Origin of the sequence: Caldicoprobacter guelmensis (assembly GCF_016908415.1) — a bacterium.
In the GTDB taxonomy this organism is placed as follows: Bacteria; Bacillota; Clostridia; order Caldicoprobacterales; family Caldicoprobacteraceae; genus Caldicoprobacter; species Caldicoprobacter guelmensis.
This window is the reverse complement of record NZ_JAFBDW010000003.1, coordinates 230687-288357: the sequence shown is the minus strand read 5'-3', so window position 1 is coordinate 288357 and position 57671 is coordinate 230687. Positions and strand designations below refer to the sequence as shown.

Below are 57671 nucleotides of genomic sequence, written 5' to 3'. Positions count from 1 at the left end.
GCTTTCGGATATAGATGGCTTGTATGATAAGAATCCCAAACACCACCCGGATGCGAAGCTCATTCCAGTGGTGTATGGTATAACCCGTCAGATCGAGCGAAATTGCCAGAATACCGACAACAGCTTCGGTACTGGTGGAATGATAACAAAGCTGGCTGCTGCTAGAATATGCAACAGCCACGGCATACCCATGGTCATCGCAAATGGGGACAACCCCTATAACATATGCAGGATCATAAATGGAGAGCCTGTGGGGACTATCTTTGTTCCTAACGGAGAGGAGGATAATGATGAGCGAGGTTTTGGAGAAGGCCAAAAAGGCCAAATCGGCTGCTACCCAGCTGGCAAAGCTCTCCTCCAGCGTTAAAGACAGGGCACTGGAGATGATGGCTCAAGCCCTTGAAGACAAAGTCGATTATATCATTGAGGCCAATAAACCTGATGTGGAGGCGGCTATACGAAACGGCAAGTCCAAGGCTTTTATTGACCGTTTGACCCTTAACGAAAAGCGCATAAAGGACATGGCTGAAGGGCTGAGGGTGGTGAAGTCACTGCCTGATCCGGTGGGAGAGGTAGTGTCTATGTGGAGGCGGCCAAACGGGTTGATCATTGGCCAACGCAGGGTGCCGCTGGGCGTTATAGGAATCATATACGAGTCCAGGCCCAATGTGACAGCTGATGCAGCAGGGCTATGCCTTAAGACCGGCAATGCGGTTATACTTCGCGGAGGTTCTGAGGCTATACAGTCCAACAAGGCTATAGTGGAGGTTTTGGTCCAGGCGGCTTACCAGGCTGGCATCCCTGAAGGGGCCATTCAGCTCATCGAAGATACCGACAGGGCTAGCGTGCGTGAGCTCATGCGTTTAAACGGCCTTGTAGACGTGCTCATCCCACGGGGTGGAGCTGGGCTTATAAAGGCTGTGATTGAGGAAGCTACCGTGCCTGTCATAGAAACGGGGGTGGGCAATTGCCACGTGTATGTAGACGGCGAGTGCGACCAGGACATGGCGGTGAAGATTATAGTAAACGCCAAAACGCAGAGGCCGGGGGTTTGCAACGCTGCCGAAACGTTGCTTGTGGATAAGAGGATTGCGGCGGAGTTTTTGCCAAAGGCGGTTAAGGCTTTGCGTGAAAAGGGCGTCGAAATTCGCGGCTGTCAAAAGACGCTGGAGATTATACCCGATGCCGTCCCTGCTACGCCAGAGGACTGGGATACAGAATACCTGGACCTAATACTAGCCGTAAAGGTGGTAGACGGAGTTGACGAGGCCATACAGCATATTAGGCAGCACGGAACAGGCCACTCTGAGGCCATCGTCACAACAAACTATTTTACGGCCCAGAAGTTTTTGGATGAAGTGGATGCCGCTGCTGTGTATGTGAATGCCTCGACGCGCTTTACCGATGGATTTGAATTTGGGTTTGGTGCTGAAATAGGCATAAGCACTCAAAAACTGCATGCCCGAGGACCTATGGGGCTTAAGGAGCTTACCACCATAAAGTACATCATATACGGAAACGGCCAGATAAGGGAGTAAAAAATAAAGGGCGTTCAATACGCCCTTTATTTTTGCCCCTCAATCCACCTGCGGGCTTCTTCTATGGCCTGTGACACAGCAGCAGGTGCGGGGCCACCCGGCAGACTTCTGCGGCTTACGCAACTTTTAAGGGATATGACATCATAGATGTCTTGGTCAAATTTATCTGAGAATTGGCGGTATTCTTCTAGTGTCAGTTCCTCCAACACTTTTCCGTTTTGTATACAGTAAAGCACCAGCCTTCCTACTATGTGGTGGGCATCGCGGAATGGGACGCCCTTGGTTACCAGGTAATCAGCCGCATCGGTGGCGTTGATGAACCCCCTTGCGGCCTGTTTTAACATGTTTTCAGGATATACCTTGATGGTACTGAGCATGCCGGTAAATACCGAGATACAGCTCTTTACAGTATCCACTGCATCAAAGAGGGCTTCCTTATCTTCCTGCATATCCTTGTTGTAAGCCAGTGGAAGGCCTTTCATAGTTGTAAGCAGCGCTATTAAATCACCGTACACCCTGCCGGTTTTTCCGCGTATCAGCTCGGCTACATCAGGGTTTTTCTTTTGTGGCATTATGCTGCTTCCGGTGCTGTAGGAATCATCCATCTCGATGAACTTGAATTCATCCGTTGACCACAGTATGAGCTCTTCGCAAAACCGGCTCAAATGCATCATTATTATGGCCGCACAGCTTAAAAACTCAAGTATAAAATCTCTGTCGGCAACAGCGTCCATGCTGTTACGGGATATAGATGAAAAACCCAGCTGCTCCGCCACATACTGCCTGTCAAGAGGATAAGTGGTCCCTGCCAGGGCTCCCGAACCGAGAGGCATTACATCTACCCTTTTAAAGGCGTCTTTAAGCCGCTCTATGTCACGCCGGAACATCTCAAAGTATGCCATCAGGTGATGGCCTAAAGTTACTGGCTGGGCTTTTTGAAGGTGGGTATATCCCGGCATGATGGTCTCCTTGTGCTTTTCTGCAATGGTAACCAGCTGCTCTTCAAGCACCAGCAAGAGCTTTATGACCTCATCGATGGCCTCTTTGGTGTACATCCTGGTGTCCAGTGCTACCTGGTCATTGCGGCTTCTGGCGGTATGCAGCTTTTTCCCCACGTCCCCTATCCTTTCTATGAGCAGCGATTCAATGTTCATGTGTATGTCTTCGCTTGCAACGTTGAAACTTACCTTACCATCTTCGATATCCTTCAGTATCTGTTTTAGCCCCTCGCAGATGGCCTGTGCCTCTTCGGGGGATATGATGCCCTGCTTGCCCAGCATTGTGGCATGGGCTATGCTACCTAATATGTCCTGCTTGTACAGGCGGTAATCAAAATGGATAGAGGAATGGAAGTCGTCTACCTCCTTGCTGGTCTCCTTTTCAAAACGGCCGCCCCACAGTTTCATGAGTCAAGACCCTTTCTTTTTTCTCTCAAAAGTGCCTGGACTTTAAGCGGCAACCCAAAGAGATTGATGAATCCTTCGGCGTCTTTTTGGTTGTATACGCTGTCTTCGCTGAAGGTAGCTAGCTCTTTATCGTATAAGGAATAGGGGGATTCGACCCCGGCAGGTATGCAGTTTCCTTTATATAGCTTGAGCCGTACCCAACCGGTTACGTTTTCCTGCGTGCTATCCACGAAGGCCGACAGCGCTTTCCTCAAAGGCGTGTACCATTTACCGTCGTATACCAACTCTGCAAATTTGAGGGCTACGTGCTGCTTATAGTGCAGTGTATCGCGGTCTAGAGTGATGCTCTCAAGTATGCTGTGAGCTGTATAGAGTATTGTTCCTCCAGGGGTCTCGTATACTCCTCTGGATTTTATGCCCACCAGTCGGTTTTCCACCATGTCTACTATTCCAATTCCGTGTCTGGCGCCTATTTCGTTTACCTTCTGTATGAGCTCCACGCCGTCATATCTGGTGCCATTTACCTTTATCGGGATGCCCTTTTCAAATTCTATTTCCACGTATTCGGGCTCATCGGGGGCTTTATGAGGGGGCGTGCATATGAGATACACGTGATCTCCGGGCTCATTCCGTGGGTCTTCCAAATCGCCACCTTCATGGCTTAGGTGCCATAGGTTTCGATCCATGCTGTAGGGGTGCTCTTTGGTGACCGGTACGGGAATGTTTCGGGCACGAGCGTAATCTATGGCATCTTCTCGGGACCGTATATTCCACATACGCCAGGGGGCTATGATCTTAAGGTGTGGGTTTAATGCTTTAATGGTCAGTTCAAACCTCACTTGGTCATTCCCTTTACCGGTGGCTCCGTGGGCTACTGCCACAGCACCTTCCTTTTCGGCTATCTCTACAAGGCGCTTGGCGATCACCGGACGTGCAAAAGATGTACCCAGCAGGTACTTGCCTTCATATATTGCTCCTGCTTTCAGCGTAGGAAATATGAAGTCCTCCACAAATTCCTTTTTCAGGTCTTCTATGTAGACCTTGCTGGCACCGCTTTTTATGGCCTTCTCCCTTAAGGGTTCCAGCTCTTCACCCTGGCCTACGTCTCCTATCATTGCAATCACTTCGTAATCAAAATTTTCTTTTAGCCAGGGGATTATGATGGATGTATCCAGCCCGCCGGAATATGCCAGTACCACTTTCTGCTTTTCACCCATGATTTTCAACCTCCGTCAATTTGTTTTTAATAATTATACAGTAACATGCATAATTATTCAATTACTTATCGGCCTGTGTCGCTTTGTTGTCTTAAAATTTCTATTGCATCTTTATCTGAAGAGATATTAATCGGGTAGTTGGAGTTGACACAGTACCGAAAAAATCATAATATTACTATAGCGCATTCCATAGAGTGTGGCAATAGCGTGTTAAAAATCATTGTTTTTTGGAGTGGGTTATGCTTGTACTGGGAATAGATCCAGGAATAGCCATCTTGGGCTATGGGTTGGTCAAACAGGATGGCAATTCCTTGAAAGTTGTCGACTATGGGGTTGTGAGTACCCCTTCTGACATGGACACCCCGCACCGGCTTGTTGCCATCTTTAACTCGGTAAGCGAGCTTATAGAGCGCTATGCTCCTCAGGCAGTAGCTGTAGAGGAACTGTTTTTCAATAAAAATGTAAAGACGGCTCTTGCCATAGGGCATGCCAGAGGGGTGGCTGTGTTGGCCGCTGCTCTTAAGGGTGTCGAAGTATACGAGTATACTCCGTTGCAGGTTAAACAGGCAGTAGTGGGATATGGTAGGGCTTCTAAACAGCAGGTTCAGCAGATGGTGCGAATTCTCCTCAATTTGCCGTGTGTACCAAAGCCGGATGACGCTGCCGATGCCCTGGCGGTATCCATATGCCATATTCATTCGGCTGCCATGAGGGCTAAGATGGAGAGGGCGGGCTTTATACTGCGTGAGTAAGGATGCTGTTATTGCTGTTGTTATATACTAAGGATTGAAACCTGTACATAGGTCTGTATGCCTTGTGTTTTTTTCGGAGAAGAAGTTATTTGCTATAATGGTTTTTGATAGGAGAGATGATATGTTTTCGTATTTGAGGGGAACGCTTGTGGAGGCCGGTCCACAGCACGTGGTATTGGACGTGCAAGGGATGGGATTTCATATAATTGTTCCGGCTTCTGTAGCCTCGAAGCTTCCTTCAAGGGGGAGCGAGGTTAAGCTGTATGTGCATCTCAACGTTCGTCAGGACAGTTTGGAACTTTATGGTTTTTTAAATCGCGAGGACAAGCTATTGTTTGAGAAGCTCATCTCAGTATCGGGTATAGGGCCCAAAGCTGCCATTTCCATGCTCTCGACTTTGTCGTCAACTCAGCTGGCTCTGGCAATTGCCACCGGCGATGAGAAGGCTTTGAGCTCTGCTCCTGGGATAGGAAAAAAGACGGCTCAAAGGGTTATACTGGAATTGAGGGAAAAAATTGACAAAGAGGCGTTAGAGGGCGCTGTAGCTAGGGTGAATCAAGCCATTCCAGCGCAGGGGATGGAGAAGGAGGCGGTGCAGGCTCTGATGGCATTAGGATATCAAGCGGTTGAGGCTCAACAGGCTGTGGATCTGGTAAAGGGCCAGGCACAGGATACTGCAACTCTGGTTAGGCTGGCTCTCAAAGCCCTGGATAGAAGATAGGGGTGAGCATCATGGCTGAGCAGGAAAACAGGATTGTCACTTCAATGAAGCTTCATGAGGATAGCGAGACCGAGCAGACTTTAAGGCCTAGGACCCTTGATGAATACATAGGGCAAGAGAAGGTGAAAGAGCAGCTCAAAATATTTATACAGGCTGCATTAAAGAGGGGTGAGCCTTTGGACCACGTTTTGCTTTATGGCCCCCCAGGATTAGGCAAGACCACGCTTGCTTCGATTATAGCCAACGAGATGGGAGTGGGCATCCGAATAACTTCCGGGCCGGCCATCGAAAGGCCAGGAGATCTGGCGGCTATACTTACTAATTTGAGCGATGGAGATGTGTTGTTCATAGACGAGATTCACAGGTTGAGCAGAAGCGTTGAAGAAATCCTTTATCCCGCTATGGAAGACTTCGCACTGGATATCATAATAGGGAAAGGCCCCAGTGCCCGTTCGATACGCCTTGACCTTCCTAAGTTTACGCTAATAGGAGCTACCACCAGGGCCGGGATGCTAACCTCTCCTCTCAGGGATCGATTTGGAGTGATACATCGCCTGGAACTCTATACTACTGATGAGCTAACCAGGATAGTTATTCGATCGGCTGATATTCTGGGGATTCCCATAGAGCCCGGAGGGGCAAGGGAGATTGCAACACGGTCACGTGGTACGCCGCGGGTGGCCAATCGTTTGCTCAAGCGGGTTAGGGATTTTGCGCAGATCAGGGCAAATGGGATGATTACGAGGGAGGTTGCCAGGGAAGCCCTGGACCTTCTGGAGGTGGATTCCCTGGGCCTGGATGAGGTTGATAGGAAGATTTTGAGAACCATTATAGAAAAGTACAATGGTGGTCCGGTGGGACTGGATACCCTGGCTGCTTCGACTGGTGAAGAGAGCACCACTATTGAGGATGTATATGAACCATTTCTGCTGCAGATGGGATTCATTGCCCGTACCCCGCGCGGTAGGGTGGTAACGCCCCTTGCCTATCGCCACTTGAAAATCCCTTATCATGAGCAGCAGAGATTGATATAATAATACTTTACTGGTTTATTTATAGTAAGCATTGACTGGTGCTGGTAAGAAGTTCAATTCCTTTTGAATACAAAATAGAAAGTGAGGGTGAGATAGCAGCTTGAAGGTAGAAGATTTTGATTATTACCTTCCGGAGGAGTTGATAGCCCAATTTCCTGCAGAAAAACGCGATGAGTCGCGCCTGCTGGTATATCATCGCACTACCGGTAAGATAGAGCACCGAATTTTTAAGGATATAGTAGAGTATTTGCATAAAGGGGATTGCCTGGTGGTCAACGATACCAGAGTGATTCCGGCTAGGCTTTTGGGCAAGCGGGCTGGTACCGGTGGTAAAATCGAGTTTGTGCTGCTCAATCAAATAAATGATAGGCGATGGGAAGTTTTGGTAAAACCTGGCAGAAGAGCGCATATAGGTAGTGTATTCATATTTGGAGATGGGTTGCTTGAGGCCAAGGTGCTTGATAGGACCCCCGAAGGGGGGCGCATAGTGGAGTTTCAATATGAGGGCGTTTTTAACGAAGTACTGGATAAAGTGGGGATTTTGCCGCTTCCACCTTATATTCGAAAACAAATAGACGACCCTGAAAGGTATCAAACGGTTTATGCTGAACACCGTGGGTCGGTAGCGGCACCTACTGCAGGGCTCCATTTTACTGTGCCATTGCTTGAGAAGATACGGGCTTTGGGGGTGGACATAGTCAGGGTAACCCTTCATGTGGGGCTTGGGACTTTCAGGCCCGTAAAGGTTGATAATGTAGAAGAACACCGCATGCACGAGGAATACTACAGGATCACTGAGGAGGCCGCAAGGGTTATAAACGAGACCAAAGAAAGGGGAGGTCGAGTAATTGCTGTTGGGACCACCTCCACAAGGGCCCTGGAGTCTTCGGCCGATGACAGCGGCAGGGTGCATCCAACTGAAAAGGGGTGTACTGACCTGTTCATATATCCGGGGTACAAGTTCAAAGTGGTGGATGCGCTCATCACCAATTTCCACCTACCCAAATCTACCCTGCTCATGTTGGTGAGTGCCATGTGTAGCCGTGAAGAGATACTCAGGGTGTATCAAGAAGCGATAAAGGAACGGTATCGGTTTTTCAGCTTTGGTGATGCCATGCTGATACTCTGACTCTATCTATTTGAAATTGGGATGCACACTTGTGAAGGCGCTGGTTGCGTTGTTGAGGAGATTTTGCATAAAATACGAAAATTAATTCGTGTGGTTAGAGGTGAAGTATGATTTTTAAGTTTGAACTTATAAAGGAGTGCTCCAAAACCGGTGCAAGGTTGGGCAGGGTACATACCCCGCATGGCAGCTTTGAGACCCCTGTATTTATGCCTGTGGGCACCCAGGCTACCGTGAAGGCTTTGACGCCCCGGGACCTTAAAGAGATAAACGCCCAGATTATATTGGCCAATACATATCACCTTTACTTGCGGCCGGGGCATGAGCTGATCAGGCAGGCCGGTGGATTGCACAAGTTCATGAACTGGGACAGGCCCATACTCACTGATAGCGGTGGGTTCCAGGTGTTCAGCCTTGCTGATTTAAGGGAGGTAACCGATGAAGGCGTTTGCTTTAGGTCACATCTGGACGGTTCAAAGCACTTCATAAGCCCTGAAAAAGCTATCGAGATAGAGAATGCACTGGGTGCAGATATCATAATGGCCTTTGACGAATGTGTACCCTACCCTTGCGATTATGAAACTGCAAAAGAGGCTGTTGAGAGGACCACCAGGTGGGCCAAACGGTGTAAGGCTGCTCACCAGCGGGAGGATCAGGCGCTTTTTGGAATCATTCAGGGTAGCGTCTTTCGTGACCTCAGGATGAGAAGCCTTGAGCAACTGTTGGAACTGGATTTTCCTGGGTATGGTATAGGAGGCTTAAGCGTAGGTGAACCCAAGCCTATAATGTATGAGATTTTGGAGCACATAACTCCAGCCATGCCGAAGGACAAGCCAAGGTACTTAATGGGGGTAGGTTCGCCGGATTGCCTGATAGAAGGTGTTATAAGGGGAGTGGATATGTTTGACTGCGTGCTTCCCACTAGAACGGCCAGGACAGGTCTAGCCATGACCAGCCGGGGGAAGGTGATGCTGCGCAATGCGCCATACCAGCGGGATTTTGGTCCGCTTGATCCGGAATGTGATTGCTATACCTGTCAGAATTTTTCTCGTGCCTATTTGAGGCACCTGGTAAAAGCGAGGGAAATACTGGCAGCCATATTGATCAGCTTGCATAATGTGAGGTTCTTGATTCGACTTATGGAAGAGATAAGGGAGGCCATAAAAAATGATTGCCTCCTTGAGTACAGAAGAAGCTTCTTTGAAAGGTACGGGTATAGCAATGAAGAATGACTTGTAAACGGCTCTAAATTAGGACGCTGTATGGGAAATTTTTTATGTGGCTAGGCTTGAAAAAATAAAAAGCAAATTGGCAGGATTTAATTTTTGTGTTATACTTGTTTCAAAGGCAGGAGATACCATGACCTGTTTGTAAAATAAACATGGAAATACAGTTTTGTAATATGAATTTTTTGGTAAATAGAATTTAAGGAATACTTTTAGAAGAAAGGAAGGGAAGAAAATGCCTTCACAAGAGCCAAGCACTACGGCGCTTTTGATTCAATCCTTGCTCCCGTTTGTGATGCTTATAGTAATCTTTTACTTCATGATCATCAGGCCCCAGAGGAAACGGGAGAAAGAGACCAGAGAGATGTTGGCATCTTTGAAAGTAGGAGACAATGTCACCACCATAGGTGGAATTTGCGGCAAGATAGTACGTATCCGTGACGATATCCTTACCATAGAAGTAGGGCCGGATAAGGTGAAGCTGGTTGTTGAGAGGTGGGCTATCCGCAGCGTAGATAAGCCGATCTCAGCGGATTGATGGTTGATGGGTGTAATTTTTTTGGTTGAAGTGATGTCAGAGTAGTGGGAAGTTTTGTCTCCAGCCGGGTTCAATAAATTGAAAAAAAGCAAGCGGGATGGTTTAACTTTAAAATATGCGTAACGTGTAGACGCGAAGAGGTTTTGTCTGACTATTTTTGGAGCAGACAAAACCTCTTTATTTTATCCTTTTGCCTGTCATACTCTGTACCTGCACGGCATAAAAGTTAAAATGAGAAAGCAATGTGAAGGGATGGGAGAACAATATGAGGAGCCTGAAAAAGAATTCGGTACAGCTCGACAAAAGCGGCATAGTGTATACTGGCCTGGTCATATTGAAGGCCTCTCTCTTGGCGGTCATAGTGACTCTTTTGGGTTTTATGGTTTTTGCTGTGGTAATGAAGTTGGCTAACCTGCAGGAAACCATAATCCCTCCTGTAAACCAGGCCATTAGGATAATAAGCATCGCTTTGGGTGGCGCACTTGCGGCCCGCAGCAGCAAGACAAAAGGCTGGCTTAAAGGTGCATTGACGGGGCTTTTGTATATTGTATGGGCTCTTGTAATAAGTGCTGTATTCGGAGGCAAGTATGCTTTTGACAAGGTGCTTTTATCGGATGCTCTGCTGGGCATAGTGGTAGGAGCCATTGGAGGAATCATAGGCATAAATCTTGAGTAGGGTTAAATTGTAATTTCGGGGAGATTGACAAACTGAAGATGCTTTTTGTATACTTTAGACAGGAATGCAGTATTGTTATTCTTAAAGGGTAGGGGCTGACTTGAGATAAGTGGTAGGGAGTTGCAAGGGAATAGGATTTTGATGAGTCTGAAGGGATAAAATTGCTGTAAAGGAGGCGTTTGGATATGAAGCACATCAAGACGTTACATAAGGGAACGTTGAAGGACAGCCTGAAAAAAGGTGGTTGTGGGGAATGCCAGGCATCTTGCCAGTCTGCGTGCAAGACTTCGTGTACTGTGGCTAACCAGGCATGTCAAAAGCAATGACTTTGACGATGTTGTGTTAACGGGAATGATATTTGTGGTCAAAATGTCACAGGCAAGAAACAGCAGTGGCGTTTGCTACTGCTGTTTTTTGTCTTCTATTTCGGTTATTGACTAGTCTACCACCCAAGTATTATAATTGAAAAGGTAAGTTTTTTTAAGGGGGCCAGGTAATGAGGAAGAAAAGTGGTTTGAAGCTATTTTTGATAATATTATGCATTGCCATAGCGTCCTATATCGCATTAAATGGCCTTGAAATAGGGATATACCGGATTGTCCCCTTGGGAGAAGGGGTGCAGCAGGGTTTGGACTTAAAGGGAGGCCTTTATGTCGTGTATGAGGCTGACATCGCCCCCGGTGATCCGGACAGGGATAATAAAATTGAGGGCGCAATAAGGGTTATGCGTAACCGACTTGACAGAGCTAATCAACATGAGGCTACAATTGCGCCTCAGGGCACAAATCGCATCGTGGTGGAGATACCCGGTGTGAGCAATCCACAAGAACTGGCTGATATATTGATGAAGCCTGCTGTGCTGGAATTTATTGGCCCAGAGGGAGATGTAATAATTACTGGAAAAGATGTTAAGAGTGCAAAGCCAGGATATATAACAGGCCAAAAACCCGTCGTTCACTTTGAACTGCATCCCGAAGGTGCAAAGAAATTTGCCGAGGCTACCGAGAAATACCTTGGCAAGGTGATAAAGATTGTTCTGGACGGCAATCCCATATCGCAACCTAAAGTTAATGAGGAAATCCCAAATGGTCAAGGCGTAATCGAGGGTATGGAGAATATAGAAGAAGCTAAGACGCTGGCAAACTTGATCGAGAGCGGTGCACTGCCGGTAGAGCTTAAACAGGTGGAAGTGAGGACCATTGGTGCGACGTTAGGAGCCAATGCCCTTGAAAGAGGGATACTGGCAGGCATAGTAGGGCTTTCGCTGGTATTCTTATTCATGTTGGTTTATTACAGGTTGCCTGGTTTGGTCGCCGATTTGGCCCTGGTGGTTTATGCGTTGCTTGTGATGCTGATCACGGTGGTGGCACGCATTACGATTACGCTACCGGGTATTGCAGGCATAGTGCTGTCAATAGGCATGGCGGTGGATGCCAATGTCTTGATATTTGAAAGGATGAAAGAGGAGCTGCGTGCAGGCAAGACCATGAGGGCAGCTCTGGATGCCGGCTTCTCAAAGGCGTTCAGCGCTATATTGGATTCCAATGTTACAACTCTTATTGCCGGCGTGGTGCTGCTGTATTTCGGGACAGGTCCCATTCAAGGGTTTGCCAAGACGCTTATGCTGGGTGTAGTGGTAAGCTTGTTTACGGCGGTGGTCTTTACCAAATATGTGCTGCGGCTCATCATAGACTTGAACGTGCAAAACAAGAAGTTGTATGGTGTATGAGAGGGGTATACGGGAGATGAAAATTGATTTTGTTTCAAGATACAAAATATTTGTCACAATTTCGCTGGTCATTATCTTGGTCGGTTTGGCTATCACCATCTTTCAGGGCTTGAACTTGGGTATTGACTTTAAGGGTGGGACTGTCATATACGTCAACATCGGCAAACCCTACTCACCAGATGATATCCGCAGCATACTTTCATCTCAGGGTATACAGGCTACTGTAGTACAGGTAGGTGAAGACAAACAAGATGCTCTTATACGCATGAGGTACATGGAAAACCAAAGCGAAATACAGAAGAAATTGATAGAGGCTTTGAAAGAAAAATATAACTTGTCGGATGAAAGGTTTAGCGTTGACACGGTAGGCCCTACCATTGGGAGAGACCTGACGCGTAATGCTATATTGGCCACCGTAATATCGTGGGTATTTATCCTCATATATGTAGCAATACGCTTTGAATTTAGGTCAGGGGTGGCGGCCATTGTCGCATTAGTACATGACGTGCTTATAATGGTCGCGGCTGCTGCTATTTTGAGGACGCAGATCAACAGCCCTTTTGTGGCGGCTGTGCTTACTATAATAGGTTATTCCATCAATGACACCATCGTGATCTTTGACAGGGTGCGTGAGAACCAAAAGAAATATGGTAGGAGTTTGTCTTGGGCTGAAATAGTGAACAAGAGCATCAACGAGTCGATGACGCGAACCATAAATACTTCTCTTACCACATTCCTTACGGTAACGGCTTTGTATGTGTTCGGAGTAGAATCCATCAAGGAGTTTTCATTGCCCATACTGGTTGGTATAATCTCGGGAACTTATTCTACAATATTCATTGCTGGTCCTTTGTGGGTCGAATGGAATGAAAGGTCAGAGAGGCGCCGAGTTGCTGCCGCAAAATAATCGGAAATGGCTTGGTGTAAATACTGTAAAACGAGCAGTGTGTGGCACGTTGAAATGCAAAAATAGATGGCTAAATAAAATCGACCATTTCATAAATAAGTTTATCTCTTTTAATTGTGTAAGTTGATCTATGGAAAGAGTGTAAATGAGCTTCCTTCGGGAAGCTCTTGTTGTTATTTTATCTGTTATTTTCTTGAAAAAGGTATTAATTGTCGTTAAACAAAAATACTCTCATTTTTCAACATGAGGAGCTGAAATGCCATGCCTCTCTATCTTCCGCTGGTAGAGGAGACGCCAGAGTGGCACAAATGTATAGAGAGTATAAGTAATGGTCTGGGTATTTCCAATGTCATGGCAAGGCTGTTGGTCAACAGGGGTATCAGAGATTTAGAGCAGGCTACCTCGTTTATCGATCCCTCTTTGAATAAATTACATGACCCTTTTTTGCTTCCTGATATGGCAAAAGCGGTTGACCGGATTCAACAAGCTATAGATCACCGCCAACGGATTGCGATATATGGAGACTATGATGTGGATGGAATTACGGCGGCTTCTGTTTTGTACCTGTTTTTAAAGAATAGAGGTGCAGAGGTTGAGGTGTACATCCCTGACCGTTATTCTGAAGGGTATGGCATGAACTGCCAAGCTGTTAAGCAGCTTTGTGATGGTGGGGTTAAGCTTATCATCACGGTGGATTGTGGTATAACTGCGATTAAAGAGGTGAAGCTGGCCAGGGAGCTTGGCGTGGATGTTATAGTCACCGACCATCATCAGTGTTCAGGAGAGCTACCTGATGCCTGTGCTGTTATCAATCCCTCGCGTGGTGACCATTCTTATCCTTTTTGCAGCCTGGCAGGGGTGGGGGTAGCTGCCAAGCTGATTCAGGCCATGGGCGGAATTGAGGCTGTGGAGGAATATCTTGATTTAATAGCCCTGGGTACAGTAGCTGATGTGGTACCATTGGTGGATGAAAATCGGATACTGGCAGCTAAAGGTATAGAACGCATGAATATATCCCCTAGGCTGGGAGTTGAAAAGTTGATTAGAGTTGCTGGGTTGGCTCAAGGCAGTATTGATGCATACAAGATAGCTTTTATGTTAGCCCCCAGGCTGAACGCTGCTGGGAGGATGGCTACAGCTTATCTGGGCTTTTCGCTACTTACAACCCACGATGAGGAGAAGGCCTCAAGTATTGCTCGGCAGCTCAATGAGGAGAACAGCAGGCGCCAGCGTATCGAAAACGCTTTGGTAGAAGAGTGCATAGACAGGGTTATTAAAAATGGTGACCTCAGTACCGAATGGATAATAGTGTTAGAAGGGGAGGAGGGGGAAGGCTGGCACCCTGGTGTCATAGGCATCGCAGCTTCAAAAATCAGCGAGCTTTTTTACCGTCCATGCATATTGATTTCGCTTCAAGGCGATACTGGTGTGGGCTCTGCGCGGAGCATTGAAGGCTTTGACATATACAACGCTTTAAAACACGTTGATGACCTCTTCCTTCGGTTTGGAGGCCATGAAATGGCAGCGGGTTTTAGCATTTTGAGAGAGGCTATTCCAGAACTGAAACGACGCCTTTTGAATTATGCGCACCGTACCATGGACGAGTTGCTGCTCATCCCTCGCGATTATCATGATGGATTATTGACGCCGCAGGACATTACCCTATCGCTGGTACAAGAGCTAAAGCGGCTCGAACCTTTTGGTATGGGGAATCCACCACCTAAATTCCTGTTTTGCAATGCTCAGGTGGAAAGCTGCTGGGCAGTAGGGGATGATGGAAAGCATCTAAAGATGGCGATATCTACTGGGCAGCGGCTGTGGGACGCTATCGGCTTTGGATTAGGTGACAAAAAGGATTACTTGCTAGGAAAGCGTAATAAGGTGGATATCATCGCCGCTGTGGAGGAAAATGAGTGGGGTGGCGTGAAGAAGGTACAGCTCAATGTTAAGTCCATGCAAAACGTAATAAACTCCCGTAATGATGTGGAAGCATTTCTGGAACCCTTTTATTTTAAATTTTTTGATGCTTTTTTGCAAGAAATTATGTATAATAATGATTGCATAAATACTAGTCAATTGAGCAAGGTATGGGAACTGGCGTTCCAGCAGTTAGGTTATGAGGAGGCGATACGCCGTTTTAAGGCATCCAAGGTAGGTAACTTGATTTTGGCAAGTACTCTAGAAGGAGCACAGTGGGCATTAAATCTAATTGTCCAGGAGGAAATGCCTCATACGGCCTTTGCGTATGGATACTTCCACGAAATGTGGGAGACGGGAATAAATGGCATTCTTCTTGCTCCTCTGATTGACAGGGTGCTTTTCAGGCATTACAGAAGTATCTTTTTGCTTGAAGGGGAGCTTCCTCTATACCCTCGATTGTTTTCTATGGAAGGCTTAAGTGAGAAAGTTTATATTATAAAGGGCTGGAACAGCCAGGGAGTGTTGCTCAAAAGGGTGCTTGAGCGGCTGAAGGTGGAGAGAATGCACTTTGTGGCGCTGTACAAATGGCTGTACTCACAACGCTCAGGTCAAAACCTGTGGCCAGGGTTGTCCAGAATGGTGTGGCAATTCAATCAAGCAACGGGGCAGGATATAAACGAGTTTCAGATGCGCTTGATGTTGGGTGTATTTAAGGAATTGGACTTTGTGAGGATAGACAGCCAGCAGGCGTATGTGAAGGTGGAGTGCGTTCAAAATCCGCGAAGCCGCGAGCTCACCGAGAGCGTGCTTTATCAAAAGTACAGGGTATGGATTGAAGGGTTGCAATCCCATTGTGAAAAGGAGGAATAGTAATGGATTTGAAGTCAAAGATCAGGGTGGTACCGGATTTTCCAAAGCCGGGTATAAGCTTTAAAGACATAACGACTTTGCTTAAAGATCGCGAGGCCTATGTTTACACCATAGATTCGCTGGTGGCTTTTTGCAAGAATAAAGGAGCTGAACTCATAGTTGGACCCGAAGCAAGAGGGTTTGTATTGGGGGCCCCAGTGGCGTATGCGCTTAAGGTGGGTTTTGTACCGGTGCGCAAGCCGGGCAAGCTACCCGCTGAGACCGTGAGTTACGAGTATGGCTTGGAGTATGGTTCAGATGTGTTGGAGATACACAAGGATGCCATTCAGCCCGGGCAAAAGGTGGTAGTGGTGGATGACCTGCTAGCCACGGGAGGGACTGCTCTGGCGGTTGTCAAGCTGGTGGAGAAATTAGGAGGTATAGTCACGGGTGTGGCATTTGTCATAGAGCTGTCGTATTTGAACGGACGAAAGACTCTGGAAGGATATGATGTGTATTCGGTAATTACCTACGATGATTGAGTGTAAAATATTGGAGGATGGAAGGATGGTTGGTGCTACTGTGCCAGCCATTCTTTGTAATTATGGCAAAATCCTGATTTTGAAGACGGCTTCAGGATTATTTAAAATTAGTGGATGGTTTAAATTGGTTGTATAGAACATGGGGTTCTGAATGCAGAAGAGAAAGGGGTGGGATAATGAGTGGCAATGGAATAGAGGTTAAGGTATTGGAACTTGAGACCAAGGCTGAGCAGGCGTATGGCAAAGAGGGGTTGCAGCTGATACGCAAGGCCTATGATTTTGCTGCAAAAGCCCATGAGGGGCAAAAGCGCTCATCTGGCGAGCCATTTATTATCCACCCCGTGGAAGTTGCTCTTATATTGTTGGAGCTTGGGTTGGATGTGGATACGGTTGTGGCAGGCATATTGCACGATGTTATAGAGGATACCGGCGTTACTTTACAGCAACTGGAGAATGAATTTGGGGGCGATATAGCAAAGCTGGTGGATGGGGTTACAAAGCTCAGCCGGATAGAGTATAAGAACAAGGAGGAACAGCAGCTTGAAAGCCTGCGGAAGATGTTTGTGGCTATGGCGAAGGACATAAGGGTTATAATCATAAAGCTTGCTGACCGGCTACACAACCTGCGGACTCTTGAGTATGTTGACGAGGAGAAGCAGCGCGAAAAGGCCTATGAGACTTTGGAGATTTATGCTCCGCTGGCTCACCGGTTGGGCATATTCAAGATAAAGTGGGAACTCGAGGATATATCCTTACGCTATATAGATCCTAAAGGGTATTATGACCTGGTGGAAAAGGTGGCGGCCAAGAGGAGAGAGAGGGAGGCGTACATTCAGGAGGTCATCCAGACTCTCAAAAAGAAGCTGGAGGAAATGAACATCGAGGCCGAGATAGAGGGGCGTCCCAAAAACTTTTACAGTATCTATCGCAAGATGTACATGCAGCACAAGAGCTTTGATGAGATTTATGACCTGCTGGCCATACGCGTCATCGTAAATTCGGTGAAAGACTGTTACGCTGTACTGGGCATAGTTCACACCCTTTGGAAACCCATACCCGGCAGGTTCAAGGATTATATAGCTGTTCCCAAGCCCAACATGTATCAGTCGCTCCATACCACTGTCATTGACTCCAGGGGCGAGCTGTTTGAGATACAGATACGTACTTGGGATATGCATCGCATTGCCGAATACGGGATTGCAGCCCACTGGAAATACAAAGAAGGGCGTAAGGTTTCAACCGACCTTGACGAGAAGCTGGCATGGATACGCCAGCTTTTGGAATGGCAAAACGAGTTTAAGGATTTCAGGGAATTTGTCGAGACATTGAAGATAGATTTGTTCAGCGATGAGGTGTTTGTTTTTACGCCCAAGGGGGATGTCATTGACCTGCCTAAAGGAGCGGTGCCATTGGACTTTGCATACGCCATCCATACCGAGATAGGCAACAAGTGCGTAGGCGCCAAGGTCAACGGCAAGCTGGTTCCTTTGGATTATCAGCTTCAAACAGGCGATATAGTGGAAATAATAACCTCGCCTAACAGCCGTGGTCCCAGCCGTGATTGGCTCAAGATAGTTAAGACCACTCAAGCGAAGAATAAGATCAAGCAGTGGTTCAAAAAGGAACGGCGAGAGGAAAACATAATAAAGGGCAAGGAAATGCTGGAAAAAGAGGCAAAGAGGCAAGGGTATGCCCTGTCTCAGCTCATTAAAAACGAGTGGATTGAACCAATACTCAAGAAATATGGGTTTCATTCAATCGATGATATATACGCCGCAGTGGGTTACGGCGGACTTACTACCAGCCAGGTGCTGGTAAGGCTCATCAACGAGTACAAGAAATATCAAAAGGTTGCTACCTCTGAATCAGAGGAAGAAGTAACTGTAAAGCAGGAAAAGGAGGATAAGCCTAGAAGGCGTGCCGATAACGGCATACATGTAAAGGGCGTGGATAATATATTAGTAAGAATTGCCAGATGTTGTAACCCTGTGCCGGGAGATAAGATTATAGGATACATCACAAGGGGTAGAGGGGTATCAGTGCACAGGGTTGATTGTGTCAACGTGGCCAACATTGCTCCTGAGGAAAGGCATCGGCTGGTGGATGTGGAGTGGACTGGTGAGGATAAAGCTTCATATAATGCCGAAATACAGATAATAGCTCGGGATAGGCATTCGCTTTTGGCCGACATAACCAGTACCCTTGCCAATATGGATATAGCTTTAACGGCTGTCAATGCCAGAACCAACAGGATGCGTCAGGCTTTTATAAACTTAAGCCTGGAAATAAAAAACACGCAGCAGCTTGAAAAGGTGATGAGGCAGCTCAAAAAAGTGCCTGATATACTGGATGTGCACAGGGTAAACGCCTCGTGAATTAGAGGCGACCTGTTTAAGCGCCTTTATGCTGACGATCGAAAACCTTTAAGTTGTTTGGAGTGAAGGTTTGAATGAGGGCGGTTGTTCAACGGGTTAAACACGCCAGCGTTAAAGTAGACGGTGAAGTGGTGGGTTCAATTGGAAATGGACTGTTGGTATTTTTGGGCGTGGAAAGGGATGATGGCGAGGATGACCTGGCATATATAGTGGACAAGGTGGGAGGCTTGAGGGTGTTTGAAGACGAGAATGGCAAGATGAACCTGTCTGTAAAGGATGTGGGAGGGGCCATACTGGCGGTTTCGCAGTTTACTCTTTACGGCGATTGCAGGAAGGGACGTAGACCCAGCTTTACCCAGGCAGCACCTCCTGATGTAGCAAAGAGATACTATGACTTGTTTGTGGAGAGGATAGGTCAGCTTGGCATCCCTGTGGCTACCGGCATATTTCAAGCAAAGATGGATGTGTCGCTTATCAATGATGGCCCGGTGACCATACTTCTGGACAGCAAGAGGACCTTTTAAGGGAGAAAGGAGCAGCAGACATGAAGGTTATAACCATGCCGGTTGGAGAACTGGCTGCCAACTGCTATATAGTTTACTGCAAAAATACCATGAGGGCTGTCGTTATTGACCCGGGTGCTGAGGGACAAAGCATATTAAATCGTATACAGCATGAAGGGGTTAAAGTAGAATATATATTGCTTACCCATGGCCATTTTGACCATATAGGTGCTGTGAAGTTTCTCAAAGAACATTTGGAGTCTTGTGTAGCTATTCATGCCGGTGATGCTCCGGCTCTTACCGATGCCAGCCTGAACCTTTCGACCTTTATGGGAGGGTATTCAGTACAGACGCCGGCAGATGTATTGCTAAAAGAAGGAGATGTACTTGATGTTGGCGGTATAAATATAAAAGTGCTCCATACGCCTGGACATTCGGAGGGAAGCGCCTGTTTTGTGGTAGAGAGGCCGATAAAGGCGGTATTTACCGGAGATACGTTGTTTCAGGGGGCGATAGGCAGGAGCGATTTTCCAGGGGGCAGCTACGACCAGTTGATTAGTTCCATAAGGGATAAGCTTTTGGTACTTGATGATGATTATACCGTCTATCCGGGCCATGGATTGAGGAGCACCATTGGTACTGAAAGGATTGCCAATCCGTTTATAAAATAGCCGAAAGAATTGTTAAAAAGAGCGTTTTAAGGGCTTGATAGTGACCATGACGAGGCTGGTTTTTAGGCATTGAAAAATACCTTTTTGTAGTGGAGGGTTGTTGTAATTTTGAATATATATGTTCATGTTGCAGATGACAAATTTGAGCACGAAATATGGGAACTCACCCGTGTATTTTTTCCGGATCACCCGGTCAAGGTACTTAGTGATGCGTCGGCGGAAAGGGATAATTCAGGAGAAAAAGCAGATGGGCAAAATGATTTGTTCATTGTTGCTCATTATACCTGTTCTGGTTTTGAAATCATAGCTGAAAGTCGGTTGGAAGACAATGGCGGTAAGGTGCTTTCTACAAGCCGGAGAAGCCAAAAATTAGATGAAACTACCAGAATGTCTCATCTCAGACAAAAGAGGGAGATAAAGAAGGTCCTGTGCCAGTGTGTGTATGATGTGCTATCCCAGTTTACCGGCAAGCATCCGCACTGGGGGATACTTACGGGTGTGCGCCCCCTTAAGGTGGTGCATAACCTGATGGATGACGGATTGAAAGACCAAGAGGTTTTGGACGTTTTGAAGTCTGAGTATTATGTAAGGGATGATAAAGCTTCTCTTTTGGTTGAAACAGCTAAGAATCAGCGGGGTGTGATAAAATCAGCCTCTACCCAAACTGCGTCTCTTTATATACACGTCCCCTTTTGTACCACCAGATGCCTTTATTGTTCCTTTCCATCGGTTGTGATAGATGGGTACAGGGGAATGGTGGATGCCTATATAGACTCCCTGGTTAGCGAGCTTAATAGTGTGGTCTCGCTTTTGCTCCAAAAAGGGGTTGTGATTCAAAGCCTTTATATAGGTGGAGGGACTCCTACTGCCCTTGGTTATGACCCACTGGAGCGGCTTTTGAGCGCCATAGCCCTGTTGCTGGATGACCATGAGGTAGGGGAGTACACGGTGGAATGTGGTAGACCCGATACTCTGGACCTCGACAAGCTTTGGATGCTTAAGGCCTTTGGAGTAAACCGTATAAGCATCAACCCTCAGACCATGAACCAGGAGACGCTTGATAGGATTGGCCGGCGACATACGGTTGAGGAAGTGGTATCGCGGTTTCACATGGCCAGGTATGTTGGCTTTGATTGCATAAACATGGATGTAATAGTGGGGCTACCCGGGGAAGGTGTGCCGCACATGGAAAGAACTATGGAGGCCATTGCTGCCCTCCAGCCCGATAACCTCACTGTACACACCCTGGCGGTAAAGAGGGCGTCCAGGCTTAAGGAATCGTTGGATGAATACCCCTTGGTCTCGGATGACGTTGCTGAGAAGATGTTGGAGACATGTCAGAAATGGGTAAAGGAAATGGGATTGGTGCCCTATTACCTTTATCGCCAGAAATACATGGTGGGGAATCTTGAAAATGTTGGGTATACTAAGCCTGGTAAGGCGTGCATATACAATATTCAGATGATGGGCGAAAAGCAGACCATATGGGCATTTGGTGCCGGTGCGGTGAGCAAGGTATACTTTGCCGAAAACGACTGCATACACCGTGTTCCGAACGTAAAGGACGTGAAGGAGTATATGGAGCGGCTTGATGAGATGATACAGCGAAAGATGAGGTTTATAGATGGATCCGAAGGGGGTATTGAGGATGACCTATAAAAGATTTGGGAACACTTACATTGTAAGCATTGAAAAAGGAGAAGAGGTTGTAGAGTCGCTCAAGCGCTTTTGCGAGGCGGAAAACATCAAGCTGGGATATATAACCGGTATAGGGGCTTCAAACAAGCTGGTGATAGGAATCTTTGATACTAAAGAGAAAGTGTATAGTTCAACCGAGGTGGCCGGCGAGCATGAGATAACTTCCATTACGGGCAATATCACCACCATGAAGGGCCAGACCTATCTTCACATACACGCCACTCTGGCAAATTCTCGATTTGAGGCTATAGGGGGGCACTTGAATTCGGCCGTGGTGAGCGGCGTATGCGAGGTTTTCGTACAGAAAGTGGAAGGAGAAGTGGACAGGGAGTTTGATCCCAACGTGGGGCTCAACGTTCTGAGGCTGTAGAAAAACAATGGTTGACAGTGCCTTTCCATTGGCTTTATAATACTTATAACCTCATATTCCAACGGCTGTGAAGAGGAGAGTACCTGGATGGATGCATCAGAGAGGGGATGCCGTGGCTTGAAAGCAGGCGCGGGTGTGAGCATCCCTTGCGGAAGTCCCGGGAAGGACACCTTGGAGCTGGTCTGCTGAATGGGAGTAGGCAGACCCGCCGATGGGCGTTAAGAGGAGAGTGGGAGAAGGTGGCTTCTCCAAGAAGGGTGGTACCGCGGGCAGGTGAACCTCTCGTCCCTTATTTGTATTAAGGGAATGAGAGGTTTTTTAAGTTAATGCAGAGGAGGGACAGGGAGATGTTGACTCAGGCTCCTAAGGGTACAAAGGACGTATTGCCCGATGAATCATATAAATGGCAATATGTAGAGAAAATGATACGAGAAGTTGCTCATCTTTTTGGTTATAGAGAGGTGCGTACCCCTACTTTTGAACACACAGAGCTGTTTGAGAGAGGAGTAGGTGATACAACTGATGTGGTTCAAAAAGAGATGTACACCTTTATTGACAAAGGCGGAAGGAGCATTACCTTAAAGCCTGAAGGAACGGCAGGGGCGGTGCGCGCCTACATAGAAGGCAGGCTTTATGCTCAGCCCCAACCGGTCAAGATGTATTACCTAACGCCGGTATTCCGCTATGAGAAACCTGAGGCGGGGCGACTCAGGGAGCATCACCAGTTTGGCGTGGAGGTGTTTGGTGCTCCTGATGCCTCGGTGGATGCCGAGGTTATAAGCCTGGCGGCGGCTTTGTTTGAGAGGCTCAATATAAAGAACCTGGAGCTTAACATAAACAGCATTGGCTGCCCGGCTTGCCGGCCCAGGTATCATCAGGCACTTAAAGAGTACTTATCGGAGCAGCTGGATGAACTGTGCTCTAATTGTAGGCAGCGCTTTGCTCGAAATCCGCTAAGGGTGCTTGATTGCAAGGAGGAAAAGTGTAGGCAGGCAGTAACATCTGTTCCTGTTATACTTGACTTTTTGTGCGATGAGTGTGGGACGCACTTTGATAGCTTAAAGCGCTATCTGGACGCTGCCGGTATATCGTATACGGTAAACCCCATGATTGTGAGGGGGCTGGATTACTACACCAAGACGGTGTTTGAGTTTATTTCAAAAGATATAGGGGCACAGGGGACTGTATGCGGTGGAGGCCGTTACGATGGTTTAGTGGGTGTATGCGGCGGTCCTGAAACACCAGGTGCTGGCTTTGGAATGGGCCTTGAGAGGCTGCTTTTGGTCATGGAAAGCCAGGGTATTGAAATACCGCCACCACGAAATCTGGATGTCATGTTCATAACCGTAGGGGACGAGGCACGATTTAAGGCGTTTAAGCTGGTGAAGGATTTGCGCTTGAAGGGTATTTCGGCTGATATGGACCACGTGGGCAGGAGCATAAAAGCCCAGTTCAAGTATGCAGACAAGCTGAGAGTACGCAGGGCGTGTATAATGGGTGAGGACGAGCTCAGGCAGGGATGCGTCAAGGTGAGGGATATGGCATCAGGCCAGGAAGAGATGATACCAGTGGATCAGCTTATATTTTACTTTGAGCGTCTGAGAAAACTTGAGTGAACGACGTTCTATGGGCTGTAATGGGCAGCTTATTTTGATGGCACAGTTGAGACAGTCGAATTGATGATAATTTACAGGGTAAATAGTTCAAAAATGTAAGAATAAGAAAAGGAGGAATGCGAGTATGGTCGAGTTAATGGGAAACTGGAAGAGGACACACATGTGCGGTATTTTGAATCTAGAACATGTGGGCCAGGAGGTAATCCTTATGGGATGGGCTCACAGGCGGCGAGATTTGGGTGGGTTGATATTTATTGACTTGAGGGATCGTACCGGAATAGTACAGGTGGTATTTGATGAAGAAAGGTGTGGTCAAGAAGTATTTAGAAAAGCCGAGGCGGTACGCTCGGAGTATGTCCTAGCGATTAAGGGCATGGTGGTAAAGCGTGAACCTGATACAGTCAATCCCAAAATTCCCACGGGTGAAATTGAGGTGGTGGCAAAGCAGCTTAAGATTCTTGCGGTTTCGAACACTCCACCGTTTAGCCTTGAGGATGACATAAACGTCTCCGAGACGGTGAGGCTTAAATACAGATATCTCGATTTGAGAAGAGCTGAAATGCAGAAGAATATAATTTTGCGACATAAGATAACCAAGTGGGTACGTGATTTCCTTGATTCCAAGGGCTTTTACGAGATAGAGACGCCTATGCTCACAAGGAGTACGCCCGAGGGTGCGAGGGACTATTTGGTGCCCAGCAGGTTGCATCCTGGGAAGTTTTATGCACTGCCACAGTCGCCACAGCTATTCAAACAGCTACTCATGCTGTCGGGGTTTGACAGGTATTTCCAGATCGCCAGGTGTTTTAGGGATGAGGACTTAAGGGCTGACAGGCAGCCCGAGTTTACGCAGATAGACATAGAGATGTCGTTTGTGGATGTGGACGATGTCATAGCCTTAAATGAGGAGATGCTGGCTGACATATTCAAAAAATCTCTAGGGATTGAGCTTTCGTTGCCGTTGCCGCGCCTTACTTACAAGGAAGCCATGGAGAGGTATGGGACAGACAAGCCCGACACTCGATTTGGCCTTGAAATCAAAGATGTGACAGACCTGGTGAAGGAATGTGAGTTTAAAGTGTTTTCAAGCGCTGTGGCTTTCGGTGGTAGCGTAAGGGCTATAAACGCCAAGGGTTGTGCTGTTAAGTTTTCCAGGCGCGAGATAGACTCACTTGTGGATTTTGTTAAAAGCTACGGCGCAAAAGGGCTGGCATGGATTGCCATTGAGCATGATGGATTAAAGTCGCCCATTGCCAAGTTCTTTACTGAGCAGCAGATGAGCAGCATATTGAAGCGCCTGGAGGCCGAGACGGGAGACCTGCTGCTTTTTGTGGCAGATAAGGACGATGTGGTTTTCCAGACGCTTGGACAGCTGCGTCTTGAGCTGGGACGTCGCTTGAACCTTATGGACAAATCTAAATTTAACCTGGTATGGGTCACTGAGTTTCCGTTGCTAGAGTATGACGAAGAAGAAAAGCGCTTTGTGGCCAAACACCATCCTTTTACTGCGCCCATGGATGAAGATATAGAGTATCTGGAAACTGATCCTGCCAGGGTGCGCTCCAAGGCCTATGATATAGTTTTGAATGGCGTTGAAATCGGTGGTGGAAGCATAAGGATTCACACCACAGAGATGCAGGAGAAGATGTTAAAGGTCCTGGGCTTTTCCAAGGAAAAAGCTTGGCAGAGGTTTGGTTTTTTGCTCGAGGCCTTCAGATACGGTGCGCCACCACATGGGGGAATTGCTTATGGCCTGGACCGCTTGGTGATGATGCTGGCCGGAAGGGATACCATACGGGACGTCATAGCCTTCCCCAAGATGCAAAACGCATCTGACCCTCTGACCGACGCTCCATCGGAAGTGGAGCCCAAGCAGTTGAAAGAAGTGCACATTCGTGTGGATGCGTGAATTTAAAAATTGTGGTTTAATATCGCGATAAATGGTTAAATATAATGGTAACGCGGGTGATGATATGCTCCACGCTTTTATAAGGACCCAGTGGCTGATCGGTGAGCAGGCACTAAAAAAGCTCAACAGTAGTACCGTGGCTGTGTTTGGCATTGGAGGGGTGGGCAGCTTTGCTGTTGAAGCTCTGGCAAGGTGTGGAGTGGGCACGCTGATCCTGGTCGACTATGACAGGGTGTGCCCCACCAACATCAATCGCCAGATTCATGCTGACGTCACAACCATTGGGCGTCCCAAGGTTGACGCGATGAAGGAAAGGCTCCTCAAGATAAACCCGGATTTAAGGGTAATATGCCGCGCGGCATTCTACGGGCCCGATACGGCGGACGAGCTCCTTGATATAGGCTGTGATTACGTGATTGATGCCATCGATACCATAGGCTCAAAAGTTGACCTGGTGGTGAGATGTAAGCAAAAGGGTATACCCATAATTTCCAGCATGGGGGCCGGGAACAAGATGGATCCCACCGCTTTTAGGGTGGGGGATATATATCAGACTTCGGTGGACCCCATCGCTAAAGTCATGCGGCGCGAGCTCAAAAAGCGAGGCATAGATAGCTTGAAGGTGGTGTATTCCACCGAGCCGCCAATAAAGCCGAAGTATACTTTTGTTGATGGCTTTGGCGATTTAAATAAGGAGGATGAGGTAGAAGTTGTTGCTGCTCCTCCGCGCAGACGTAAGCATCCACCAGGAAGCATATCCTTTGTTCCACCGGTGGTGGGGTTTATTTTAGCAAGCGAAGTGGTAAAGGACCTCATCGGTTGGCCACGGCATACAAGATGACATCGTTTGTTTGGATTTTAGCATCGATAATGTTGCTGCGGTATTTTTAATACAGGGATGATGGTTTATGACAGAAGTGGGAGAAGTGGTTCGAACAAAAGGCGATATGGCGGTAGTGAGATTGAAGAGGAACTCGGCGTGCAGCCGCTGTGGGGCCTGTGGCCTTGGCGCTGGGCCGGATGATATGTTTCTCACTCTTCCAAACACTTTGAAGGCTAAGCCGGGTGACCTAGTGGAGCTGAGCCTGGAATCAGGTCAGCTGCTCAAAGCATCAGCCATAACCTATGTGATTCCCCTGATTGCATTGATTGTGGGAGTCGTAATGGGTTATATGCTGGGGGAGCGCATAGGGATTGACCGGCAGCTGGCAGGAGCGATACTGGGCATTGTTTTTACCGCGGCGGCCTTTGGGGCTATACGCGCATTGGATCCCCTCTTTAGAAGGAGCAATCACTTTGTCCCGCGTATGGTTTCGATTTTAAGTAACAATATAAATGATGCGGACCTGTAAGTTTAAAACAATTAAATGGACGAAGAAAGGAGAGTTGCATATGGCAAGTCAAAACGTCATTACGTTGACAGCTGCTAATTTTGATAAAGAGGTGTTACAATCGGATGTACCTGTTTTAGTAGATTTCTGGGCTGCATGGTGTGGTCCGTGCAGGATGATTGCACCCATCATTGACCAGCTGGCTGATGAATACGCTGGCAGGCTAAAGGTGGGCAAGGTGAATGTGGATGAGGAGGCCCAGCTGGCCCAGAGGTACGGGATCATGAGCATACCTACGCTGTATTTCTTCAAAAACGGGGAGGCTATTGGGCAGTTGGTAGGCGTAAGGCCAAAAGCCGAGCTTGAGAGGGTAATACAGTCTGTTCTGTAAAAAGGTCGGAGAAAAACTCCGACCTTTTTTGTGAAAAAACTTGTCAATTTTAAAGGTAGCCATTATAATGGTATATAAAATTTGAGCGGCTTTTAAATTTTAAAGGAAGGAGTCTTGCCTATGGTGGATTTGAGGGAGATATACAACGCTGACCCGGAGGTAGCAGAGGCTATAGAAGCAGAGCTCAAAAGGCAACAGGACCACATAGAGCTCATCGCTTCTGAGAACTTCGTTAGCCTGCCTGTGATGGCAGCCATGGGTACCCATCTTACCAACAAGTATGCTGAAGGGTATCCGGGTCGTCGTTATTACGGCGGTTGTGAGTTCGTCGATGTAGTAGAAAACATAGCAATTGAAAGGGCAAAGAAGCTGTTTGGCGCTGAACACGCCAACGTACAGCCGCACTCGGGTGCTCAAGCCAACATGGCGGTATATTTTGCGATGCTAGAGCCGGGAGACACCATTATGGGCATGAATCTCGCCCATGGTGGGCACCTAACCCATGGCAGTCCCGTTAATATTTCGGGCAAATATTTTAAGATCATTCCTTACGGCGTTGACCCCAATACCGGTTACATAGATTACGATGAAGTCAGGCGTTTGGCCAGGGAGTTTAAGCCAAAGCTGATTGTTGCGGGTGCCAGCGCATATCCGAGGGTCATAGATTTTGAGAAGTTCCGCGAGATTGCAGATGAAGTTGGGGCTTATTTGATGGTTGATATGGCACATATCGCAGGCCTGGTGGCAGCAGGGCTGCACCCCAGTCCTATACCTTATGCTGACTTTGTTACCACCACTACTCACAAGACGCTGAGAGGCCCCAGGGGTGGTATGATACTTTGCAAAGAAAAATATGCCAAGATGATAGATAAGGCCATTTTCCCGGGGACGCAGGGAGGGCCGCTTATGCATGTGATAGCGGCCAAGGCGGTGTGTTTTGGGGAAGCCTTAAAGCCTGAGTTTAAGGAATATCAGAAGCAGATCCTGAAGAATGCCCAGGCTCTGGCCAGTGGCCTCATGGAGGAAGGATTCAATTTGGTTTCTGGTGGTACCGATAACCACTTGATGCTGGTCGATTTGCGCAACCGCGGCATAACGGGGAAGGATGCGGAGAAAGCGCTGGATAGCGTGAGGATAACGGTCAACAAGAACACCATTCCCAATGACCCGCAAAGCCCGTTTGTGACCAGTGGTATCCGTTTAGGTACGCCGGCTGTGACCACCAGGGGCATGAAAGAAGAGGATATGCGCCAGATTGCGCGGGCTATTTCCCTAACTCTGTCAGATGTTGAGAAAAACAGGGAAGAGGTGCTGGGGATAGTGGATGACCTGTGCAGGCGTTATCCACTGTACAGCCAGGGGATTTTGAAATAAATTTTTGGTTTATCTGGGCAAAAAAGATGGTCTTTTAAAAGATCATCTTTTTTGTTCTGTATATATTTGGATAGTTGAGCATTGTGCGCAATGGCTGGTAAACTGGTCTGCCGGGGATGATGTAAACGGCCGGTTGTCCAGTTTTCCTGGTTTTACATCGCGGGCTCCACTAGCGAGCCTGCGCCGGTTTGACCTTTTTCGGATGGCTGAGTTAACTTACCAAAGCCTTTTGAGAATTTGTCGTCTCCACGTGTAAATCTGGCGAAAAAAATAAAAAAGGGATTGAGTGAAATGGACAAGAATATGCCTTTAGCAGCCAGGATGAGGCCTGAGTCTTTAGAGGAGTTTGTTGGGCAACAGCATATCATAGGCAAGGGCAAGCTGCTTTATAGGGCTATAAAGAGCGATCGGCTTACTTCGGCCATATTCTACGGTCCTCCTGGCACTGGTAAAACTACTCTAGCATACATAATTTCCAAGGAAACCAAGTATCCCTTTAAAAAATTAAATGCCGTAACTGCAGGAGTAAAGGAGATCCGCGAAATAGCGGAGGAAGCTAGAAATTATCTATTAAATCCCAAAGGACGGGTTATACTATTTTTTGATGAGATCCATCGTTTGAATAAGGCGCAGCAGGATGTACTGCTTCCATTTGTGGAGGACGGTACCATTATACTCATAGGTGCCACTACTGAAAATCCTTACTTTGAAGTCAACAAGGCGCTGCTGTCTCGCTCCACCATATTCAAATTTGAGCCACTATCCCCGCAGGAAATACGAACCATCATCGACAGGTGCCTGAAGGATAAGGAAAGAGGTCTGGGCGAGTATCCTATCGTTATCACCGAAGAAGCCATCGACCACATAGTGCGGTTGAGCGATGGTGATGCCCGCGTAGCTATGAACGCCCTTGAGCTTGCTGCTTTAACCACTCCGCCCCGTGAAGATGGAAAGATATACATTGACCTGGAGGTCGCGCAGGAATGCATACAACAGAAGGCTATAAAGTATGATAAAGATGGGGACAATCATTATGATGTTGTGAGCGCTTTTATAAAGAGCATGCGGAACTACATGGAGCCCGATGCCGTGCTGCACTGGCTCGCCAGGCTGGTGGAGTCAGGTGAAAAGCCCGAGTTTATTGCGCGGCGCATCATAATCGCAGCGGCCGAGGATGTAGGACTGGCAAACCCGACTGCTCTACAGGTGGCAGTAGCGGCAGCTCAGGCAGTAGAACGCGTGGGTTGGCCAGAAGGCAGAATTATACTGGCAATGGCGGCTTTGTACGTAGCCTGCTCGCCCAAGTCAAACTCGGCTTATATGGGTATAGAAAAAGCATTGGAGGATGTTCGTACCAAGAACGTTGGGAGAGTCCCGATTCACCTGAGGGATGCTAGCTATCCGGGAGCGAAGGAACTGGGGCATGGTAAGGGATACAAATATTCTCATGATTACCCCAATGCCCGCGCCGTGCAGCAGTACCTGCCGCCCGAACTGGAAGGCGTCAGGTATTATTTCCCTAAGGATTCCGGATGGGAGGCTAATATAAAGAAGATATTGGAAAAACTTAGATAAAATTTTTTGGCATTAATCTTGACAAAATTACTAAGGTATGCTATTCTGTAACCAAAAGAAAACCGAGTAAATTACTCGGTTTTAGAGAGGTGGTAGAGGGTGAAACTTTCAACAAGGGGGCGATACGGGGTAAAGGCTATGTTTGACTTGGCGCTCAACTATTCGGATGAACCTGTTTCACTGAAGAGCATTGCTGAGCGCCAGGGACTTTCGGAGGCTTACCTGGAGCAACTGATGGCAGTCTTACGTAAGGCTGGCCTGGTAAAGAGCGTTCGCGGTGCACAGGGAGGGTACGTGCTGAGTACTTCGCCTGACAATATAACTGTAGGGGAGATCATAAGGAGTCTGGAGGGTTCGATGGCCCCTGTTGATTGTGTCATAGAGAACGAGGAAACTGATTGCGAAAAAGCTGAATACTGTGTTACGCGTTTAGTCTGGGAAAGGATCAGGGACAGCATAAATCAGGTGGTGGATTCCATAACCCTTCAGGATATGATAGACGATTATAAGAGACTCCATCAGCGCAAGGCGGAAAGGGAAGGTTGAAAAATGAATATTGGAATAGACAGCGTTACTATTGCATGAGGCTACTGTAGAGAGACAATGGACTAAAGAATGTGGGTTATTTTGAAAGTTTTGGTTTTAATTAACATATTACTGAAAGGAAGTGCTTATATATGCAGAGAAGAATATACATGGACCATGCTGCCACAACCTATACCAAGCAGGAAGTGCTTGATGAGATGCTGCCTTATTTTAAGGAGGTATACGGCAATCCCTCAAGCGTTCACAGCTTTGGTAGGGAGGCAAGAAAGGCTGTGGACCTTGCGAGGGAAAGAACGGCTGCTGCCCTCAACGCTTTGCCTGAAGAGATATACTTTACCAGCGGGGGTACAGAGGCTGACAACTGGGCCATCAAGGGCGTGGCGTGGGCCAACAAGGATAAGGGGAACCACATAATTACCACCTCAATTGAGCACCATGCAGTGCTTCACACCTGCCAATACCTGGAGAAGATGGGCTTTGAAGTAACCTATCTGCCGGTTGACAGCTATGGGCTGGTCTATCCCGAACAGGTGAAGGAGGCCATTACTGATAAGACCATACTCATAAGCGTTATGTTTGCCAATAATGAGATAGGTACCATTGAGCCCATCAAGGAGATCGGCCAGATAGCCAGAGAATATGGGGTGTATTTCCATACCGATGCGGTGCAGGCAATAGGGCAGATACCGGTTGATGTGAAGGAGATGAACATAGACCTTTTGTCCTTATCGGCTCATAAGTTTTACGGCCCCAAGGGTGTGGGGGCGCTTTATGTCCGGAAAGGTGTGAAGCTCCATTCGTTTATTCACGGTGGGGCTCAGGAGCGCAACAGAAGGGCAGGCACCGAGAATCTGCCCGGCATTGTGGGATTGGGCAAGGCCATAGAGCTGGCTGTTTCCAATTTGGAAGAGAGCAGCAAAAGGCTGACAGCCATGCGTGATCGGCTGATATCCGGCGTGCTCAATACCGTAGAAAACGTACGCTTGAATGGCCATCCCACCAAGCGTTTACCGGGCAATGCAAACTTCAGCTTTGAATTCATAGAAGGGGAATCTCTGCTGCTTAGCCTTGATATGAAGGGTATTGCGGCATCCAGCGGTTCAGCTTGTACGTCGGGCTCACTTGACCCTTCCCATGTGCTATTGGCCATAGGATTGCCGCACGAGATTGCCCATGGGTCACTCAGGCTGACGTTAGGAGATGACAATACCGATGAAGATATAGACTATGTGCTGGAAGTGCTGCCGGGTATTGTACAGAGGCTGAGGGAGATGTCTCCATTATTTGCACAGCATAAAGGGGGTAAGCAATATGTATAGTGAAAAGGTTATGGACCATTTCATGAATCCCAGGAATGTGGGAGAGATAGAAGACGCAGATGGTGTGGGTGAGGTAGGCAATGCCAAGTGTGGCGATATCATGAAGATATATTTGAAGATAAGGGATAATAGAATAGTGGATGTGAAGTTTAAGACCTTCGGCTGCGGTGCTGCCATTGCCAGCAGCAGCATGGCTACCGAGCTCATAAAGGGTAAGACCATCGAGGAGGCACTGGAGCTTACAAATAAAGCCGTGGCGGAGGCGCTTGATGGTCTGCCGCCCATAAAGATGCACTGTTCGGTGCTGGCCGAGCAGGCCATAAAGGCGGCTATTGAGGATTATAGAAGAAGACAGCAGGAGAAGCAGGTGAATTCATGAATAAGAACCGCGTAGTGGTGGGGATGAGCGGCGGAGTGGACAGCTCTGTAGCCGCTTATCTCCTAAAACAGCAGGGCTATGAGGTTATAGGGGTGACCATGCAGATATGGCCCAGCGATGACCCGGAGATGGTTGAAAGGGAAGGCGGATGCTGCTCGCTTTCTGCGGTTGAGGACGCGAGACGGGTGGCCAATCAGCTGGGCATCCCCTTTTATGTGATGAACTTCCAGCAGGTGTTTGACCGGGAGGTCATATGCTATTTTGTGGATGAATACTTGAAGGGCCGCACGCCAAATCCCTGTATTATGTGCAACCGGCGCATCAAGTTTGAAGAGCTGCTCAGGCGGGCCATGGCCCTTGATGCCTATTACGTTGCCACTGGGCATTACGCACGTATAGAGTACGACGAGGAGCGAGGCCGTTACCTGCTTAAGAAATCGGTCACACAGGTAAAGGACCAGACGTATGCCTTATATACAATGACTCAGTACCAGCTTGAGCATACATTGATGCCCATTGGGAATTATACCAAGGAGCAGGTAAGGCAGATAGCGCGGGACCTGGGCTTGAGGACGGCCAATAAGCCTGACAGCCAGGAGATATGCTTTGTAAAGGACAACGATTATGCCCGGTTTGTGAGGGAGAGGGCTTCAAAGCCCATTGCGCCGGGATATTTTGTGGACACCCAGGGGAATATATTGGGCAAACATAAAGGCATAGTCTATTATACCATTGGTCAGAGGCGAGGTTTGGGCATAGCCCTGGGCGAGCCCATGTATGTGGTGGCGATAGACCCGGAAACCAATACGGTGGTCCTGGGACGGCACCATGAGGTTTTCTCCAAGGGTATGATCGTCGAAGATGTAAACCTGATCTCGATGCCCAGCATTGACGAGCCAATCAAGGCCAACGTCAAGATTAGATACACGGCAAAGGAGGCGCCAGCTACGCTGTATCCGCAGGGGCACGGCAAACTCAAGGTGGTGTTTGATGAGCCACAGAGGGCTGTAACCCCCGGCCAGGCCGCCGTGTTCTATCAGGGTGATATAGTGGTGGGAGGAGGAACCATAGCCTGGGCTTTAAAATAGATATATAATTTTGGGGAGAAGGAATGCAGTTGTTTTCTTTAGCGGAATTGGCAGCGTGGATGATGCACGCTGCCTTGTTATTTCACCGACGTTAGATACAACGTCCCTTTAAGCAAGCCTTATCCCATGCGGGACGCACATAAAAAAGCGGGGGCAACAACGTGCCCCTTTATTAGTCAGCGAACTTTCCAATTCCTCTTGTTTCAATAATCTCTATTGTTTTTATCAAGGAAGGAGAAAGGTAATAAGTATTTTCACCGACAACGTATATACTGCCTTCACCTCTATTTACTCCTATGCTCACCTTTTTTCCTTCCCATTCAAAATTAATAAAATGCGAAGGAGTAGTCAGCCAAAGGTAGACTGAGAAATATCAACTTATTAAATCTCATTGTTTTGCCTCCCTGGATAAGAATAAGATTTATTTTTAAACAATTGCACAACTAGGGGGTATACACAGTCAGGCTCCAGTATGAGTAATTGTCATTTGGATACGGGGCTGGATCACTACTCTGACTTCCGTATCCCCAAATATAATCATTTCCACTAGCGGTAGCTCCGATTATTCTTGCTATGATTGTTCCGTCGTAATTATTATTACGTGCTGCTTTAGGTTGCCAATAAGATGCAGTTTCGAACCATGCTTGTTTAACTGTTTTAACATTAGTCCGACTCTTGTATTATTTTTCCTAAAGACTACATTCATATGCTGTTTCCTCATCAATAGTAGAATCTACTAAAGCAACTGGACAACTTCTAAGCAATAGTGTTACTAATTATACTTATTCGTCACTCTCTCAAACTTAATAAATAATTGTAATCAATCGATATCTAGAATAAATTAATAAAAGTGTAAACGATTAAGTGCTAATTTTTGTTTAAGTTTTGCGTAATTATATATTTGTCAATATTCTAGTCTAATAAAATAACTCCTTTTTTCTAAAAATAAAGCCTTGCTTCAGAAAATCAAGGCTTTTATCCATTAGTAACTGTATATAATACTGGAATACCATATTACATTTTGTGCAACGTGACTTTTTATCTTTAGCTCCAAGTGTATTCCTGAAGCTTCCTTACATTGTTTATAATATCAAAAATTCCATTAAAAGTTAACAGGTTTATTAAAGATGTAGCTGTGAGGAGTAAATTTTTTGCTGATTCCAGATAGTAGTATTTTTCACGTATTTATTATGTTAAATTTTCCAGGTCGCTTTCCTTTCTTTTGCGCCAAAAAGACCAGAGGTAAATACTCTAAAATGTGGAAAGCTCAGGCGCAGTTATGTATAGACTCTATGCGTGATTTTGGAGGAAAAGAAGTTTTTTCTTTTACAGCAAGTCTGGTCAATGAAACAGGGAGCTACCACCTCCATAAGTGGGTGGTAGTTCATTTTTTATAAAAAAGGTAAATAAGTTACCAAAATTGTGATAAATATGATAAAATATTTCTTGGATGGCATAAATTTTGTCACTTCAAAAAAATCTGATTCGATACCGTTTGTTGATTTTTTTATAAAAATTGGAGGGAATATAATGTACGACTATGATGTGGTTGCTTTAGGGGAGCTGCTGATCGATTTTACTCCCGCAGGTATTTCTGATAATGGAAATCCGCTTTTTGAGATGAATCCTGGAGGCGCTCCGGCCAATGTACTGATTGCGGTTGCGAAGCTGGGTGGCAGGTGTGCCTTTATCGGCAAGGTGGGGGATGACCATTTTGGCCATTTTCTAAAGCAGACGCTCGAGAACAACAATGTAGATACTCGAGGTTTGAAATGTACAGAACAGGCAAATACCACACTTGCTTTTGTACACCTCGATGAAAAAGGAGAAAGGAGTTTTACGTTTTTGCGCAATCCAGGGGCCGATACTATGCTGGAGGAGCATGAAATTGAGGCCAGCATAATAGATAAAGGAAAAATATTTCATTTTGGGTCACTGTCCATGACGCATCAGCCTGCCGAAGGAGCCACACTAAAGGCTGTAGAATATGCAAAGCACAGCGGGAAGGTCATCTCCTATGATCCAAACTGGAGGCCGTCACTGTGGAAGGACGTCGATACCGCAAGGCAAAAGATGATGCTGGGTTTGAAATATGCCGATATAGTAAAGTTGTCGGAGGAGGAGCTGAAGCTTTTAACGGGAGAGGCGGATATCGATCGAGCCGCTCAAATGGTATTTGACATGGGTGCCAAGCTTGTTTTGGTGACGCTGGGAGATCAAGGCTGTTATTATATGCACTCAAGCGGACGGGGGCATGTTCCTGCTTATCAGGTGAAGGTGGTGGATACTACGGGAGCTGGAGATGCTTTTCTAGGAGGGGTACTTTACAATATTTCGAGGATGGATTGTCCTATAGAAAAGATGGATTGCCACCAGCTAGAAAGAATTGTCAGATTTGCCAATGCCACCGCCGCTTTGTGCATAACAAAAAGAGGCGGTATACCCGCTATGCCATCACTTCATGAAGTAGAGCAATTGTTAAAGCTGTGAAAGGGGCTTGATTGAGGTCAAGCCCCTTTTCCTATTTTCTCCTCATACTTGATGGACTGTACAAAATAGTAGTCTTAAAAAAAAAACTATGTTATAATGGATTAACAAAAATATTGAAAAGGTGGAGTTATATGCTTTTAAAGGAGCTTCTGGCTAGTACGCCCGTTTATGAACTTGTAGGCTTTCGGAAGATTGATATAACAGGAATTGCTATTGACCCTGAAGAAGTGAAAAGAGACTATCTATTCATCTATGCCCCTGAGATGATTCCTCTTCCCTATGAAGAGGCAGTGAAACGTGCTGTCGAAAGAGGGGCTGTAGCCATATGTATCGGTCAGGATCAGGAGATAATGCCTTTAAACGTGACTTTTATCAAAACTTACCATATTAACCGCTTCATTTCAGCGGTTGCAAGAAATTTTTATCATAATCCTTCTCAAGTCATAGAACTTGTGGGTATAACTGGCTCCCACGGTAAAAGCACCATCGGCTGGATGATCAAATCGGTGTTGGATGCATCAAAACAGGATGGCGTTATCATCGGCAACACCTATTGCCAAATGGGAGGAGAACCCTGCAGGCTTTTTAAAAATGCCATATTTCCTCTTACACTGAATCCCTTGTTATACGAAGCAATTGAAAAGGGCATACGCATTGGAGTGGTAGAATGCTCTTATACCGCTATAGTTAAGGACTTGTTGAGGCATATATGGTTTGACAGCATAATCTACACTGACCTTTACACATACTTCCAGAATCACCGGACTGATAGCCATTATTTAGAAATAAGAAAGACTTTGATAGATCATTTGAAGAGCGTAAACTCTCCTATAATCTTAAATGTGGACGATTATTATGCTAATCAGCTTAAAGGGCGTCCACTGGTGGGGTATGGCATCTGCCATAAAGCTTATGTCTACGCTCAATGGGTACATTTAACTCAGCAGGGCAGCAGGTTTACAGTAAGGTCCCCTGAAGGTAGTTGGGATATAGTGCTTAACGTCCCTGGAATACACAACGTGTACAATGCCTTGGCAACCATTGCCTGGTGCTTAAAGAAAGGCATGGACATGGAGCTTGTGAGACGGGGGCTTGAGAACTTTGAGAGCGGCGTGCCTGTTGAGGTAGGGGATTACGACTATAAAAATGTAGATATATATGTAAAGGATATCGTAGATGTGGAAGGGCTCGATAATTTGTATTTGAAATTGAAGGCAGAAAAGAAGGGTAAAATTGTAACTCTACTTCCTATCGGAGGGTATATCGAGGCATCTAAATATAAAGAAATCGGACAAGTAGTCAACAGCCGTAGCAATCATTGTATATTGGTTACCGATTATACTTCCCATAGCTCTATGGATAGGGCCTTTAACATAGCTCAGCAAATGGGTAATACTGTGATAGGTCATGAGGTGGATTGTTATAAAGCCGTGCAAAAGGCTGTGGAGGTAGCTGGTGAAAACGGGTGCGTATTTGTGTTATCACCGCCCAATTTTAATGAGGAGTTTGGCACGTGATTTCCTAAATGAAGTGACAATGGCTTAACAAGTTTGTTGAAATTAAAAAAGAGAGATACCAGTGACATTTAAGGAGGTATCATATGGAAATTAAGGATTTTCTGGAAAAGTTGGTGGCAGTGCCGGGTATATCGGGCAATGAGGAAACAATTGCACAGGTCATATCCCAGGCATTTGAACCGTATTGTCAGGAGGTCAGGTTAGATCGCTTTTATAACGTATACGGTCGTAAAACCGATGTTATAAAAGAGGATATGCCCAAGGTCATGATTGCTGCTCATATGGACGAGATAGGGCTTATGGTGGTCGATATTGACGAGAAAGGTTTTATAAAGTTTACAACAGTGGGCGGGGTAGACCCGCGTATATTGCTGGCTCAAGAAGTAGAGGTCCATGGAAGGCGGAAGCTTTTTGGTGTCATTGGAGCCAAACCGCCCCATATACAGCAAGCAGAAGATGCAAAAAAGGCGATCAAAATAAAGGATATGGCCATAGATGTGGGGTTACCTTATGAGAAAGTGAAGGAACTGGTCAGCGTAGGTGATGCAATTACCTTTATAAGCCCTTTGATTGAGCTAAAGGGCCAGATGGTTACGGGAAAGTCCTTGGATGACAGGGCTGGTGTGGCGGTACTCCTCCAAACCATGAAGGAGCTTGATGTTCTGCGCTTTACTGCCGATGTGTTTTTTGTGGCCACCGTTCAAGAAGAGGTAGGGGTACGTGGTGCTACCATAAGCGCATACAGGCTTGAACCTGATATAGGGATTGCAGTGGATGTTACCCACGGCGATATGCCGGATGCTCCCAAAGATGAGACTTTTCCCATGAACAAAGGACCGGTCATTGCGGTGGGGCCAAACATGCATCCCCGGTTGACGCAAAAGCTGATGGATGTGGCCAAGGAATACGGTATGGATTACATGGTAGAGGTAGAACCGCGTCCTACCGGTACCGATGCTCGGGCTATTCAAATATCCCGACGAGGAGTCCCAACCATCCTCATACAAATACCCTTGAGGTACATGCACACCACTGTGGAGACGTTGAATTTGGCTAATATCAAGCGGGCGGCGAGGTTGATAGCGTACTTTATCGCTTCGCTGAAGGAGGATTGGAAAGAATGGCTGAGTTACTGAAGATGTTAACTGAGGTCGGGGGCGTTTCGGGAGACGAGGGCCGGGTTCGCCAGATTATAAAGCAGGAGATCTCCTCTTTTGTGGATGACATATACACCGACAAGATTGGCAATCTCATAGCCTACAAAAAAGGCACAAAGGGCGGCAGAAAGGTGATGCTATGCGCTCATATGGATGAAGTGGGGTTTATAATAACCGGTATAGGCGAGGATGGGATGTTGAAGTTTAAAACGGTGGGCGGCATAGACCCGCGTGTGCTGGTATCTAAAAAGGTATTAATAGGTGAAAAGGGCTATCCCGGAGTGCTGGGCATCAAAGCTATTCACCTTCAGGAGCCAGAAGAGCGCCAGCATGCCGTTAAAGTCAAGCAGATGTACATAGACATAGGTGCTACCTCCAAGGAGGACGCCTCTCAGACGGTAAAGCCGGGAGATTACGCGGTATTTGATAGCCGCTATGTAGAGTTTGGTGATAACAAGGTGAAGGCCAAGGCGTTGGACGATAGGGCGGGCTGTGCGGTGCTCATCGAGGTTATGAAGCAAAAGGAGAGGTATGATTTTGACCTGTATGCCTGCTTTAGCGTCCAGGAAGAGGTGGGCTTAAGGGGAGCCGAGGTTTTGGGATACAGTATAAACCCGGATATAGCCATAGTGGTTGAAGCTACCACTTGTTCTGACGTGCCGGGCGTGGATGAGCATCTTCATACCACTTTGATGGGAAAAGGTCCTGCCATTACCATAATGGATGGTGCCTCTTATGCAAATAAGGAATTGGTGGAGATGCTTGTAAATGCCGCTCATAAAGGAGGGATTCCCTTCCAGTTCAAGAAGGGCACAGCCGGAGGTAACGATGCTGGAAGGATTCATTTGGCAAGGGAAGGGGTAAAGACGGCCACGGTCTCTATACCCTGTCGCTATATACACAGCCCATCTTCTGTTATGGATTTGACGGATTACGGCAATACCATAAATCTGATTTCAGCCTTTTTGAAAGGATGTGAGGTGTGATGAAGGAGCTTTTAAAAAAGCTGACAGAAGCGTACGGTCCATCAGGCAATGAGGAGATTATTAGAGATGTTATACGCCATGAGATTGAAGGCTTTGTGGATGAGGTGAGGGTAGATACTCTGGGTAACTTAATAGCGGTGAGAAGGGGCAGTGGCAAAAAGGTCATGTTGGCTGCTCATATGGACCAGATAGGATTTATGGTGACGCACATCGACGATAATGGGTTTTTGAGGTTCACAAGGGTTGGAGGAGTCTCAATAAGGGACAGCATACGCCGCAGGGTAATTTTTAAAAACGGGGTCACCGGTGTGGTAAGCTATGAAGAGGAGATTGAGGATATAAAGGATATCAAGTTTGAGAAAATGTACATCGATATCGGGGCTTTCAGCCGTGAGCAAGCGGAAAGCATGGTGTCGATAGGAGATGTGGCAGTCTATCACTCGGCCTTTTCAGAGAATTGCGGCAGGTATATAGGAAAGGCCATGGACAATAGGGCAGGCTGTGCGCTGCTCATAGAGACCGCAAAAAGGCTTAAAGCTTCGCCTCACGAGATATACTTCGTGTTTACCGTGCAGGAGGAGTTGGGAGTGAGGGGTGCAAAGACTGCTGCTTATGCCTTGAACCCCGATATCGGTATTGCGGTGGATGTCACTCTGACGGGGGATACGCCCAAATCAAGGCCAATGGCTGTGAAGCTAGGTGGTGGACCTGCTATAAAAGTGAAGGATGTCTTGGTGCTGGCACATCCCAAGGTTAAGAGTTTGATGGTGAACAGGGCACGGGAAGCCGACATACCTTATCAGATGGAAATACTGGAAGCTGGTGGCACTGATGCTGGTGCCATCCATCTTACCAGGGGAGGCATACCTTCAGGGGTTCTTTCCATACCTTGTCGCCATGTTCACAGCGACAGCGAGATGGTGGATGCAAATGACCTTGAGAATGGAGTAAAGCTCATGACGCATATACTGGAGGGGGAAATAGAAATTTAAGCATGGTTGTGTTACATGTAGCTTGGACAGGTAAGGATTTTGTTATATGGGGTGAGCAGGAACCCTGTTCCCGTGTTCAGAGGAAAAGAGGAAGACCGCCTAAAAATCCAGGAAATATGCCTCACCCTTTTCAAGCTCCGGTAAGCAAGATTATTTCAATACTCTCTCTTTTATATCCTTATATAAATTGGGGTAAAGTAGGGGAAGAATCTAAGATATGGATTTTATTGCCTACGGGGAAACGCATGCCGCAAGCCTCGCCTGGGCTATTTATTCAAGAAGCGGAAGATGAGGAGTATAAGCTGGCCGGTTGGGAAGTAACCGGCCTATCTGTTCCTATAACCGCTTTTATCGAAGGCATAGTGGCCTCTAACGATGAGGTGCAGTACTGTGACGAGAAAGATAACGGGGGCGAGCTTTTAGTTTTTGGGGATGATTGGGATTTTTGGGTGCTGTGTGGACGATTTGTGTTACGCTTGCTGTGCCGCCAAAAGTTTATTCCCTCCTTGGCTCCGGGGGATGAGGGAGGAGTGGTTGCTGTATGGCAACCGGTTTTTGAGGACCCGGAGGACCGAAAAATTTTAAAACGGCTCATAAGTGTTATGCCGCCGGTGTGTTGTGGCGTAGTTAAGCAGCCAAAGCAGCATGCGGATTTGGCGATGCCATGCGATGTTATCATGGACTATCTGCGTGTAGCAATCGATGAGGTCATCCGTACCTGGCTGGGCGATGTCAATCCGCCTGATCAAAACGCTCCTGTTGAGCGAAAGTGGTTGTATGCTCTGAGGGGCAAGGAAAAGCGCATAGTAGCCCCTAAAAAGCAAGTTGAAGGGTTGGTAAAAGGGCTTAAGGAGTGGACGGCGGTATTGAGGGAAAACAGGGGCAGCTTTCGTACTTGTTTGCGCCTTGAGGAGCCACAGAATGGAAGTGATAATTGGTATTTGTCATTCCATCTTCAAGCCACCGATGACCCAAGTTTGCTGGTATCGGCACGGGATGTATGGCAGATGAAAGGGAAGGTTGTCACTTTGCTCAACAGGCAATTTGAGCATCCTCAGGAGAGACTGCTTGAAGACCTGGGGAAAATACTCAAGATATACCCTACTTTAGCGAGAGGGCTTATGGAAGCCCGACCCGAGGGGATGTTCCTTACAACTGATGAAGCGTATTTTTTCTTAAAAGAGATTTCGGTGCTTCTTCAGGATAGCGGGTTTGGAGTGCTTGTCCCTTCCTGGTGGCGAGAGAGAAAGAAAAGAACACCTAGCGTTAGGTTGAAGCTTCGCCCTGCACAGGGATATTCGGACGGTGATTCGATTGGAAATTTTGGGCTGGATTCCATTGTGGAGTTCGATTGGAAGTTGTCCATAGGCGAAGAAACCATTGACTATGAAGAGTTTAAACAGCTGGCCGCGCTTAAAAAACCCCTTGTTCGCGTTCGTGGGCAGTGGGTGGAACTAAATCCCAGGGATATGGAAGCCGTGATGAAGTGGCTGGAAAAGCAGAAAGGCATAAAAGAAGCATCGCTTAAAGAAGCTCTTGGAATAGTGATGGATATTGAGGAAGATGGGCCAGACATCACCGGCATAGATTCTGAAGGATGGCTGCATACATTTCTGCAGGGATTGGCGGGTAGTGAATCATATACCATTCTCGATACTCCTGCGGGTTTTTGTGGGGAATTGAGGCCATACCAAGTTCGAGGCTTTTCCTGGCTTGTTTTTTTGAGAAAACGAGGTATTGGTGCCTGCTTAGCTGACGATATGGGGCTGGGCAAGACGATTCAGGTGATTGCTTTGCTGCTTTATGAGAGGGAATGTCTAGGGGTAAAAGGGCCTACGCTGCTCATATGCCCGACTTCGGTGGTGGGCAATTGGATGCGTGAAGTAGAGCGCTTTGCTCCCAGTTTAAAGGTTTTTATTCATCACGGAACTGATAGGGCTACAGGGGAGGAGTTTGTGGAAAAAGCATATTGCCATGACCTGGTCATAAGCACTTATAATCTGGTGTATAGGGATTTGGACGTCTTGTCCATGGTCAATTGGAAGGGTATCGTACTGGACGAGGCACAAAATATAAAAAACTCTTCCACTAAGCAGGCTCAGAGTATACGTAAACTGAAGAGCGAATACAGGATCGCTCTTACGGGAACACCCATAGAAAATCGTCTGATGGAGCTTTGGTCCATTATGGAGTTTTTAAATCCCGGCTATTTAGGCAGCCGTGAAAGCTTTCGAAGGCGATTTGTCATTCCCATTGAAAGGTACGGGGATGAAAAGCGCGCTTGGCAACTTAAGCAGCTTATTAAACCGTTTATACTGAGGCGTGTGAAAACCGATCCTACTATCATTCAGGACTTGCCGCTTAAACAAGAAAACAAGGTTTACTGTACTCTGACCAAAGAGCAGGCCACTCTGTATCAAGCGGTAGTGGAGGAAACCATGGAGCGCATAGCTGCTTCGACAGGTATTGAACGCAGGGGATTGATTTTGTCGTTGCTTACTAAGCTTAAGCAGATTTGCGATCACCCCGCTCTGTTTTTAGGTGATGGCAGCTTGCTTGACAACAGGTCCGGTAAGCTTATGCGCTTAGTTGAGATGCTTGATGAGGTATTAAGCGAAGGAGACAAAGCCATTATATTCACCCAATATGCTCAGATGGGCAAGATGCTCCAGATACATTTACAAAGGATATTCCGCAGGGAGGTGTTGTTTCTCCACGGAGGTGTTGGAAAGGATGAACGTGATCGCATGGTGGAGCGGTTTCAAACCGAGGAAGGACCTGATATATTCGTGCTATCCTTGAGAGCAGGAGGGGTGGGACTAAATCTTACCCAGGCCAACCATGTTTTTCACTTTGACAGGTGGTGGAACCCGGCTGTGGAGAACCAGGCCACCGATCGCGCTTTTAGAATTGGGCAGCAGAAAAACGTACAGGTGCACAAATACATCTGTATGGGTACGCTGGAGGAAAAAATTGATATGCTCATCGAAAAGAAGAGGGACCTGGCCGACAAAGTGGTGGGTACCGGTGAGGCATGGCTTACTGAACTTACCGATGATGAGCTGAGGAATTTGTTTGCTCTTGAGAATGAGGCCGTACGGAATGAATAGGAGGGGCAAGAGATGGCTTTAAGGGGGAAAAAAGGTTTTGGCTCTAATTGGTGGGCTAAGCAATGGCTAGAGGCTTTGGAGTCTTTTGGCTGGGACAATCGATTGGCGCGCGGTAAGGCCTATGCAAGAAACGGAAATGTGCTCGATGTGGAGATATTGCCCGGGAAGGTAAAAGCCCGTGTACAGGGCAGTAGAAAAACCCCATACAAAGTTGAGATTTTTATGAAAACCCTGTCGCAAAATGAATGGGAGCAGGTATTGGATGCTCTGGCAAGTAAAGCCATATTTTCAGCAAAACTTTTGGCAGGCGAGATGCCTGACAATATCGAAGAAGCTTTTTCTGCGCTGGAGGTTCCACTGTTCCCCAAATATGCCATGGATTTATCGGCTGAGTGTACCTGTCCCGACTGGGCTAACCCATGTAAGCACATAGCGGCGGTTTATTATATCCTTGCCCAGGAGTTTGATAGGGATCCTTTTTTGTTGTTTCGGTTAAGGGGTATGGATAAAGAACAGATAATGGAAGCCATCCGCAACCGTAGGGCAAAATCCGCCGAAACTATAGCTGAGAAGAAGTCAGAAGTTTCGGTTCGGGAGGATGAAAAGGAAAACGGTTCACAGTCTAATGTAGGTTCTCTTGCCAATTATTGGACCGGAAAGATGAAAAGCGTGGACATAAAAATAATCGTTGAACCACCCTTGGTTGAACAGTCAATTTTAAAAAGGCTGGGTGAGCCTCCGTTTTTTGCGGGGAAGATGGATATGGTCCGGCAATTGGAACAGGATTACAAAAAGGTGCTTTTGAAGGCCATAACGGTGGGATGTAAAAGCTAATTTCAAAAAGTAACCGATTATCAGAGGCGGAATAGCAGATTTTGGAGTTAAAGGAGGGTCAATGTACATTGGCTACCATCTACGATATAGCTAAAAAAGCAGGTGTGTCTGTGGCAACTGTATCTCGCGTTTTAAATGGAGTGGACCACCCGGTAAGGGAAGAGACGCGCAGGAGGATAATTGATGCTGCTAAAGAGTTAGGTTACAGGCCCAACAAGATTGCCAAGAGCCTTGCGCACCGCCGTACCTTTACGGTGGCTCTGCTTATACCCAGCATTACCAACAACTTTTATACCGAGATTGCAGAGGTCATAGAACAGAAATTGGGGGAGAAGGGGTATAGTACCTATTTATGCAATACCCAGCGTATGATTGAAAGGGAGACACAATACGTGGATGACCTCATAGCCCGCAGGGTGGATGGAGTAATATTCAGTCCCACGCGTGTAAAGCCAGAGGATAACCTGGTAAATGCGAAAAATTTGGAAGAGCTCAAGAACAACGGGATAGCAGTTGTTGCCTTTGGTAGCCATTTTAGCAATGTGAGTCAGGTATACATCAATACCTATGAAGGGGCTTTGGAAGCCACCCGCTATCTTTTGGGTTTAGGGCATAGGCGCATAGGCTTCATAGATGGGCTGGAGGCCGGAACCAGGAAGAGCAGGCGTAGGGGCTACATGGATGCGCTGAGGATGGCGGGAATAGAGATAGACGCTAACCTAATCGCAGCCGGAAACCTTGAAATGGACGGTGGCTATGAATGCGTGAAAAAGTTATTGCGGGTTGCTGACCCTCCCACCGCCGTAATAGCGGTGAACAACCTTATGGCCATAGGGGCTTTGAAGGGTGCTAAAGACATGGGCATTGCCATCCCCGAGGAACTATCCATCATTGGGTTTGACGACAGCAAGCTTTCGGAGGTGGTGGAGCCGCCGTTGACGGTGGTGAAGCAACCTTTAAAGGAAATCGGCGACGTGGCCGTTGAGCTGCTGATGGAGCAAATGGAAGGCGAAGGTATGCCTAGAATGGTGGAGCTAAAGACCCAGCTTATCATTAGGGGTTCGTGCACTAGAAAGAGATAAGATGTTTCAGTCGGAGTGCTTTTTATAAGATGCCTGTGTTATATATAGTAAGAGGGCATCTTTTTTGTCCATTTTAAAACCCACTTTTAACATATAAGAAACAGGGAAATTGAATTTATGGGTTAGTAATCCAAGTTAAAAATGAGCTTTCATGTATTTTTGTGTAATACATCTATAATATGGTATCTACGTGTTAAAACGAGGATACGCAAAAAAATATTTAATATTTGCGTAATATTTTTTTAACAATTTATCTTACGGAGATTTACTTATTTGACAGTATATGCAAGAGCACCCTATAATAGTAACCAACAAAAAATTTGGGTTATGGGGGTGCTAATCAATGCAGCTTATTTTATCTCCAAGAGGTATTTGCAAATTCGTTACAGTTGTGGCCCTCATGTTTTCTTTATTGTTTCCTACTGGACGAGCATTGGCTGCTTACCCTGTGTTATCTGTGGGGAGCAGGGGTGAGGCGGTTGTGCGGCTACAACAAGAGCTCAAAAGGCAGGGGTACTATACTTATTGGCAGGTTACAGGTTATTATGGCCCTATCACTAGAGATGCTGTCATGAGGTTTCAAAAGGCAAATGGGCTTGTGGTGGACGGGGTTGCAGGTCCTGCTACTCAGTCGGTTCTTTACGGGAACGGGTACCGTACTTTAAAGTTTGGCATGAGGGGCCTGGACGTTTCACGGCTTCAAAGTGCGCTCAAACAGCAGGGGTATTTCTATGCTAATGTAACAGGATATTACGGGAAGGTCACCGAAAACGCCGTAATAGCCTTTCAAAAGGCCAAGGGTTTGAGGATTGACGGTATAGCAGGCCCCCAGACTCAAAGGGTGTTGTTTGCAGGCCAGGCATCGTCACAGCAGCCTGTCAGCCGTGGCGATGCTTTATCTCGAAAAGTGGCAGATGACTTGTTTTGGTTGGCCAGGATCATACATGCCGAGGCTGCCGGTGAGCCGTATATAGGCAAGGTGGCCGTTGGCAACGTCATAATGAATCGTGTAAAATCCCCTGGTTTTCCCAATACCGTATACGGGGTTATATTTGAATATTATAAGGGTATACCGCAGTTTAGCCCTGTGCAGGATGGTACAATATACAATACGCCCAGCGGCGAGAGCTATCGTGCTGCTCAGGAAGCCTATTACGGTTTAAGGCCTGTGGGGGATGCCTTGTATTTCTTCAACCCCGCCAAAGCAAGCGGCAGTTGGATTGTAAGAAATCGAACTTACATTACGACCATAGGGAACCATGTTTTTTATAGATAATACTCTGATAGCCGTAAATGTCCACTATTTTAAAACGCTCTTGAAAAGTAACTGAGCAATAATTTGCTAAGAGGATATCCAGATTTCCTTGCTCTGGTATTTACAACTGTTGCAAGGTATGTTATCATAAAAGCGAGAGGTAACGCAGGCCAGGGGATATAATAGATGGGAATAGTGGCCGGGTAGTGCGGCCCAGGGCTGCGTTGTTCATAGTGAAAGGAGTATTTTATTTAGCGCGACGAGACAGGACGAGACGAGATGAGAAAGGGGAGAGGAGAGTTGAAGAATTTAAGAGATTTTGTTTTGGCCGGGTTGTTGCTTGCGATCGGAGTGGTACTGCATTATATTACGCCTTCCACGGGTACGCCCGTAAAGCCAGACTTTCTGCTGGCTATGCTGTTTTTATGCCTGCTGTGTTTTGAGGACTCCAAGGTGAGATTTGTAGCCGGTGTGGCAGCGGGCGTGTTGTCAGGCCTTACCACCAGCGTGCCGGGAGGTTTTTTGCCCAACCTCATAGATAAAATAATTACAACAGCTATTTTGATGGCTATGATATATTCCTTGAAGAGATGGATCAACATGTATATTCTTTCTGTTGTGGTGCCGATTGTTGGGACTATGATAAGCGGGTTGATATTCTTGGGAGTAGCTGTCGCGTTAAGAGTTCTTACGGCAGAGATGTTTGTGGGCGCTTTTGTAACCGCTGTACTTCCCGCTACTGTGGGTAATGTGTTGTTGGTGGCGTTAGTGTTTGGAGCCTTAAAGCAGACCGGCAGGCTTTATCAAAGGGCTACGCGGAAGGTGTCTTCTTAAAAATATCGTGAAAAAGGCTTTGGATGTGGTGTTATATGAATATTTAAATGGAATTACCAACAAACAGGTCTTTCATTTCCTGAGGATGAATGGGATTGGTGATCTCGAGCATAGGAAGTAACTGAAATAATTTCAGGTGAGCCTGTGGAGGGTAGGGAAGGCCTAATTTGCAGGATATTTAGAAAGAAGCTTTCCATCTTTATAGAGGGGGACAGTTTGAAACAATAAACCTCCTTGGGTGGCAGTGTATTGCTAGTCCAAGGGGGCTTTTTTATGAATTTCAATTGGGGGTGTGATGGATGAAGATTTTGACTGGTGGCAAAGTCTATCTTGATGGAGGGTGGAAATGCGATGTGGACGTGGTGCTGAAGGACGGAAAGATTTTTGATGTTAGCACAAAAGGAAGGTATGCAGATGGAGAAGTTATAGATGTTGAGGGAAATTACGTATGTCCAGGATTTATAGATATCCATGTTCACGGGTGTAAAGGCCGGGATGTCATGGATGGCAGCGTGGAGTCCCTTGAAGTTATGGCCGAGTTTATGGCCGCACATGGTACTACGTCTTTCTTGGCTACTACTATGACTTATGGACGGGAGGAGATAAGAAGAAGCCTAAAAGCTGTAAATGATGCTTTGAATAAAAACATTAAAGGGGCTCAGATCCTAGGAGTCCATTTGGAGGGCCCTTTTATCAACGCCGCTGCAAAGGGGGCCCATGATGAAAAGTATATACTCCCCCCTAGCCGCGAGAATTTTAAAGAGCTGGTAGGTGATTATGAGGGCATCATAAAGAGGGTCACCATGGCTCCGGATGTTGAAGGTGCAAAAGACCTGGTGAATTATTTGGTTAGTAAAGGCATAATAGTATCTATGGGGCACACTGCGGGCACTTATGAGCAGTGCATGGCTGGGTTTGAGTGGGGAATGACCCACGTCACTCACATGTACAATGCCATGTCGCCTTTAAAACACAGGGAACCAGGTGCGGTGGGTGCGGCTTTTGATAGAGAAGGGGTGACGCTGGAACTCATCGCTGACTTAATTCATGTGCATCCTGCTGCTTTGAGGATTGCGGTAGCTGTAAAGGGCAGCGAAAAAGTGGCTCTCATTACCGATGCCATGGCAGCAACGGGAATAGGTGATGGAGAGTATGATTTGGGGGGTCTGGGAGTGGTGGTAAAAGACGGGGTGGCTCGTTTGAAGGAGAGGGGTAACCTTGCGGGCAGTACTCTTACTCAAGACCAAGCCCTGCGCAACATGGTTTTAATAGGCATACCGCTTGAAGATGCTGTTAAAATGCTAACTGAGGTGCCAGCTGATATAATAGGTATGGGATATAAAAAAGGCAGGATAAAGAAGGGGTTTGATGCCGACCTGGTCGTTTTGGATGGAAAACTACATGTTAGCAAGGTGTTCATAAAAGGAGCGCAATTCAAGATGTAACATTTGATGGGGGAATACAGTGCTGTGAAGGGCAGATTTTTGCTTTATAAGGAATTGGACATTACACAGGAGTTGAGGGAGGACCTCAACAGAATTACATTGGGGGTAAGTTTAGGCATAGTGTTTTTTGTATGCTTGAACGGTGCCCCCTTTGCTGGCTTTGTGCGTGCATTGGGAGTTAGTGAGCTGATGTATGGCATTTTGATGTCTCTGCCGGTGGTGAGCGGTGTCTTCCAGCTGCTGGCGGCTTATGTGTTGGAATCCACAGGAGCCAGGAAAAAATTGTTCTTGATAGGCGGGATGTTTCAGCGGCTCTCCATAATTCCGGTGGTGCTCCTTCCGCTTGTAATGCCTGAAGAGCTGAAATGGTTGACTGTTAGCCTTATAACGTTCTTTTTACTTGTTTCGGCGGTGGGTGGTGCTTTCAACGGCGTGACTTTTATATCATGGATGGCGGCGCTTGTGCCTTTGAAGATACGCGGCCGGTTTTTCAGCCAAAGGCAGATGATATTCACTTTTACTGGGATGGTGGGTGGAATACTGGCAAGTTGGATACTGGATCGTATAGGCGGCTTTGTTGGCTTTGCGGTGGTATTCAGCGCAGTTACCGTATTTGCTGTATTGGACATCCTATGCTTTATACGGGTGTATGACCCGCCAATGGTCAAGCCGCAGTATCGACTGTCTATGAAAAAGATGTGGAAGGCTGTGGTGCAGCACTCAAATTTTAGGCGGTACTTGATTTTCTGGGCAGTGTGGGTGTTTGGCATAAATATTGCCGGGCCGTTTTTTAGCGCTTATATGATCGATTATTTAAAGATGAGCTATCTGGAGATTACCCTCTATACCCAGGTGGTTAGCAATATACTCACTATACTTGTCATACGCAAATGGGGGCTGTTAGTGGATTTATTTGGCAACAAACCGGTACTCCGCATTTGCTGTACTGGCGTATCGGTGCTTCCATTTTTATGGCTTCTGGCTACCCCGGAAAATTACATGATCATTCCTTTTATACATATTTTTACCGGCATATTCTGGAGTGGCATCGATTTGACCTCCAACAACCTGGTAATGGGGCTTTCGCCTGACGAGAACAGATCATTTTATGTGGCAAGCTTTTCAATGATAACGTCTGTGGTGGGTAGCATAGTTGCTTATGCATTAGGGGGATTGTTTATGGAGGTTACAGCTGAACTGGTTAAGGGTTTGAATATTGTAATTTTTGGGCGTCGTCTTGTCAATTATCACATGTTGTTCATACTCTCTGCCATCATACGGTTTATAGCCGTAACTTTCCTGATGTCTCCCATACATGAAGACCAATCGGTTGAACCTAAGGAGATGATTCGTCGTTCTATCCACCTGCTTGCCAGTAAAAGGGGTAGGCTGTAAATAAAGGATAAAGGAATGAAAACTAATGGATTAATGTTGGGGGTTTTTGTGCCTTGAAATTCTTGAAGAGAGTTGCTTGGATATCAGCTTGAAAATATAGGGATAAAAGCCCAACAAGCTTTTTATATTATCTTCTAAGTTATGATAAAATCTGAGAATCTTTTGAATTTCAGCTTTTGATAGCTGCTGGTTGCCGAACCGGTTCTTGACTACTAGCTGACATATTTCCATCATTGAACCGGCTGAATTGGTAAGCCAAGTATCTACTCGCCGGGCGTAACAATAGGGGGTTTCCCCTTGGTGCATGGGGAAGCCGTAAAGGGTAAGAAGCCACAGAATTTGCTGGTAACAATAAGCGAGCTGCTCATCGGAGGGCAGCTTTTTTATTTTTTTCCAGCGAACCACATCCCATACCTTCAGTCCTGCCATTCCTGCTATTATTAGGATAAGCGCCATCAATATAATTAATACGAATAGGGGTATTCTGTTTGGAGAGGCAGAATTGGAAAAACCTCCTGTATCAACGCTTACCTCGGGCTGGTAATCCTTCATCTGTTCGTCTTGCATCCATGGGTAATACTCGTCTCCATAGTAACCTGGATATAACTCGGAGCCTTGTTCTACCAAGTTTTGTTGGCCTTGAGCCTGGGGAGTGGGGTCAAACGTCAGCCACCCCACCTTTGGAAAGTATATCTCTACCCACGCATGGCCATTTAGCTTTTTGACCTCGTAAGTATTTTCTCTGTAGGGGTGAGAAGGCATTTTGAAGCCTTCTACGTAACGGGTAGGCAGTCCCACTATCCTGCTCATCACTGCCATTGCTGTGGCAAAATAGGTGCAGTAGCCTCTTTTGAGTTCGAATAAGAAATAATCCACGAAGTCTACGCCTGGAGGGGTATAAGGAGGCTGTAGGGTGTAATCGTAATTTTGTTGCAGGTATGCCTGTAAGGCCAGCGCCTTTTCCAGGGGTGTTTTTATTCCCCGGGTAATGCTGTAGGCCAGTTCGGTAACCCTTGGTGGAATGCTATCGGGTATTGACATGTAGTGCTGCTGTATGTAAATCAGCTTTTGGCGGTCTGCGCCTTCCCACAAGGACTGCTGGGAGATGGGCTTGTGCCAATCTATAATGGGGACATAGTCCATCAGAAAGTTTTGGAATACTCTGTCTTCAATGGCAGGTAGGCTAACGTGTAGTATGTACTCGTCTGATGGCGATATATCCCTTGAAGTGAAGGTTTCCCCTTTGCCATTAAAGTAAGGGGTGAAACCACCCCATCTTTTGGGAACGGTGATGCCTTCTAGGCGCTGGGCGTTGAATATGACAGACGTGGTAATGCCAGTATGGATAATGGAAGCCTTAACGGGGATAAAGAAGCGATCCTTAAGCTCGCGGTTTAAGTCTGTCCATATGGGTTCATCCCAGTCAAATGCCTGGCGGTATTCGTTTTTCCAGCTCACATCGCTCAGCTTGTATCGTTTATCGTCTATCGAGTCTTGCCAACCACTGCCCGTGTATTCGTTTAATATGGTACCCCTCAAATATAGGGGGAAAGTAGCCGTTACTCTCAATACCACATCGTCGCTTATTTTTACGGGCCCGCCCAGTTGATCGGCTGAAGATGGGAAGCCGGTCTGAGATAAGCGAAAGGGTTGCCTGGGAGTTGAAAAAGATGACCATTCCGACCATCTGTCGCTTATGTCCTGGACCGTTTGCTCCAGGAAATCCCATTTGAGATGGCGTGTATCGTGGGGTAAAATAATTGACGAGGTCAACACTATGGCGACTACCAAGGGTATTGTAGATGCTTGCCGTATACCAAGAGCTGGCATGGAATACCTGCTCGAAAGCCTCTTGTATTGCTTGGTTGTAAGAAGCATCACCCACGCTAGAGCCACGGGCCATAGCCAGGGAATTATATAAGTATGTCCCAGGGCCCATTCTATGGCAACAATGCCTATACACAGTATGGATGGTACAATCAGCCATTCAAGCTTTATGACCAGTAGGTACATGATGAGCGATAAGGTGAATACTATGACCCATGTGCTGGGGTATATGTATTGAGCTTCAAGGTCTGTCATTCCAAGGGTATAATCAACCAACCACTTGAAAAGGTTCAATATTGTGTCTAATTGTCCCTTGGCCGCAAAATATCTCAAGTATGTTCCTATGCCGGCAACTGCGATTATTGTGAGCGTTGTTAAAGATAGGAGGTTGACAAAATAGATGGAAAGGACGATGTAAGATGCCGTTGTCATGAGCAGTATGGCCCAATAGGGCACAGTGAAATCAAGGGATACCAGCATCGATTTTGCCGTCCCGCTTACCATAAGGGTAAAAATCAACCATTTCATTATATAGTTGAGCATGGGAGTGGACCTTGCTCTCGAGTTCATAGCGCTCTCTCCATTACCTGGTCTATCTGCTCATCGGTATGCAGGGCAAGGCATGGTATTTCCCGCCTATTTAGCTCCTCAACCATTTGCCTTATATCCTCATGCAGCGCCGAACCGTAATACACCACCAATACAAGCGGGTGTACGTCCGACTGCTTCAGAAGGCACAATTGATTGAACAAGCGGTAGGTCATATCGTGGACTATGAGTACTATGCTTTGGCCCTTGCTGAATCCGGGGGATTCCATATAAAGTATTTCGTCCATGCGGAAAGGGCTATTAAATGGCAACGCTGCTAAGTAGTCAAAAAAACGTGTAAAATCCCCCGGGTTTTTTCCTATGAGCTGCTGCCGTTCCCGGTGGTAGATGATTAGCTGCAATGAAAGCCATTTTGACAGCACAAAATGTGTGATGGCCACGGCACATTCTATCATTTGGTCCTCCACTTTGTAACGCGCTATTCCCTCTTTTGGATAAGGGAATGTTTCTAAAAATATGAGTATTTGAGGCTGTGTATTGGTTTCATAATTCTTAACGTATAAATCCTGTAGCTTGGCGGATACTTTCCAGTGAATTTTTTTGAGCGGATCCCCGTATTGGTACTGGCGTATGTCGCTTAACGATGCCGGCTCTTCAGTAGCCAAAAATTCCTGCCGTGTCGTGCCTTCAGCTTGAATCTGAGGCAGGGGAAGGCTGGCCAGCCTGATAACTCTGGGTGCAATGTTGAGTTCGAGGGGTTTGTGGTATGAGCGATTGAGGAGATTCATGGAAAATGTAAACAGGCCAAATGGGTCGCCTACTTCCACTCCGATGATACCCAAGGTATAGTGGCCCCTTAATTCACATATGAATTCCTCTTTGATTTCTTCATAATGAAACGGGAGGATGCACAGCACCTGTTCTTTTAACTCGTTATTCAAAACCGAGTAGGGGGTTTGGTAAAATACTTTTATGTAGGGGTATATAAATGGCTTGTCGTTGTGTATCTGTATAACCAGCAAGGCTTTTTCACCCTTTGTTGCTCGCACAGGGGTTATATTCTGTAGATACCGAAAGTCCATGAGCACCCATAGGTTGGTAATTAGGGCGTAAAATATCAGCGATGCAATGAGCGTAAAGCCCATGAAGAAGATCCTCTCGCCGCTGTAAAGGCCCAATCCCAGCAAAAGCGCCCCAAGGCCGATTATAAGAATGCGCATATGTTTCATAGCCCAATCACTGGCACGTACACTGAATTTAGGATTGACCTTAATATTCGTTCAGCGGTCATCTCCTTAAGCCGTGCCTCGGGCTTAAGTATCAAGCGGTGTGACAATACCGGAATGACCATTTTTTGGACATCATCGGGGATCACGTAGTCTCTGCCTTCCAGAAGGGCGTATGCCTGGGAGGCGCGCATGAGGGCGATGGCTCCGCGAGGGCTTGCGCCCAGCGTCAGGTCCCTGTGTTCACGGGTGCAGGCAACCAGTTCGGCTATGTATTCCTTTATGGCTTCAGCTACATGTATATGCCTGACCTGATGCTGAAGTTCTAGGATTTGCTGCGCGTCGGCTACAGGTTTTAAATCGTCCAGCGGATTTTGGGTTTGGAAGCGGGAGAGGATGAACATTTCCTCTCGCTTGGTCGGATAACCTATGGAAACCTTTATAAAGAAGCGATCCAACTGGGCTTCGGGCAGGGGAAACGTCCCTATGTATTCAATTGGATTTTGAGTGGCCAGCACTATGAAAGGCTGTGGTACGGGATAGGTCTTACCGTCCACAGTTACTTGGCGTTCTTCCATGACTTCAAGGAGGCTGGCTTGAGTTTTGGGCGATGTTCGGTTGATCTCGTCGGCCAATATGACCTGGCTCATTATCATCCCTGGCTTAAATTCCATTTCACCGGTTTTAAAGTTATACATGGTGAAGCCGGTTATATCCGATGGCAGGATGTCGGGCGTGAACTGGATGCGCTTGAAGGAAAGGTTAAGTGACTTGGCAAGACAGGATACCAGGGTGGTCTTGCCAACGCCAGGGACGTCTTCGATGAGCACGTGTCCCCCTGCCAGGAGGGCGATAATGATAAGGCGTATAACTTCACTCTTCCCCACTATTACCTTTTCTATGTTTTCCTGTATGTCTTTTATTAGCTTTTGAGGATTGTTCATGTCTTTAACCTGCCTTCTTGTTTCGTTTTTTGTTGTTAATATATGATGTCTAAACCTTTAAGTTTTATAAAAAATTGGTGGAGTGACTAGCGACTATTTATTCAGCTCTCAAATTTTGTGGTGCGTTCAAAAGTATTATACCATAATTTTTATTTCAATTTGTTCTTTTTATGTGCTTTCATGATATAATGAACAAAAGAAAAGTGGCTTATGAACATATATAACCTTAGAATAAGGATGTTTAACAGCATTTTTATATAAGAAGGGATGCTGCTGTTATGCGGGATGCGGTGCTCAATATGTTGCTTGATAATGTGGGCAACTTTGTTTCAGGTGAGGATATAAGCAGAAAACTGGGCATAACCCGGGCTGCTGTGTGGAAATACATAAGGCTTTTGCAAGGTCAAGGATATGTAATAGAATCATCCACCAAAAAGGGGTACTGCTTGAGGCAGATTCCCGATATCCTCGACAAAGTACTGATTGTTCACGGACTCAATACGTCTATTTTAGGCAAAAATATCGAGATACACTCTTCTATCGATTCCACCAATGCGCGGGCCAAAGAGCTGGCATTGAATGGGGCCTGTGAAGGAACGGTGGTCATTGCAGATGAACAGGTGCAAGGGCGAGGGAGGTTGGGACGAAGCTGGGTATCTCCACCCGGCAAAGGCATATGGATGTCAGTGATACTGAGGCCTCGCCTGTCCCCACAGGATGTCCCGCGAATAACCATTATGACGGCTGTCGCGGTGGCAGAGGCTTTAAAACGGTGTGCCCAGGTTGAGGTGGGTATCAAATGGCCCAATGATATAGTGTGTAGCGGGAAAAAGTTGTGCGGCATTTTAACTGAGGTGCACGCCGAACCCGAGGTTATACACTATGCCGTTGTGGGAATAGGGCTCAACGTCAATCTTTCAATTGAGGATTTTCCAGAGGATATAAGGAGCATGGCTACTTCCTTGAGGATAGAGAGGGGTAAAGAATTTCACCGTGTAGATATAATAAAGGCTATATTGCAGGAAATGGAAAAGGGTTACCTGCAGAAGCTGGACGGTGATGGCTTTGCTGAGCTTTTGAAGGAATATGAGAGGCGCTCGGTTATACTTAAAAGGCGAGTGCGTGTGATTGGCGTTGGTGGTGAGTTCTTAGGGTGTGCCGAAGGGTTTGGCGAGGATGGTTCTTTGATGCTTAGGTTGGACGACGGTAGTCTCCAAAGAATACTGGCGGGAGATGTGTCCATAAGGGGGGAGAATGGCTATGTATGATGGGAAAATTACCGACGTGCCCGGCATTGAGGTGGGGCATGCACAGGACTTTGATGCCAAAACGGGCTGTACAGTGGTCATAAGCAGGGAAGGGGCGATAGGCGGCGTAGACGTCCGGGGTTCAGCGCCTGGTACCAGGGAGACTGACCTTATGCGTCCCATGAATCTGGTGGAAAAAGTCCATGCCGTGGTGCTGTGCGGGGGGAGTGCCTTTGGCTTGGCTGCTGCCAGCGGCGTGATGAGGTATCTGGAGGAGCGAGGGATCGGGTTTGATGCTGGTGTGGCCAAAGTACCAATTGTGGCTGGCGCCGTGATATTTGATTTGGGGTATGGTGACTGGCGGGTACGTCCTGATGAAAACATGGGTTACCAGGCGTGTTTGAACGCCAGTGCCAGTGACGTGCCTCAAGGCAGCGTAGGGGCAGGGACGGGCGCCACTGTTGGGAAAATACTTGGAATGGAATGCTGTATGAAAGGAGGAGTCGGCACCTCAAGCATCAGATTGCCTGGAGGCATTGTGGTAGGAGCCATAGTGGTGGTAAACGCATTGGGGGACGTGGTGGATCCCAAAACCGGAAGAATACTGGCAGGTGCCCGTCACCCCAAAACAGGAGCGTTTATAGATACATGGAAATTCATAATAGAAGGCAATGCTTTAAAGAATGCGGTGTCGGGTAACACCACTATTGGAGTTGTGGCCACCAACGCTCGCCTTACAAAGGAACAGGCCAATAAGGTGGCTGCCATGGCCCACGATGGCCTGGCACTGGCCATAAGGCCTGTCCATACCATGCTGGATGGCGATACCCTATTTGCTCTGTCGACTGGCAAGTTTGAGTGTGACGTAAACGTCATAGGCATAGCAGCTGCTGAAGCGGTTGCCAGGGCTGTAGTCAATGCGGTGGAAAATGCTTAAGCCAATTTGAGCATGTTTTAAAGTAAAAGAGAGAAAATGGCTACAACGTGGGGTTAATGCATGTGTAATGGCAGTGAATGGTGGTATATGGGCGTATATGGTAGATTACCATGGCTTTTGCTTGTTGACGGTGTTGAAAATCTGGTATAAAAATATAGTATAAATTTGAGTTTGGCATATCAAGACACTTCGCTTTTCAGGCTCCTGTGTTTACGTCGTAGAATGATGTGAGGTTTTTTGAGGAAAAAATGATAATGAAAATCATAGCAAAAAGAATTAGAGAGCCTGAAAAAGGAGAAACGCTTTTAAATCATGGATAGGAGTGGGGGTAGTCCTGTTGGATATTTTAAAACGGATAATGGGTTATGCGTGGAGGTATAAGTGGCGGCTTATTGCTGCGACTGTTTTTTTATTGCTGGTCATCACGCTGAATATGGTGACTCCCTATCTTTCTAAAATACTGGTTGACGATGTAATAAGAGGCGGCAGACGTTCACTTCTGCTGCCAATTTTGTTGG

Annotated in this window: 52 protein-coding genes, 1 pseudogene and 1 other annotated feature (2 of these 54 running past the window's edge); of the genes and pseudogenes, 46 read left to right on the top strand and 7 right to left on the bottom strand. The window is 46.8% G+C overall.

Annotation, left to right across the window (positions count from 1 at the left end):
• On the top strand, positions 1-367 hold the 3' end of the coding sequence (gene proB, locus JOD02_RS05740; protein WP_394355744.1) for a glutamate 5-kinase. 587 nt of this gene lie to the left of the window's left edge; the window shows 367 of its 954 coding nt (coding positions 588-954); its start codon lies beyond the left edge, outside the window; its stop codon occupies positions 365-367.
• On the top strand, positions 291-1538 hold the full coding sequence (locus JOD02_RS05735) for a glutamate-5-semialdehyde dehydrogenase (protein WP_204487789.1): 1248 nt from the start codon (positions 291-293) through the stop codon (positions 1536-1538). The genes proB and JOD02_RS05735 overlap by 77 nt, the downstream gene beginning before the upstream one ends.
• A gap of 26 nt (positions 1539-1564) precedes the next feature.
• Here JOD02_RS05735 and argH read toward each other — a convergent pair whose 3' ends face one another.
• Both argH and JOD02_RS05725 read right to left on the bottom strand, forming a co-directional pair.
• Positions 1565-2944, bottom strand: coding sequence for an argininosuccinate lyase (gene argH / locus JOD02_RS05730; RefSeq protein ID WP_204487787.1), 1380 nt, complete (start codon positions 2942-2944; stop codon positions 1565-1567).
• Positions 2941-4161: an argininosuccinate synthase gene (locus tag JOD02_RS05725; protein WP_204487785.1), complete on the bottom strand. Its 1221-nt coding sequence runs from the start codon at positions 4159-4161 to the stop codon at positions 2941-2943. The genes argH and JOD02_RS05725 overlap by 4 nt, the downstream gene beginning before the upstream one ends.
• Before the next feature lie 239 nt (positions 4162-4400).
• Here JOD02_RS05725 and ruvC point away from each other — a divergent pair, with 239 nt between their 5' ends.
• The 28 genes from ruvC to mnmA all read left to right on the top strand — a co-directional run bounded on the left by ruvC (position 4401) and on the right by mnmA (position 33326).
• The gene (ruvC, locus tag JOD02_RS05720) at positions 4401-4913 is read left to right on the top strand and encodes a crossover junction endodeoxyribonuclease RuvC (RefSeq protein ID WP_204487783.1); all 513 of its coding nucleotides are present in this window, start codon (positions 4401-4403) and stop codon (positions 4911-4913) included.
• Positions 4914-5034: 121 nt separating this feature from the next.
• Positions 5035-5634, top strand: a complete 600-nt coding sequence (gene ruvA / locus JOD02_RS05715) for a Holliday junction branch migration protein RuvA (RefSeq protein WP_204487781.1) — start codon at positions 5035-5037, stop codon at positions 5632-5634.
• A gap of 11 nt (positions 5635-5645) precedes the next feature.
• Complete coding sequence (gene ruvB / locus JOD02_RS05710) at positions 5646-6668, top strand: Holliday junction branch migration DNA helicase RuvB (protein ID WP_204487779.1); 1023 nt, start codon at positions 5646-5648, stop codon at positions 6666-6668.
• Between the two features lie 100 nt (positions 6669-6768).
• Positions 6769-7797 (top strand): tRNA preQ1(34) S-adenosylmethionine ribosyltransferase-isomerase QueA, encoded by a 1029-nt coding sequence (gene queA, locus JOD02_RS05705; protein WP_204487777.1) that lies wholly within the window; start codon positions 6769-6771, stop codon positions 7795-7797.
• Positions 7798-7904: 107 nt separating this feature from the next.
• On the top strand, positions 7905-9026 hold the full coding sequence (gene tgt, locus JOD02_RS05700; RefSeq protein WP_204487776.1) for a tRNA guanosine(34) transglycosylase Tgt: 1122 nt from the start codon (positions 7905-7907) through the stop codon (positions 9024-9026).
• A 229-nt stretch (positions 9027-9255) separates the two neighbouring features.
• Positions 9256-9558: a preprotein translocase subunit YajC gene (gene yajC / locus JOD02_RS05695; protein WP_204487774.1), complete on the top strand. Its 303-nt coding sequence runs from the start codon at positions 9256-9258 to the stop codon at positions 9556-9558.
• A gap of 265 nt (positions 9559-9823) precedes the next feature.
• Complete coding sequence (locus JOD02_RS05690) at positions 9824-10234, top strand: TIGR04086 family membrane protein (RefSeq protein ID WP_204487772.1); 411 nt, start codon at positions 9824-9826, stop codon at positions 10232-10234.
• Between the two features lie 185 nt (positions 10235-10419).
• Positions 10420-10560, top strand: coding sequence for a six-cysteine ranthipeptide SCIFF (gene scfA / locus JOD02_RS05685; RefSeq protein WP_084054676.1), 141 nt, complete (start codon positions 10420-10422; stop codon positions 10558-10560).
• Between the two features lie 170 nt (positions 10561-10730).
• On the top strand, positions 10731-11963 hold the full coding sequence (gene secD, locus JOD02_RS05680) for a protein translocase subunit SecD (protein WP_204487770.1): 1233 nt from the start codon (positions 10731-10733) through the stop codon (positions 11961-11963).
• A gap of 16 nt (positions 11964-11979) precedes the next feature.
• A complete protein-coding gene (gene secF, locus JOD02_RS05675; RefSeq protein ID WP_204487768.1) occupies positions 11980-12870 on the top strand; it encodes a protein translocase subunit SecF in 891 nt (296 codons plus the stop codon).
• A 261-nt stretch (positions 12871-13131) separates the two neighbouring features.
• Entirely contained in the window at positions 13132-15660 is a 2529-nt protein-coding gene (gene recJ / locus JOD02_RS05670) for a single-stranded-DNA-specific exonuclease RecJ (protein WP_204487766.1), read from the top strand.
• A gap of 2 nt (positions 15661-15662) precedes the next feature.
• Positions 15663-16181: an adenine phosphoribosyltransferase gene (locus JOD02_RS05665; protein ID WP_204487764.1), complete on the top strand. Its 519-nt coding sequence runs from the start codon at positions 15663-15665 to the stop codon at positions 16179-16181.
• A gap of 176 nt (positions 16182-16357) precedes the next feature.
• Positions 16358-18556: a RelA/SpoT family protein gene (locus JOD02_RS05660; RefSeq protein ID WP_204487762.1), complete on the top strand. Its 2199-nt coding sequence runs from the start codon at positions 16358-16360 to the stop codon at positions 18554-18556.
• Positions 18557-18630: 74 nt separating this feature from the next.
• On the top strand, positions 18631-19080 hold the full coding sequence (dtd, locus tag JOD02_RS05655; protein WP_204487760.1) for a D-aminoacyl-tRNA deacylase: 450 nt from the start codon (positions 18631-18633) through the stop codon (positions 19078-19080).
• Positions 19081-19100: 20 nt separating this feature from the next.
• Entirely contained in the window at positions 19101-19730 is a 630-nt protein-coding gene (locus JOD02_RS05650) for an MBL fold metallo-hydrolase (protein WP_204487758.1), read from the top strand.
• 108 nt (positions 19731-19838) lie between these two features.
• Positions 19839-21389, top strand: a complete 1551-nt coding sequence (hemZ, locus tag JOD02_RS05645) for a coproporphyrinogen dehydrogenase HemZ (RefSeq protein WP_204487756.1) — start codon at positions 19839-19841, stop codon at positions 21387-21389.
• Positions 21379-21798, top strand: coding sequence for a PPC domain-containing DNA-binding protein (locus tag JOD02_RS05640; protein WP_204487755.1), 420 nt, complete (start codon positions 21379-21381; stop codon positions 21796-21798). The genes hemZ and JOD02_RS05640 overlap by 11 nt, the downstream gene beginning before the upstream one ends.
• A 58-nt stretch (positions 21799-21856) precedes the next feature.
• Positions 21857-22091 (top strand) — a binding site (T-box leader).
• Between the two features lie 54 nt (positions 22092-22145).
• A complete protein-coding gene (hisS, locus tag JOD02_RS05635) occupies positions 22146-23414 on the top strand; it encodes a histidine--tRNA ligase (protein WP_204487752.1) in 1269 nt (422 codons plus the stop codon).
• 124 nt (positions 23415-23538) lie between these two features.
• Positions 23539-25323, top strand: a complete 1785-nt coding sequence (gene aspS, locus JOD02_RS05630; protein ID WP_204487751.1) for an aspartate--tRNA ligase — start codon at positions 23539-23541, stop codon at positions 25321-25323.
• A 64-nt stretch (positions 25324-25387) separates the two neighbouring features.
• A complete protein-coding gene (locus JOD02_RS05625) occupies positions 25388-26164 on the top strand; it encodes a tRNA threonylcarbamoyladenosine dehydratase (protein WP_204487749.1) in 777 nt (258 codons plus the stop codon).
• Between the two features lie 67 nt (positions 26165-26231).
• Positions 26232-26675, top strand: a complete 444-nt coding sequence (locus JOD02_RS05620; protein ID WP_204487747.1) for a SoxR reducing system RseC family protein — start codon at positions 26232-26234, stop codon at positions 26673-26675.
• Between the two features lie 40 nt (positions 26676-26715).
• Positions 26716-27045 carry a thioredoxin gene (trxA, locus tag JOD02_RS05615; RefSeq protein WP_204487745.1) on the top strand — a complete coding sequence of 110 codons (330 nt, stop codon included), beginning with the start codon at positions 26716-26718 and terminating at the stop codon, positions 27043-27045.
• A gap of 120 nt (positions 27046-27165) precedes the next feature.
• Complete coding sequence (locus tag JOD02_RS05610; protein ID WP_204487743.1) at positions 27166-28419, top strand: serine hydroxymethyltransferase; 1254 nt, start codon at positions 27166-27168, stop codon at positions 28417-28419.
• A 291-nt stretch (positions 28420-28710) separates the two neighbouring features.
• Positions 28711-29994: a replication-associated recombination protein A gene (locus JOD02_RS05605; protein WP_204487742.1), complete on the top strand. Its 1284-nt coding sequence runs from the start codon at positions 28711-28713 to the stop codon at positions 29992-29994.
• Between the two features lie 99 nt (positions 29995-30093).
• Positions 30094-30540 (top strand): Rrf2 family transcriptional regulator, encoded by a 447-nt coding sequence (locus JOD02_RS05600; RefSeq protein ID WP_204487740.1) that lies wholly within the window; start codon positions 30094-30096, stop codon positions 30538-30540.
• A 131-nt stretch (positions 30541-30671) separates the two neighbouring features.
• Positions 30672-31859, top strand: coding sequence for a cysteine desulfurase NifS (nifS, locus tag JOD02_RS05595; RefSeq protein WP_204487738.1), 1188 nt, complete (start codon positions 30672-30674; stop codon positions 31857-31859).
• Positions 31852-32238 (top strand): Fe-S cluster assembly scaffold protein NifU, encoded by a 387-nt coding sequence (nifU, locus tag JOD02_RS05590; protein WP_204487736.1) that lies wholly within the window; start codon positions 31852-31854, stop codon positions 32236-32238. Before nifS ends, nifU begins: the two co-directional genes overlap by 8 nt.
• On the top strand, positions 32235-33326 hold the full coding sequence (gene mnmA, locus JOD02_RS05585; RefSeq protein ID WP_204487734.1) for a tRNA 2-thiouridine(34) synthase MnmA: 1092 nt from the start codon (positions 32235-32237) through the stop codon (positions 33324-33326). Before nifU ends, mnmA begins: the two co-directional genes overlap by 4 nt.
• Before the next feature lie 172 nt (positions 33327-33498).
• On the opposite strand, the gene JOD02_RS11620 is transcribed toward mnmA, so the two are convergent.
• On the bottom strand, positions 33499-33630 hold the full coding sequence (locus JOD02_RS11620) for a hypothetical protein (RefSeq protein ID WP_279380658.1): 132 nt from the start codon (positions 33628-33630) through the stop codon (positions 33499-33501).
• A 139-nt stretch (positions 33631-33769) separates the two neighbouring features.
• Positions 33770-33979 (bottom strand): annotated as a pseudogene (locus JOD02_RS11900) (hypothetical protein); the annotation flags it as partial.
• 498 nt (positions 33980-34477) lie between these two features.
• Here JOD02_RS11900 and JOD02_RS05580 point away from each other — a divergent pair.
• From JOD02_RS05580 to JOD02_RS05520, 13 genes are all read left to right on the top strand, one after another.
• Positions 34478-34723 (top strand): hypothetical protein, encoded by a 246-nt coding sequence (locus JOD02_RS05580; protein WP_204487733.1) that lies wholly within the window; start codon positions 34478-34480, stop codon positions 34721-34723.
• A 133-nt stretch (positions 34724-34856) separates the two neighbouring features.
• Positions 34857-35816 carry a carbohydrate kinase family protein gene (locus tag JOD02_RS05575; RefSeq protein ID WP_204487731.1) on the top strand — a complete coding sequence of 320 codons (960 nt, stop codon included), beginning with the start codon at positions 34857-34859 and terminating at the stop codon, positions 35814-35816.
• Positions 35817-35947: 131 nt separating this feature from the next.
• Positions 35948-37333: a Mur ligase family protein gene (locus JOD02_RS05570; RefSeq protein WP_204487729.1), complete on the top strand. Its 1386-nt coding sequence runs from the start codon at positions 35948-35950 to the stop codon at positions 37331-37333.
• Between the two features lie 83 nt (positions 37334-37416).
• A complete protein-coding gene (locus tag JOD02_RS05565; protein ID WP_204487727.1) occupies positions 37417-38469 on the top strand; it encodes a M42 family metallopeptidase in 1053 nt (350 codons plus the stop codon).
• A complete protein-coding gene (locus tag JOD02_RS05560) occupies positions 38454-39476 on the top strand; it encodes a M42 family metallopeptidase (protein ID WP_204487726.1) in 1023 nt (340 codons plus the stop codon). The genes JOD02_RS05565 and JOD02_RS05560 overlap by 16 nt, the downstream gene beginning before the upstream one ends.
• Positions 39476-40468, top strand: coding sequence for a M42 family metallopeptidase (locus JOD02_RS05555; RefSeq protein ID WP_204487724.1), 993 nt, complete (start codon positions 39476-39478; stop codon positions 40466-40468). The genes JOD02_RS05560 and JOD02_RS05555 overlap by 1 nt, the downstream gene beginning before the upstream one ends.
• A gap of 2 nt (positions 40469-40470) precedes the next feature.
• A complete protein-coding gene (locus tag JOD02_RS05550; protein ID WP_204487722.1) occupies positions 40471-43578 on the top strand; it encodes a DEAD/DEAH box helicase in 3108 nt (1035 codons plus the stop codon).
• A gap of 12 nt (positions 43579-43590) precedes the next feature.
• Positions 43591-44412, top strand: a complete 822-nt coding sequence (locus JOD02_RS05545) for an SWIM zinc finger family protein (protein WP_204487716.1) — start codon at positions 43591-43593, stop codon at positions 44410-44412.
• A gap of 68 nt (positions 44413-44480) precedes the next feature.
• Entirely contained in the window at positions 44481-45494 is a 1014-nt protein-coding gene (locus tag JOD02_RS05540) for a LacI family DNA-binding transcriptional regulator (RefSeq protein WP_204487708.1), read from the top strand.
• Between the two features lie 343 nt (positions 45495-45837).
• On the top strand, positions 45838-46770 hold the full coding sequence (locus JOD02_RS05535) for a peptidoglycan-binding protein (RefSeq protein ID WP_204487707.1): 933 nt from the start codon (positions 45838-45840) through the stop codon (positions 46768-46770).
• A 279-nt stretch (positions 46771-47049) separates the two neighbouring features.
• Entirely contained in the window at positions 47050-47583 is a 534-nt protein-coding gene (locus JOD02_RS05530; RefSeq protein ID WP_204487700.1) for a tryptophan transporter, read from the top strand.
• A 299-nt stretch (positions 47584-47882) separates the two neighbouring features.
• Positions 47883-49028: an N-acetylglucosamine-6-phosphate deacetylase gene (gene nagA / locus JOD02_RS05525; protein WP_204487696.1), complete on the top strand. Its 1146-nt coding sequence runs from the start codon at positions 47883-47885 to the stop codon at positions 49026-49028.
• A 24-nt stretch (positions 49029-49052) separates the two neighbouring features.
• The gene (locus JOD02_RS05520; RefSeq protein ID WP_204487692.1) at positions 49053-50423 is read left to right on the top strand and encodes an MFS transporter; all 1371 of its coding nucleotides are present in this window, start codon (positions 49053-49055) and stop codon (positions 50421-50423) included.
• 30 nt (positions 50424-50453) lie between these two features.
• Here the strand turns inward: JOD02_RS05520 and JOD02_RS05515 are convergent, their stop codons facing one another.
• From JOD02_RS05515 to JOD02_RS05505, 3 genes are read right to left on the bottom strand one after another with little or no spacing between them, the layout of a single operon-like run.
• Positions 50454-52820 carry a transglutaminase TgpA family protein gene (locus JOD02_RS05515; RefSeq protein ID WP_204487689.1) on the bottom strand — a complete coding sequence of 789 codons (2367 nt, stop codon included), beginning with the start codon at positions 52818-52820 and terminating at the stop codon, positions 50454-50456.
• Positions 52817-54028, bottom strand: coding sequence for a DUF58 domain-containing protein (locus JOD02_RS05510; RefSeq protein ID WP_204487687.1), 1212 nt, complete (start codon positions 54026-54028; stop codon positions 52817-52819). The genes JOD02_RS05515 and JOD02_RS05510 overlap by 4 nt, the downstream gene beginning before the upstream one ends.
• Positions 54025-55011 carry an AAA family ATPase gene (locus JOD02_RS05505; protein ID WP_341534546.1) on the bottom strand — a complete coding sequence of 329 codons (987 nt, stop codon included), beginning with the start codon at positions 55009-55011 and terminating at the stop codon, positions 54025-54027. The genes JOD02_RS05510 and JOD02_RS05505 overlap by 4 nt, the downstream gene beginning before the upstream one ends.
• A gap of 236 nt (positions 55012-55247) precedes the next feature.
• Between JOD02_RS05505 and JOD02_RS05500 the strand changes: the two genes are divergently transcribed.
• The 3 genes from JOD02_RS05500 to JOD02_RS05490 all read left to right on the top strand — a co-directional run.
• Positions 55248-56237: a biotin--[acetyl-CoA-carboxylase] ligase gene (locus JOD02_RS05500; protein ID WP_204487684.1), complete on the top strand. Its 990-nt coding sequence runs from the start codon at positions 55248-55250 to the stop codon at positions 56235-56237.
• Positions 56230-57153: a P1 family peptidase gene (locus JOD02_RS05495; protein ID WP_204487682.1), complete on the top strand. Its 924-nt coding sequence runs from the start codon at positions 56230-56232 to the stop codon at positions 57151-57153. The genes JOD02_RS05500 and JOD02_RS05495 overlap by 8 nt, the downstream gene beginning before the upstream one ends.
• A gap of 337 nt (positions 57154-57490) precedes the next feature.
• Positions 57491-57671, top strand: partial view of an ABC transporter ATP-binding protein gene (locus JOD02_RS05490; protein WP_204487680.1) — the beginning only. Its footprint extends 1571 nt past the window's final position; 181 of the gene's 1752 nt are visible here — the first part of the coding sequence; it begins with the start codon at positions 57491-57493; its stop codon lies off the right edge, out of view.

Excerpts from the sequence above, each read along its gene's own strand:
- JOD02_RS05570 (WP_204487729.1), top strand. The coding sequence starts at position 35,948 with ATGCTTTTAAAGGAGCTTCTGGCTAGTACGCCCGTTTATGAACTTGTA.
- secD (WP_204487770.1), top strand. The coding sequence starts at position 10,731 with ATGAGGAAGAAAAGTGGTTTGAAGCTATTTTTGATAATATTATGCATT.
- JOD02_RS05565 (WP_204487727.1), top strand. The coding sequence starts at position 37,417 with ATGGAAATTAAGGATTTTCTGGAAAAGTTGGTGGCAGTGCCGGGTATA.
- JOD02_RS05640 (WP_204487755.1), top strand. The coding sequence starts at position 21,379 with ATGACCTATAAAAGATTTGGGAACACTTACATTGTAAGCATTGAAAAA.
- JOD02_RS05650 (WP_204487758.1), top strand. The coding sequence starts at position 19,101 with ATGAAGGTTATAACCATGCCGGTTGGAGAACTGGCTGCCAACTGCTAT.
- aspS (WP_204487751.1), top strand. The coding sequence starts at position 23,539 with ATGGTCGAGTTAATGGGAAACTGGAAGAGGACACACATGTGCGGTATT.
- tgt (WP_204487776.1), top strand. The coding sequence starts at position 7,905 with ATGATTTTTAAGTTTGAACTTATAAAGGAGTGCTCCAAAACCGGTGCA.
- JOD02_RS05560 (WP_204487726.1), top strand. The coding sequence starts at position 38,454 with ATGGCTGAGTTACTGAAGATGTTAACTGAGGTCGGGGGCGTTTCGGGA.
- hisS (WP_204487752.1), top strand. The coding sequence starts at position 22,146 with ATGTTGACTCAGGCTCCTAAGGGTACAAAGGACGTATTGCCCGATGAA.
- secF (WP_204487768.1), top strand. The coding sequence starts at position 11,980 with ATGAAAATTGATTTTGTTTCAAGATACAAAATATTTGTCACAATTTCG.
- ruvB (WP_204487779.1), top strand. The coding sequence starts at position 5,646 with ATGGCTGAGCAGGAAAACAGGATTGTCACTTCAATGAAGCTTCATGAG.
- JOD02_RS05665 (WP_204487764.1), top strand. The coding sequence starts at position 15,663 with ATGGATTTGAAGTCAAAGATCAGGGTGGTACCGGATTTTCCAAAGCCG.
- JOD02_RS05575 (WP_204487731.1), top strand. The coding sequence starts at position 34,857 with ATGTACGACTATGATGTGGTTGCTTTAGGGGAGCTGCTGATCGATTTT.
- yajC (WP_204487774.1), top strand. The coding sequence starts at position 9,256 with ATGCCTTCACAAGAGCCAAGCACTACGGCGCTTTTGATTCAATCCTTG.
- recJ (WP_204487766.1), top strand. The coding sequence starts at position 13,132 with ATGCCTCTCTATCTTCCGCTGGTAGAGGAGACGCCAGAGTGGCACAAA.
- nifS (WP_204487738.1), top strand. The coding sequence starts at position 30,672 with ATGCAGAGAAGAATATACATGGACCATGCTGCCACAACCTATACCAAG.
- scfA (WP_084054676.1), top strand. The coding sequence starts at position 10,420 with ATGAAGCACATCAAGACGTTACATAAGGGAACGTTGAAGGACAGCCTG.
- JOD02_RS05625 (WP_204487749.1), top strand. The coding sequence starts at position 25,388 with ATGCTCCACGCTTTTATAAGGACCCAGTGGCTGATCGGTGAGCAGGCA.
- JOD02_RS05620 (WP_204487747.1), top strand. The coding sequence starts at position 26,232 with ATGACAGAAGTGGGAGAAGTGGTTCGAACAAAAGGCGATATGGCGGTA.
- nagA (WP_204487696.1), top strand. The coding sequence starts at position 47,883 with ATGAAGATTTTGACTGGTGGCAAAGTCTATCTTGATGGAGGGTGGAAA.
- JOD02_RS05735 (WP_204487789.1), top strand. The coding sequence starts at position 291 with ATGAGCGAGGTTTTGGAGAAGGCCAAAAAGGCCAAATCGGCTGCTACC.
- JOD02_RS05495 (WP_204487682.1), top strand. The coding sequence starts at position 56,230 with ATGTATGATGGGAAAATTACCGACGTGCCCGGCATTGAGGTGGGGCAT.
- trxA (WP_204487745.1), top strand. The coding sequence starts at position 26,716 with ATGGCAAGTCAAAACGTCATTACGTTGACAGCTGCTAATTTTGATAAA.
- JOD02_RS05660 (WP_204487762.1), top strand. The coding sequence starts at position 16,358 with ATGAGTGGCAATGGAATAGAGGTTAAGGTATTGGAACTTGAGACCAAG.
- JOD02_RS05500 (WP_204487684.1), top strand. The coding sequence starts at position 55,248 with ATGCGGGATGCGGTGCTCAATATGTTGCTTGATAATGTGGGCAACTTT.
- JOD02_RS05550 (WP_204487722.1), top strand. The coding sequence starts at position 40,471 with ATGGTTGTGTTACATGTAGCTTGGACAGGTAAGGATTTTGTTATATGG.
- JOD02_RS05555 (WP_204487724.1), top strand. The coding sequence starts at position 39,476 with ATGAAGGAGCTTTTAAAAAAGCTGACAGAAGCGTACGGTCCATCAGGC.
- JOD02_RS05610 (WP_204487743.1), top strand. The coding sequence starts at position 27,166 with ATGGTGGATTTGAGGGAGATATACAACGCTGACCCGGAGGTAGCAGAG.
- dtd (WP_204487760.1), top strand. The coding sequence starts at position 18,631 with ATGAGGGCGGTTGTTCAACGGGTTAAACACGCCAGCGTTAAAGTAGAC.
- nifU (WP_204487736.1), top strand. The coding sequence starts at position 31,852 with ATGTATAGTGAAAAGGTTATGGACCATTTCATGAATCCCAGGAATGTG.
- JOD02_RS05605 (WP_204487742.1), top strand. The coding sequence starts at position 28,711 with ATGGACAAGAATATGCCTTTAGCAGCCAGGATGAGGCCTGAGTCTTTA.
- JOD02_RS05725 (WP_204487785.1), bottom strand. The coding sequence starts at position 4,161 with ATGGGTGAAAAGCAGAAAGTGGTACTGGCATATTCCGGCGGGCTGGAT.
- JOD02_RS05690 (WP_204487772.1), top strand. The coding sequence starts at position 9,824 with ATGAGGAGCCTGAAAAAGAATTCGGTACAGCTCGACAAAAGCGGCATA.
- ruvC (WP_204487783.1), top strand. The coding sequence starts at position 4,401 with ATGCTTGTACTGGGAATAGATCCAGGAATAGCCATCTTGGGCTATGGG.
- JOD02_RS05510 (WP_204487687.1), bottom strand. The coding sequence starts at position 54,028 with ATGAAACATATGCGCATTCTTATAATCGGCCTTGGGGCGCTTTTGCTG.
- mnmA (WP_204487734.1), top strand. The coding sequence starts at position 32,235 with ATGAATAAGAACCGCGTAGTGGTGGGGATGAGCGGCGGAGTGGACAGC.
- JOD02_RS05545 (WP_204487716.1), top strand. The coding sequence starts at position 43,591 with ATGGCTTTAAGGGGGAAAAAAGGTTTTGGCTCTAATTGGTGGGCTAAG.
- ruvA (WP_204487781.1), top strand. The coding sequence starts at position 5,035 with ATGTTTTCGTATTTGAGGGGAACGCTTGTGGAGGCCGGTCCACAGCAC.
- JOD02_RS05515 (WP_204487689.1), bottom strand. The coding sequence starts at position 52,820 with ATGAACTCGAGAGCAAGGTCCACTCCCATGCTCAACTATATAATGAAA.
- JOD02_RS05535 (WP_204487707.1), top strand. The coding sequence starts at position 45,838 with ATGCAGCTTATTTTATCTCCAAGAGGTATTTGCAAATTCGTTACAGTT.
- argH (WP_204487787.1), bottom strand. The coding sequence starts at position 2,944 with ATGAAACTGTGGGGCGGCCGTTTTGAAAAGGAGACCAGCAAGGAGGTA.